Raw genomic sequence first — 57001 nt, forward strand, 5'->3', positions numbered from 1 at the left:
GGTGCGCGCCAGTTCGTTGAACGACAGCAGGAAGCCGAACAGCGCCGCCGACACCACGCCCGGCATGATGAGCGGGAACTCGACATCGACGAAGCGCCGCCACGGCCCGGCGCCGAGATCGGCGGCCGCGTCGTTGAGCCTCGTGTCGAAGCGCGTCGTCGTCACCAGCAGCGCCAGCAGCGCGAAGGGGTAGGCCCAGGCGAAATGGGCGAGGAAGACCGACCACCAGCCGAGCCGCAGCCCGAGGAAGACGCGTAGATAGAGGAACAGCCCCGCTCCCATGAGGACACCGGGGATGAACAAGGGCGCGAGGAAGGCCAGCAGCAGGGTGCCGCGCGCGCGCAGATGCGGCAGCGCCCGCGCGACCAGCAGCCCGGACGCGGCGCAGGCGAGCCCCACCACCGCGCCGCAGCCCATGCTGGCCATCAGCGGACCGACCCAGCGCCGGTCGGTGAAGAGCCGGTCGTACCATTCCAGCGTGAAGGGCCCTGGCAGGCCGCCGAGCGGATCGACGCTCACCGACATGATGCCGAGCCAGAGCATCGGCGCATAGGTGAGGGCGATCATGCCGAAGCCGCCGATCGCCGCGAGGAGGCCCAGATGGCGTTCCAGCCGGCCGGCGCGCAAGCGCACGGGACGCGCCTCGGGCAGGGCGGCGCCGGCGAGGGGCGTGCTCATCGCTTCATCCCCTCGAAAATGGCGGCGATCGACCCGCCGCCGATGAGCCGCAGGGCCAGGAACAGCGCCGCCAATATGCCGAGCACCAGCGTCGCCAGCGCGGCGGCGACCGGATAGTTCAGCACCTGCAGCAGGCTGGTGATCGAGGCGCCGAGCATCGAGACCCGGCCGCCGCCGAGCAGTTGCGGCACCACCGTCTCGCCGAGCAGCGGCACGAAGGTGAAGATGATGCCGGCGACGATGCCGGGCAGCGCCAGCGGCAGGATCACGTCGCCCAGCACCTTGGCGGGCGGCGCGCCGAGATCGCGTGCCGCTTCGATCAGCTCGTCGTCGATCAGCGAGATGGAGAGGAAGACCGGCAGCACCATGGTCGGGAAGGAGGGCGCCAGCAGGCCGAGATGCACCGAAAATTCCGAGAACAGCAGCCAGTCGAGCGGCTGGTCGATGATCCCGAGATGCATCAGCGCGGTGTTCACGAGCCCCGAGCGCGAAAGCACGGAGCGCCAGACGATGGTGCGCGAGGCGAGGCTGATGAAGAACGGCACGGTCAGCAGCGCCAGCACCATCGCCTTGAGCATGGGCGAGCGCACGCCCTTGGCCAGCCACAGCGCGAAGGGCAACGCGAGGCAGAGCTCGATGGCGGTGACGACCCCGGCGATGCGCAGCGTGCGCAGCGTGACTTCATAGCGGCCGGAATCGAACACGGCGGCATAGGCGGCCGCGCTCAGGCTGCTGGAAAAGCTGTAGTCCTTCATCTCCAGAAAGGACCATAGCACCAGCAGCGCCACCGGCACCACGATGAAAGCCGCCCACAGGGCGATGAAGAGGAACAGGGTGGTGCGCAGCATCGGCCCGTCGATGGCGTGAGAACTGGATCGCGTGGGAAAGGCGAGGGGGCGGCACTCAGGGCGGCACCTGGGGCGCCGCCCCAATCTGTGGAGCGCCAGCCGACGCGCATCAGGCCTGGCGGAAGCGTTCCCACTCCGCCTCGATCGCCTGGATGCTGGTCGGCGCGGCATTCTGCCAGAACAGCGGGGCGGCGAACTTCTTCTCGATCTTGGCGATGTTGGCCTTGATCGACTCGATGTCTTCGGCCGGCATCTTCTGCGCCTCGGCATAGGCGAGGCCGGCCATCGCGTTGGCGGTGGCGTAGCCGCGCAGCACGGCGATCTGCGCCGCATAGGCGCCGCCGAGGAAGCCGGAGAGCGCCTTGGCGACGATTTCCGCCCGCGCGCCCGTGGCGGCTTCCTTCGGCACATAGGCGCAGATCATCCACTTGTTGTAGCCTTCCCTGGTGAAGGCGTAGCGCACATCCTTGCCCTGCTTGCGCAGTTCCTTCACCGCCGGCTCCCAGCAGTTGATCGCCACCACTTCCTTGCGGGCCATCAGGTCGACGGATTCCTCGAAGGTCGACCACAGGGCGCGGAACTGCCCGGCCTTCTTGCGCGCGATGAGGAAGTCGACGACCGCCTTGGCCTCGGCCGGCGTCATGTTGGACGGGTCGCCGATCGCCTGCCTGCCGGCGACCTTGAGATAGGTGGCCGCCATCGGCAGCGAGGTGAGCCAGGTGTTCTCGAGCGAGACCTTGCCGAGCGTCTTCTCGCTCTCGAACAGCAGCGCGTAGGAGAGCGGCTCCTCCTCGCCGATCGCCTCGGGGTAATAGGCGAAGGAATCGGCGTTCATCACCACCGGCATGCCGTACTGCTTGCCGTCCGGGCCCTGCGCCAGCGGCGAGTCCATCACCGCGGCGGGGGCCGCGCTCCAGCCCTTCACCTTGGCCGGGTCGATGGGGGCGAAGAAGCCCTTGGCGCCGAGCTCGTCCTCGATGCCGCCATCCATCAGGAAGATGTCGATGCGTTCGCCGGCGGCATTGGCCACCACTTCCTGGCGGAAGATGCCGGGGTCGGAATTGATGCCGGTGAACTCGACCTTGAGGCCGGTTTCCTTCTCGAAGGCGGACCAGTTGTCGAGCGCCGCCGTCTCGACGCCCATGATGCGCACGGTCGGCGTCTCGGCCCGCGCGCGCCCGATCAGCGCCGGGGTGGCGAGCACGGCGGCGCCGGCGACGGTGCCCTTGAGGACGGCGCGGCGGCTGAGGCCCGCCCGGGTCGGCGTGGTGAGGTCATGCCCGTTCATCTGCCTGTTCTCCTGGTTCTGGAAGGTTTTGGTGGTCGTCATCCCTCTGCGGGGACGCATCTGGCATCGCCGGCGGACCAGCCGATCCGCACGGTGTCGGAAGCGAGGTCGTCATCGGTCCAGGCGCGGGCGTGGATCGCGCCGAACCGGGTTTCCATCGCGACGTCGATGTATTTGCCCTTGTAGATCCGGGCGGTGATCCGCCCCTCGATGCTGTCGCCGGGGGGCGCCGCCGTGCCGCCGGCCGCCTGCAGGCGCAGCTTTTCGGCGCGCAGCAGCAGCGCGGCCTTCTGGCCAAGACGCGGCGTCTCGGCGCCGGTCCACAGCCCATGGAAGACGCCGCCCGGCGCGGTGATCTCGGCGACGCCGCCGGAAAAGCCGGAGACGGTGCCGTCGATGATGTTCTCCACGCCCATGAAGGAGCCGGCGAAGCGCGAGCAGGGCCGCTCGAACAGGTCGCGCGGCGTGCCTTCCTGCGCGATGCGCCCGCCGCGCATCAGCACGACGCGGTCGCTCATGGTGAGCGCCTCTTCCTGGCTGTGGGTGATGAAGACGAAGGTCATGCCCAGCCGGCGCTGCAGCTCCACCAGCTCGATCTGCATGTCGAGCCGCAGCCGCTCGTCGAGCGCGCCGAGCGGCTCGTCGAGCAGCAGCACGTCCGGCTCGGTCAGGATGGAGCGGGCGAGGGCGACGCGCTGGCGCTCGCCGCCGGAGAGCTGGTGGATGCGCCGGTCGTATTTGTCGGGCAGCCGCACCGTGGCCAGCGCCGCCTCGGCGCGCGTTCGGCGCTCGCTCGCCCCGACGCCGCGCAGCTTCAGCCCGTACTCCACGTTCTGGCCGACGCTCATATGCGGAAACAGGCCATAATGCTGGAAGACGGTGGTGACGTTGCGCTTGTGCGGCGGCAGGCCGAGCACATCCCTGCCGCCGATGCGCAGCGCGGCGACGGAAGTGGGATGGTCGAGGCCGGCGATGATGCGCAGCAGCGTGGTCTTGCCCGAGCCGCTCTGGCCCAGAATGGTGAGGAACTCGCCGCGCGCGGCGGTCACGGTCACGTCGTCCAGCCCCTTGACGGCGCCGAAGTCGCGAGAGGCGCGGATCACTTCCAGCGCCGGCGCATCGTTTGCTTTATCGCTCGGGGCGGGCATGGGCGCTTCCGACCAAGGGGCAGTACCTCACTGTTTCGCGGCGAGCCGGCGTCGGCATGGCAGGCGTGACATGCGTTCGATCCGAACTTGAGCCGCCGCATCACTTCGCTTAGCATGAATGCCATTCTGTGATCACTGATCGCAAAAAGCAACAAGAGGGATCTGCATGGCGACGAGAAAAGCCTCCGGCGGCGGCATGACGGGCGAAGCCGTCACGACCATGGAGCCTTTCCTGCTCTCGGTGCTCTCGTCGCGGCTCTCCGCCATCGTGCGCGAGATGAACGCGACCCTGATGAAGTCGAGCCGCTCGGCGGTCATCAAGAACGCGCGGGACTTCTCCTGCGGACTGCTGACCTACGACCACCGGCTGCTCTCGGTGGAGGACTGCATCCCCATCCACATCACCGCGCTCGACCTGACGACCAAGCCGATCACCGAATTCTTCGACGACATTCGGGAAGGCGACGCCTTCATCAACAACTGCCCCTATACGGGCAACACCCACCACGCCGACATGACGCTCTGCGTGCCGGTGTTCTGCGATGGCGAGCCGCTGTTCTGGACCCTGGCGCGCGCCCACCACGCCGACATCGGCGCGCCGATCCCCACCACCTACCTGCCGGAAGCCAAGACCATCTACGAGGAAGGCATCCACCTTCCCTGCGTGCGCATCCAGGAGAACTTCAGGGACAAGGCCGACATCATCCGCATGTGCCGGATGAAGATCCGCGTTTCCGATCTCTGGTACGGCGACTACCAGGCGCAGGTCGGCGCCTGCCGCGTCGGCGAGCGGCGGCTGAAGGAGCTGTGCGACCGCTATGGCCGCGCCACGGTGAAGGCCTTCATCGAGGAATGGATGGCCTATGGCGAGCGCCGGATGATTTCGGAAGTCCGCTCGCTGCCCAGGGGCACCTGGCGGTTCGAGACCCGCCACGATCCGGTGCCGAACGTCGCCGAGGACGGCATTCCGGTGCGCGTCACGCTCAGCATCGACCCGGACGAGGCGATGATCACGGTCGACGCCACCGACAATGTCGACTGCGTCCCCGGCGGGCTCAATCTCACGGAGGCCACCGCGTTGGCCGCCTGCCGCATCGGCGTGTTCTACAATCTCGATCCCGACCTGCCGCACAATGAAGGCAGCGCCTCGCGCATCCGCATCCTGCTGAAGGACGGCAGCGCGCTCGGGCGCCCGACCTATCCGGTCGGCACCTCGGTCGCCACCACCAACCTGACCAGCCGGCTGATCACGGCGGTGGCGAGCTGCTTCTCGCAGATCGGCGAGCCGCACGGCATGGGCGAGTTCGCCTATTCGCAGGCGCTCGGCGAGGCCGTCATCTCCGGCACCGACCCCACGCAGGGCGATCCGGCCATGGGCGGGCAACCCTATGTGAACCAGATCTTCCTCGGCTATGGCGGCAGCGCCGGCCTCTCCGGCTATGACGGCTGGCTGCTCTCCGGCGCGGGCTGCGACGGCGGGCAGATGTCGGTCGATTCGGTCGAGATCAACGAGGCGATGTACCCGATGCTGGTCGAGGAGCGGCGCGTCGCCGTCGATTCCGGCGGGCCGGGCGAATTTGACGGCGCGCCGGGCATCGAAGGCACCTATCGCCCGCTCGCCGGGCGGATGACGGTCTATTGGGGCAGCGACGGCGACATCGCCCCGGCGCGCGGCGTGCGCGGCGGCGGCGACGCGGCGACCTCCGGCAACTGGCATCGCGACAGCACCGGCACGGTGACGCAGCTCGTGACCTTCGGCGACGTCACCATCGGTCCCGACGAGGCGGTGCTGTTCCGGGCCTGCGGCGGCGGCGGCTATGGCGATCCGCTGGCGCGGGCGCCGGAGAAGGTGCTCCGCTCGGTGCGGCGCGGCTGGATCTCGCCCGCGCGCGCCCGCGACGTCCATGGTGTCGTCGTCCGCCCGAGCACCGGCATCGGCGGCTGGGAGCTCGACGCGCCCGCGACCGCCGAACGGCGCGCCGCCCGCTCCCCTTCCTCCTGACGATCCGGACGGATTTCCCCGATGAGCTTTTCCATCGCCATCGATATTGGCGGCACTTTCACCGACTGCATCGTCGAGGACGGGCAGGGCGAACTCCACATCTTCAAGGCCTCGTCGACGCCGCCGGACTTCGAGACCGGCTTCATGAACGCGCTGAAGCTGGCGGCCGAACATTTCGGGCTGAGCCTCGCCGACTTCCTCGGCCAGACCGGGCGCATCGTGCACGGCTCGACGGTCTCGACCAACGCGCTGGTCGAGCGCAAGGCGGCGCGCACCGGCTTCCTGTGCAATGCCGGGCACCCGGACATCCTCACCCTGCGCGAGGCGGTGCGCAAACCCGTCTTCAACTGGCGGCTCGACTTCCCCGATCCCTATGTCCTGCCGGCCGACACGATGGAGATCCGCGGCCGCATCAGCGCGCGCGGCGAGATCATCGCGCCGCTGCACGAGGACGACGTGCGCGAAGCGGCGCGCAGGCTGAAGGCCCAGGGCGTCGAGGCGATCGGCATCTGCTTCCTGTGGTCGATCGTCGACGGCAGCCATGAGCGGCGCGCCCGCGAGATCATCCACGAGGTCTGGCCGCAGGTGCCGGTCACGCTCAGCCACGAGTTGAACCCGATCGGGCGCGAATACCGCCGCGCCATCTCCACCGTGATCGACGCCTCGCTGCTGCCCATCGTCAGCGACTATGTGACGAAGCTGACCGGTGCGCTGGACGCGGCGGGCTTCCGCGACGAATTGCTGCTCGCCAATTGCGTGGGCGGCATGATGCCGCCGGGCGACCTGATCGCGCGGCCGATCTTCTCGGTGATGTCGGGCCCGACGCTGGCGCCCGTCGCCGCCCAGCAGCTCACCCCCGAGCCGAACGTCATCGTCGTCGACATGGGCGGCACCACCTTCGACGTGTCAGCGATCCGCGACGGGCATTTCATCGTCTCGCAGGAGGCGATGATCGGCGACGACATGCTGGGCATCCCGAAGATCGACGTGCGCTCGGTCGGCGCCGGCGGCGGCTCGATCGCCTCCATCGACGCGGGCGGCATGCTGCATGTCGGCCCGCACAGCTCGGGCGCGCGCCCCGGCCCGGCCTGCTACGGCCGCGGCGGGCAGCGCCCGACCGTCACCGACGCCAATGTCGTGCTCGGCATCCTCGATCCGGATTATTTCCTCGGCGGGCGGATGAAGCTCGACCGGGCGGCGGCCGAACAGGTCATCGGCGCGATCGCGACCGGGCTCGGCGTGTCGCTGGAGGAGGCGGCCTACGCCATCTACACCACCAGCAACAACGTCATGGTCGGCGCCATCGAGGACATGACGGTGAAGGAGGGCATCGACCCGCGCGACAGCTTCATGGTGGTCGGCGGCGGCGCGACGGCGGCGCATATCTGCGAGATCGCGCAGGAACTCGGCATTGCCCGGATGATGGTGCCGCGCTTCGCCGCCGGGCTCTCGGCCTATGGCGGCCTCATCTCCGACATTCGCTGGGAGGAGCAGGCGACGGCGTTCACCTCGTCGGCGGCGTTCGATCCGGCGCGGGTGAACCAGGTGATCGCCCGCCTCACCGAACGCGGCCGCGCCTTCCTCACGGAAGCCGGCGTGCCGGCCGAGCGCCAGCGCTTCGCCACCGTCTATCTCGGGCGCTACCAGTACCAGTCCTGGGAGATCGAGGTGCCGTTCGATCTGCCCGCCGGTGGCCTCGGCGCGGGCGACCTCGCGCCGATGGTGGCGGCCTTCCACGCCATGCACGAGCGCATCTATTCGGTGAAGGCCGAGACCGACGTGGTCGAGTTCACCACCTGGAAGGTGCGCGCCATCGGCCTCGCCCCCGAGCGGCCGGCGCGCGTCATCCGCCCGGCCCAGCAGGGTGCTCCGGTACCGAAGGCGGACCGTCGCGTCTATGTGCGCGAGGCGGGCGGCCTCATCGACTGCCCGGTCTATGCCGGCGCCGATCTCGGGGCCGGAGCCCGCGTGAACGGGCCGGCGGTGATCGAGGAGCCCACCACCACCATCATGCTGCTGCCGCGCTGGAGCGCGAGCGCCGACAGCGACGGCAATTACCGCCTCGAACTGAATTGAGAACCGGGCCGGGCGACCGGTTTCTTCCGGCAAAAAAAGGCCCCGGACATGCCGTCCGGGGCCTTTTCGCCTGGGAGGAGGCAGGCTCAGTGCGTCTTCGGCAGGGCGCCTTCGCGGGCGAGCTCGTCGGTCGCCGCGTCCACCGCCTTGCCCAGGCCCGTCACCAGCTCCTCGATATTGGCGCTCGTCAGGGTGAGCGGCGGCGACATGGCGATCATGTTGCCGAGCGGGCGGACGATCACGCCCTGCTCATAGGCCTTGGCGACAATGCGCGCGCCGACCTTCAGCGACAGGTCGAAGGGCTGCTTGGTCGTGCGGTCCGCCACCATCTCTACCGCCAGCATCAGGCCGACGCCGCGAATGTCGCCGACATGCGGGTGGTCGCCGATGCGCTTGTGCAGCGCCGCCTTGAGTTCCGCGCCGGCCCTGGCGGCATTGCCGACGAGATCCTCGCGCTCGACGATGTCGAGATTGGCCAGCGCCGCCGCCGCCGCCACCGGATGGGCGGAATAGGTGAAGCCGTGGGCGAAGGCCGCGACCTCGCCGGAGGTGTCCCTGAGCACATCCCAGATACGGTCCGAGATCACGCTGGCCGAGATCGGCTGGTAGCCCGAGGACAGGCCCTTGGCCATGGTCATGATGTCGGGGCGGATGCCGAAATGCGTCGTGCCGAAGGCCGAGCCAAGACGGCCAAAGCCGCAGATCACCTCGTCGGCGATCATCAGTATGTCGTAGCGGTCGAGCACCTCCTGCATCGCCGGGAAATAGCCCGCCGGCGGCACCAGCACGCCGCCCGTGCCCATCACCGGCTCGGCGATGAAGGCGGCGACGGTGTCCGGCCCCTCCTTGAGAATCAGCGCCTCCAGCTCGCTGGCGAGATAGGCGGTGAACTCCGCCTCGCTCATGCCCTCGGGCTTCTCGCGGTACTGATCGACCGAATGGGTGCGGATGATCTGCGGCAGCGGCAGGTCGAAGAACTGGTGGCAGTTGGTCAGCCCGGTGAGGCTGCCCGCGCCGATGGTGACGCCGTGATAGGCGCGGTTGCGCGAGATGATCTTCTTCTTCGCGGGCTTGCCGCGCATGTTGTTGTAGTACCAGACCAGCTTGATGTTGGTGTCGTTGGCATCCGAGCCGGAATTGCCGAAGAACACCTTGCTCATATGGTCCGGCGCCCAGCGCAGCACGCGGTCGGCGAGGCGGATCGAGGGCTCGTTGGCGATCGAGGTGAAGGAGTGGAAGAACGGCAGCGCCTGCGCCTGCCGCGTCATCGCGTCGACGATCTCCTGCCGGCCATAGCCGACATTGACGCACCAGAGCCCCGCCGCGCCGTCGAGATAGCGACGGCCCTTGCTGTCGGTGACATGGACGCCGGCGGCCGAGGCCATGATGCGCGGCCCGTTGGCGAGGTGGTCGCCAATGCTGGTGAAGGGGTGGAACAGGCTGCGCTTGTCCATCTCCTCAAGTGACATGTTGTGGTGCGGTTCGAGACTCATGCGCAGGCTCTCCGACTGGACGGCATGTTGAAGCAGGCTGCGTGGCACTATAAAGTGTGATCACTGATCTCGCAATTGAGAGGGGCTTAAAGTGCAGCGCAATTTCATCGGCGGGGCCTGGGTCGAGGGATCCGGCACCCTGCGGAACGTGAATCCGTCCGACATTTCCGATGTGGTCGACGAGTTCGCCCTCGCCACGCCGGCGCAGGTCGCCGAGGCGACGGCGGCCGCGCGGGCGGCGATTCCGGTGTGGGGAGCCATGACGCTGCAGGCGCGCAGCGAGGCGCTCGACGCCATCGGCACGGCGATCCTGGCGCGGCGCGAGCCGCTCGGCCGGCTGCTGTCGCGCGAGGAAGGCAAGCCGCTCGCCGACGGCATCGGCGAGGTCACCCGCGCCGGTCAGCTCTTCAAGTTCTATGCGGGCGAGGTCCTGCGCCTCGCCGGTGAGCGCCTGCCCTCCATCCGGGCGGGCGTCGAGGTGGAGGTGATGCCTGAGCCGGTCGGCGTCGTCGGGCTCATCACGCCGTGGAACTACCCGTCCTCGGTGCCGGCCAACAAGATCGCCCCCGCCATCGCCTATGGCAACGCGGTGGTGCTGAAGCCGTCCGAGCTGGTGCCCGCCAGCGCCGTGGCGCTGTTCGAGATCATGGAACAGGCGGGTCTTCCGGCGGGGCTGGTCAATCTCGTCATCGGCGGCGCGGAAGTGGGCGAGGCGCTGGCCTCCTCGCCGGAGATCAACGCCATCAGCTTCACCGGCTCCACCGTCACCGGCCGCAAGGTCGCCGCCCATGCGGTGGCCAACGGCGCGCGGGTGCAGCTCGAACTGGGCGGCAAGAACCCGCTGGTCGTGCTCGATGACGCGCCCTTCGACGTCGCGGTCGAATGCGCGGTGAACGGCGCCTTCTACCAGACCGGCCAGCGCTGCACGGCCTCCAGCCGGCTCATCGTCACCGAGGGTGTGCATGACCGCTTCGTCGCCGCGGTGGCGGAACGCGTGCGCGCGCTCAAGGTCGACCACGCGCTGGAACCCGGCACCCAGGTCGGCCCGGTGATCGACGCGCGCCAGCTGGCCAAGGACATGTCCTATATCGAGATCGCGCGCGGCGAGGGCGCCCGCCTGGTCGCCGGCGGCGAGCGGCTCAACCGCGCGACGGAAGGCTTTTATCTTTCCCCGGCGCTGTTCGCCGACACCCATCGCGACATGCGCATCAACCGCGAGGAAGTGTTCGGCCCGGTCGCCTCGGTCATTCGGGTGAAGGACTATGAGGAGGCGCTCGACGTCGCCAACGACACGGCCTACGGCCTCTCCGCCGGCATCTGCACGACGACGATGAAATACGCCCACCATTTCCGCCGCAACGTGAAGGCCGGCATGACCATGCTGAACCTGCCGACGGCGGGGGTGGACTATCATGTGCCGTTCGGCGGCACCAAGGCGTCGGGCTACGGGCCGAAGGAGCAGGGCCGCGCCGCCCGCGACTTCTTCACCCAGACCCGGACGTCCTACCTGCTGGAAGGCTGACGTTCCCGCCGGGCGCCGGCCGGCTCACTTGCCGGTCGGCGGCTCGCTGGCGGCCTCGGCGAACACCGCCGTCCGCTTGAGGAAGTCGGCGCCGCCGGCGACATCGGCTTCCATCGCCGCGCGCGCGGTATGCCCGTCGGCGCGGCGCAGCGCGTCGATGACGGCGTCGTACTGGTCGGTGTCGAGCTGGCCGCGAATATCGGCGGCGTAGTGGCGCATGAACGGGCCGATCTGCAGCCACAGCCGCTCGATCAGGTCTTCCAGCGCGGGAGCGCGGGCCGCCTTGAACACCGCGAACTTGAACTGCTGGTTCAGGCGAAGATAGGCGTCGGCATCGTCCGCCTGCGCCGCCTCGTGCAGCTCGCGGGCGACGAGCTGAAGCGCCTCGATCTCGTCGGGCGTGATGAGCCGCGCCGCCTTCTCCGTCGCGATGCCTTCCAGCAGCATGCGCAGCTCGATCAGCTCGTCGAACTGGTCGCGCGTCAGCAGCGGGATGGAAATCGTTCCGTTGGCCAGCGCCGTCACCGCCTTCTCGGCCGCGAGCCGGGCGAAGGCTGCCCGCACCGGCATGGTGCTGACGCCGAAGGCCGAGGAAATGGCCCGCACGGTCAGCTTCTGGCCGGGCTCGAAGCGCGCGGCGATGATGGCGGAACGAAGCTCGCGATGCACCCGCTCATGCAGCGGGTCCCTCTCGAGCTTTTCGAAGACGACGTGTTCGGTCATGAGGTCCGAAGGGCGCTTTGCGCCTCTTGACTGGATGCGGCCACGATTGGCGATCTTGTGATCACTAATCTAGGCGGTTTCCGAGGCGGATGCCACCCATGGGCGGCGGCGGCAAGGCCCGTCCGCGCCGCGTCCGCCCGGGCTCAGGATGCGGCGGCGGCCGTGCACACCGGCAAGGTTCGCGCCATTCGGCAAGACGGCGGAGCGGGTCGAGGCGATACAGGCGGCACGTTTCGGAGCCGTAGCCATGACCCAGTTCACCATCACTCTCGAACGCACCGTCACGACGCGCGAAGTCGGTCAGGTCACCGTCGACGCCACCGATCTCGGTGCGGCCGAACGCCTCGCGCGCGGCCGGGTGCGTGGCAGCCCGTCGCTCGACATCGACTGGCAGGTCGATATGGAGGAGGCGGGCCGCGTCGTCGTGATCGACGTCGAGGAACAGGACGGCGCCGGCTCGCGGGCGGCGTGAGCGCGCGCCGCCCGGCGGGGGCTCAGGGCAGGAAGGTGAACGTGCCGACCTCGCAGACATTCACCTTGCGCTTGATGGCGGTGTCGCCGTCGACGAAGACCGCCTTGAAGTCGTAGATGCAGGCATCCGTGCCGTCGTCGATATCGGCTTCCAGGACCTCGCCATTCTGCAGCGTGTCGTTGTCCAGCATGTCCTCTTCCCAGCTGTCCTCGTCGACGGCCGAGGCGAAGAAGCTGGTCATGGTGTAGCCGGTCTTGTTGATGATATCGACCCGGCGGTCCTTGGCGGCGGACGGGGCGGCGGCGAGCGCGCAGAATGCGGCGGCGATGAGCAGACGGGCGATCATGTGAGATCCTGAGGGTCGGAGCGCGGTGCGCGCTGGCAACCGGTTTATCGCTCACCCGGAGGGGCGGGCGCAATGCGGGGATCACGCGGCGTCCGCACCATTTTGCGCCGTCGGGCGGCATGTCCATGTTGCGATGCAGCATGGAGACGGTTACGGTACCGACCTCCCGTTGCAAAGGCGTGCCCCGTGCCCCCTGCGAATGTGCCCCCCACGAATCCGCCCCGTGCGAAATCTGCCGCCTCCGCGCGTCGTGCCTCGGGGGCCGGCGGCGCGCCTTCCGGCGAGGCGGCGACGGAAGCGGCCAGCGGCCGGGAGCCGGTGCTGATCGACCTCGCGCTGCAGGGCGGCGGCTCGCATGGCGCCTTCACCTGGGGTGTGCTCGACCGGCTGCTGGAGGAGGAGTGGCTGCGCATCGACGGCGTTTCCGGCACCTCGGCCGGGGCGATGAACGCGGCGGTGATGGCGGATGGCTATGCGGCCGGCGGCGCCGCCGGGGCCCGCGTCGCGCTCGAAGCCTACTGGCGGCATGTGTCGGACGCCGCCCGCTTCTCGCCGTTCCAGCGCGGCCCCATGGACGTGCTGCTGGGGCGCTGGTCGCTCGACAACTCGCCGCTTTTCGTCGCCATGGACCTGATGTCGCGGCTCTATTCGCCCTACGACCTCAACCCGAGCGGCTCCAACCCGCTGCGTGCGATCCTGGAGAAGGCGATCGATTTCGACCGGCTGAAGACCTCGCCGATCAAGGTCTTCATCACCGCCACCAATGTTCGCACCGGCCGGGGGCGGGTGTTCCGCAACGCCGAGATCACGCCGGACGTGCTGCTCGCCTCGGCCTGCCTGCCGACCCTGTTCCAGGCGGTGGAGATCGACGGCGAGAACTACTGGGACGGCGGCTATTCCGGCAATCCGACCATGACGCCGCTGGTGCGCGAACTGGAATCCGACGACACCATCCTCATCCCGATCAATCCCATCGAGCGCCCCGGCACGCCGCGCACCGCCGCCGAGATCCTCAACCGGCTGAACGAGGTGTCGTTCAACTCGGCGCTGCTCAAGGAGCTGCGCATGATCGCCCTGCTGCGGCAGGTCGCCGATCCCGGCAACAGCGAGGGCGCGCAATGGGCGAAGATGCGCATCCATCTGGTGCGCAACGAGATCATGGCGACGCTCGGCTATTCCTCCAAGCTCAATGCCGAGTGGGAGTTCCTCAGCATGCTGCGTGACGAGGGCCGCAAGGCCGCCACCGCCTTCCTCGCAGCCGATGCCGACAACATCGGCAAGCGGTCCTCGGTCGACCTCGACATCCTGCTGGAAGGGGTGTGACCGATGGGCCTGCTCGGCATCCTGCTCGGCCTTGGGCTGCTCGTCTGGTTCGCCTATCGCGGCTGGAGCGTGCTGCTGCTGGCGCCGGTCTCGGCGCTCATCGCCGCCCTGCTGTCGGGCGAGCCGCTGCTGGCCAACTGGACGCAGACCTTCATGGGCAGCGCGGCGAGCTTCGTCGGGCAGTTCTTTCCGCTGTTCCTGCTCGGCGCGCTGTTCGGCAAGTTGATGGAGGATTCGGGCTCGGTCGGCGCCATCGCCGATTTCATGACCGCGAAGCTGGGCGCCAAGCGCGCCATCCTCGCCGTGGTACTGGCCGGCGCCATCGTCACCTATGGCGGCGTCAGCCTGTTCGTCGCCCTGTTCGTGCTGGCGCCGATGGCCGAGGCGCTGTTCCGCGTCGCCGACATCCCGCGCCGGCTGATGCCGCCGGCCATCGCGCTCGGCACCTTCACCTTCACCATGATGGCGCTGCCCGGCACGCCGGCGATCCAGAACGCCATTCCGATGCCGTTCTTCGGTACCACGCCCTTCGCCGCGCCCGGTCTCGGCATCATCGCCTCGGCGATCATGCTCGGCTTCGGCCTGTGGTGGCTGGCCCGCGCCGAAACGGCCGCGCGCCGCGCCGGCGAGGGCTTCGGCGACGGCACGGCATGCGTCAACGGCGCGCTCGACGATCCGCTGCTGCGCGAGCGCGCCACCACGGCGCGCGAGTTCGATCCCGCCGAGATCACCCACGGACAGCTGAGCGCCGAGCGTCCGGGCATCGTGTTCGCCGCATTGCCGCTGGCGCTGGTGATCGTCGTCAACCTGCTGATGTCCTTCGTCATCCTGCCGCGCCTCGATTTCGGCTTCCTCGCCGAGGAGCGCTGGGGGGCCGTGCCGTTCGCGGCGGTCAGCGGCGTGTGGTCGGTCGCCGTGGCGCTGATCGTCGCCATTCTCGCCACGCTCGCCATCAACCGGCGCCGCCTGCTCAAGCTGCGCGAGACCATGGACGCCGGCGCCAACGCCTCGGTGCTGCCGATCTTCAGCGTGGCGAGCCTCGTCGGCTTCGGCGCGGTGGTGGCCGGGCTGCCGGCCTTCGCGCTGGTGCGCGACTGGGTGCTGTCGATCGACGGCGGCCCGCTGGTCTCGCTCGCCATCGCCACCAACATCCTCGCCGCGCTGACAGGCTCGGCCTCCGGCGGCCTCACCATCGCGCTCGATGCGCTCGGCGCGACCTATCTGCAGCGCGCCGCCGAGCTGGGCATCGATCCGGCGCTGCTGCACCGCGTGGCGGTGATGAGCGCGGGCACGCTCGACAGCCTGCCGCACAGCGGCGCGGTGGTGACGCTGCTCGCCGTCTGCGGCGCCACGCCCAGGCAGAGCTATCTCGACATCGTCATGGTTGCTATCGTCGGTGCCATCGTGGCACTCGTCGCGGTCATCGCCCTCGGCTCGATGGTTGGCAGCTTCTGAGGAGGGCCCGTCGGGACCGTCTCTCGCGAGGGAGACGGTCTTTCGTGTGTCGGTACCTGCGGAGCGACGATGACGTCCTTACAGATTTCGGGCCTGTTGACCTTCACCATCGCCATCGTCGTCTTCTTCGTCGGCTCGGGGATCAATCGCGCGGTGCCGCCGCTGCGCGCCTGGAACATTCCCGAGGCCGTCACCGGCGGCCTTCTCGCGGCGCTGGCGACGCTGGCGGCCTACAAGCTGCTCGACGCCGAAATCGCCTTCGATCTCGCCGCGCGGGACATGCTGCTGCTGTATTTCTTCACCGGCATCGGCCTTAATGCCCGCGTCGACGACCTGATCGCCGGCGGCCGCCCGCTGGTGATCCTGCTGGTGCTCACCGTGGCCTATCTGATCATCCAGAACCTGATCGCCATCGGCGCCGTCGGGGTGCTCGATCTGCCCGAGGGGCTCGCCGTGTTCCTCGGCTCGGCCTCGCTGATCGGCGGCCACGGCACCACCATCGCCTGGGCGCCGCTGATCTCCGAACGCTTCGGCGTCGCCAATGCGATGGAGGTCGGCATCGCCACCGCGACGCTCGGCCTCGTGCTGGCCAGCCTCGCCGGCGGCCCCATCGCCCGCCACCTGATCCTGCGCTACCGCCTGAAGAGCCCGCCCGGGCAGGAGGCGGTCGTCGGCCTGCCGGCCAAGGCCGATCGCAAGACCTCCGACGACATCAGCCATGTCAGCCTGCTGCGTACCGTGCTGGTGCTGAACGTCGCCATCCTGATCGCCTTCGCGCTCGAGGAAGGGGTCGAGCAGACCGGCATCAAGCTGCCGATGTTCGTCGTCTGCCTGCTGGTCGGCATCGTGCTGACCAACACCGTGCCGCGCCTCTTCCCGCGCCTCGAATGGCCGACCCGCACGCGCGCGCTGGCGCTGGTGTCCGATCTGGCGCTGAACGTGTTCCTCGCCATGTCGCTGATGAGCATGCAGCTCTGGAGCATTGGCGGGCTCGGCCTCGCCCTCGCCATCGTCCTCGCCGTGCAGACCCTGGTGGCGGTGGCCTACATCATCTTCGTGGTGTTCCCGCTCATGGGGCGGGACTATCAGGCGGCGGTCATCTCGGCCGGCTTCACCGGCATCAGCCTCGGCGCCACGCCGACCGCCATCGCCAACATGACGGCGGTCACCAAGACGCACGGCCCTTCGCCGCGCGCCTTCATCATCCTGCCGCTGGTCTCGGCCTTCTTCATCGACATCGTCAACGCCGCGGTGATCGGCTTCCTGGTGCGCTGAGGCGGGGCTCAGTCGGCGCCGGGATCCTCCACGGTCTCGCTCACCGTGCGGCCGAAGCGCTCCATCTGCCCCTGATAGGTGCGGCGCGTATTCGGGTCGATCACCGCGATCGGCGCGCTCAGCGCCAGGCCGGCGGCGCCGCCGACCGTCTGGCCGACGCCCATGGCGCCGGCGGCGATGCGGTCGCCGAGGCTGACCTCGGAATCGGTGACGGTCTGGCCGTTCACCAGCCGCTGGCCGATCAGCTGCACCACCTCCGGCGAGGAAGCGAAGCGGCCGTGGTTGAGCGAATCGCCGCTGCGCATGGCGGTGAGGTCGATCACCACGATGCCCGACTTCTCCAGTTCGCCGTAGAACTTCTGGGTATCGATCAGCCCGAGCCGGTCGACGCCGCCGGCGATGCGGCGGGAGACCTGCAGGGCGCGGTCGTCCTGCGAGACGAAGAGCGTGAAGCGTGCCCTCGGTCCTTCGAGCGCGCGCCATTGCGAGGCGAACACGTCGACGTCGACGTCCGGCGAGGCGAGGATGACGTTGCTGATCTTGCCCGGCAGCTTGCCGCTGCGGATCGCCATCTGGCGCAGGCCCTCCATGGCGAGCCACGCGCCCATGGAGTGGGCCATGATGGTCACGTCCTCCACGCGCGGGTCGTTGACGACCTGCCAGACCGTCTGCTCGAAGGCGTCGCGCGAGAAGATCGTGCTCTCGCGGTCGAACAGATAGTCGAACACCCGGGCGCGCGAGGGCCAGGTGAACAGCACCGGCGCCACTTCCGAGCCGGAATCATGGACGATCTGGGCGAAGCGATAGACCGCGTCCTCGAAGCGGTTGTTGAAGCCGTGCACGAAGATCAGCACGCGCCGGCTCGGCGGCAGGTGCGCGTCGAGCCAGCCCCTGGCCGCCTTGACGCTCGGCAGCGGCTTCACGTCGAGGGTGGCGAAATCGGTTTCCGGGTTGGGCGGCAGGCTGCGCGGCCACTGCACCTCGCCGATCTGCCGCCGGCTGTCCGGCGGGATGGACACGGTGAAGGCGTCGAGCGACACGCCCGCGCCGCGCTCGCCGGTATAAAGGGTCGCGGGGTCGGTGGAGGGCTCGCGCGTGGTCGCGACGAGCAGGTCGACCTTGGTGGCGTCGGGCGAGGCCGCCTCCACGGGCGTCAGCACCCCCACCGGTCTTCCGGCACACCCGACGCACAGCGCGCATGCCAACGCAAGAAACACCAGACGCATTCAGCCTCCGTCGGGCTCCGGCCCAGGACGTCCGGTCAGCAATATCGCGCTGGGCGTTTCGTGGCCAGCCATCAGGGGCATGGCCGTGCACAGACGACGAAAGATGTAGCGTACGGGCCATAGGGAGGGCAGTTACGTCACACGTCGCGAATGATAATGTCGCGGCGATTACGTAGGGTCCGGCGTCGCCCGCGCGCCGGGTCTCCCCGCATTGATGACCCCGCCGCGGGATCGTGGCGGGGGCCCCACCTGCCGCTCCATGTGGAACGCGGCCGATTTGTGAGGACTGAATCCCAGATGACGACGACTGCGAAGCCGTGGATGGGTGTCATTGCGCTCGGCGCGAGCCTGCTTCTTGCCGGCTGCGGCCAGGAGACCGAGGCGGAGGCGCCGCCGCTGCGGCCCGTGCGCGTCGTCACCGTCGAGAAGGGCAGCGGCGGGCAGGTCGCCGCCTTCACCGGCGAGGTCCTCGCGCAGGACGAGGCCGCGCTCGCCTTCCGCGTCTCCGGCCGGATGATCGAGCGCAGCGCCAATGTCGGCGATCAGGTGACGGCCGGCCAGGTGGTCGCCCGGCTCGACCCGCAGAACGCCCTCAACACGCTGCGCTCGGCGCAGGCGGCGCTGGCGGCGGCCGAGAGCCAGCTCGTCACCGCGGCGAACACCTTCGAGCGCCAGGACCGGCTGCTCGGCAACGGCTTCACCACGCAGGCCAACCACGACGCCGCGCGCACCGCGCTGCAGGCGGCGCAGTCGGCGGTGGACAATGCCGAGGCCCAGCTCAAGATCGCGCAGGACAATGTCAGCTACACCGATCTCGTCGCCGACGCGCCGGGCACGGTGACGGCGCGCGGCGCCGAGCCCGGCGAGGTGGTGCAGGCCGGACAGATGATCCTGCAGCTCGCCCGGCAGGGTGGGCGCGACGCGGTGTTCGACGTGCCCGCCAACATCCTGCGTTCGGCGCCGCCGGAAGTGGTCGTCACCGTGACGCTGAGCGACGATCCCGGCGTCACCGCCACCGGCCGGGTGCGCGAGGTGGCGCCGCAGGCCGATCCGGTCACCCGCACCTTCCGCGTGCGCGTCGGCCTCGACAACCCGCCCGCCGCGATGCGGCTCGGCTCCACCGTGATCGGCAAGGTCGAGCTCGGCAGCGACGCGGTGATCGACATCCCCGCCTCGGCGCTGACGGCGCTCAACAGCAAGCCGGCGGTCTGGGTGGTCGATCCCGCCACGCAGACCGTGGCGCTGCGCAACATCGAGGTGCGCAGCTTCTCGCAGGCGCGCGTCGGCGTCGATTCCGGTCTGAGCCCGGGCGAGGTGGTGGTGACGGCCGGCGTGCAGGCGCTCCATCCCGGCCAGAAGGTGCGTCTGCTCGGGGCGGGTTCGTGATGCGTTTCAATCTGTCGGAATGGGCGGTCCGCGAGCGCTCGCTCGTCATCTTCTTCATGCTGGCCGTCGTGTTCGCCGGCGCTTTCGCCTATACGCGCTTGGGCCGGGCGGAGGACCCGTCCTTCGTCATCAAGACCATGGTGGTGCAGGCGGCGTGGCCGGGCGCGGGCATGGAGGACACGCTGCAGCAGGTGACGGAGCGGCTTGAGCGCACCCTGCAGGAGACGCCGCATCTCGACTTCATCCGCAGCTATACGCGGCCGGGCATCACCACGATCTTCGTCAACCTTCTGGGCAGCACCACCGCCGAGGAGGTGCCGGACGTCTGGTACCATGTGCGCAAGAGCGTCGGCGACATGGCGCACACGCTGCCGCGCGGGGTGATCGGGCCCGGCTTCAACGACGAGTTCGGCGACACGTTCGGCCTGATCTACGGCTTCACCGCCGACGGCTTCACCCATCGCGAGCTGCGCGACTATGTCGAGCAGGCCCGCTCGACCCTGCTGCATGTTCCCGACGTCGCCAAGATCGAGCTGCTCGGCGAGCAGGACGAGCAGATCTTCGTCGAGTTCTCGGTGCAGGAACTGGCCAATCTCGGCATCAACCGCTCGGCGCTCGTCGCCGCGCTGCGGGCGCAGAACGTGGTCCAGCCCTCCGGCACGATCCAGACCGGCGACGAGAAGCTGGTGATCGACGTCTCCGGTGCCTTCGGCTCCGAGCAGGACATCGCCAACATCAATTTCGCCGTCGACGGGCGCATGCTGCGCCTCGCCGACATCGCCACCGTGCGGCGCGGCTATGTCGACCCGCCGCGCCCGCTGTTCCGCGCCAATGGCCAGCCCGCCATCGGCCTCGCCATCGCCATGCGCGAGGGCGGCGACATCCTCCAGCTCGGCCGCAACATCGACAAGGCGATGGCGACGATCACCGCCGAACTGCCGATCGGCATCGAGCCGCATCTGGTGGCCGACCAGGCGGTGACGGTGCGCGGCGCGATTTCCGAGTTCATGGAATCGCTCTGGCAGGCCATCCTCATCATCCTCGCGGTCAGCTTCATCGCGCTCGGCGTGCGCGCCGGCCTGATGGTGGCGCTGACCATCCCGCTCACGCTGGCGGGCGTCTTCGCGATGATGTGGCTGCTCGACATCGACATGCAGCGCATCTCGCTCGGCGCGCTGATCATCGCGCTGGCGCTGATGGTCGACGACGCCATGACCACCACCGACGCCACGCTCGGGCGCCTCGCCGCCGGCGAGCGCAAGGAGGTCGCGGCGGTCTTCGCCTTCAAGACCTACGCCTTCGCCATGCTGGCCGGCACGCTGGTGACCATCGCCGGCTTCGTGCCGGTCGGCTTCGCCGCCTCGTCGGCGGGCGAATACACCTTCACCCTGTTCGCGGTGGTGACCATCGCGCTGCTCGTCTCGTGGCTGGTGGCGGTGGTGTTCGCGCCGCTGATCGGCCTCGTGATCTTGAAGCCGCCGAAGAATGCCGGCGGGCCGCCCGGCCGCATCATGCGGCTCTATCGCGGCTTCCTCTCGGCCGCGCTCACCGCGCGCTGGTTCACCGTCGCCGTCACGCTGGGGCTGTTCGCCGCCGCCGTGCTGGCGCTGCCGCTGATCCCGCGGCAGTTCTTCCCCTCGTCCGACCGGCCGGAACTGCTGGTCGACCTGCAACTGCCGCAGAACGCCTCCATCCACGCCACGGAGCGGGCGGTGCAGCGGCTCGACGCGGCGCTGAAGGACGACCCGGACGTGGAGCGCTGGAGCGCCTATGTCGGGCGCGGCGCCATCCGCTTCTACCTGCCGCTCAACGCGCAGCTGCCGAACGACTTCTTCGGCCAGGCGGTGGTGGTGGCGCGTGACGTCGAGGCGCGCGAGCGCCTGCACGCCCGGCTGGTGAAGCTGCTCGCCGACGATTTCCCCAATGTGGTGAGCCGCGTCTCGCCGCTGGAACTCGGCCCGCCGGTCGGCTGGCCGATCCAGTACCGGGTGATCGGTCCCGAGCTCGGGCCGGTGCGCGACATCGCCTTCAAGCTCGCCGAGGTCATCGCCGCCGATCCGCTGACGCGCACGGTGAACTATGACTGGATCGAGCCGGCGCGCGAGATCCGCATCCGCGTCGACCAGGACCAGGCGCGCCTGCTCGGCCTCTCGACCGAGGCCATCGGCTCGGTGCTCAACACCGTCGTCACCGGCGCGCCGGTGACGCAGGTGCGCGACGACATCTACCTCGTCGACGTGGTGCTGCGGGCGACCGACGAGCAGCGCGTGTCGCTCGACACGCTGCGCACGCTCGAAGTGCCGCTGCCGAACGGGCGCACCGTGCCGCTGAGCCAGTTCGCCAGCTTCGACTATGAGCAGACCTATCCGCTGGTCTGGCGCCGCGACCGGCTGCCCTCGCTCACCGTGCAGTCGGACATCGTCGCGGGCGAACTGCCGGAGACCGTGGTCAGCCAGCTCGCGCCGAAGATCGAGGAACTGGCGAACACCCTGCCGGCCGGCTACCGCATCGAGACCGGCGGGACGGTGGAGGAGAGCGCGTCCTCGCTCGCCTCGGTCATGGCGGTGGTGCCGGTGATGATCCTCATCATGCTCACCGTGCTGATGTTCCAGCTCCGGCGCTTCTCGCTGACCGCGCTCGTCGTCAGCGTGGCGCCGCTGGGCCTCATCGGCGTGGTGCTGGCGCTGCTGGTGTCGAACCGGCCGCTCGGCTTCGTCGCCATCCTCGGCGTGCTGGCGCTGATCGGCATGATCATCAAGAACGCGGTGATCCTGATCGGCCAGATCGAATCCGAGCGGGCGGGCGGCAAGAGCGCCCGCGAGGCGGTGATGGAGGCGTCCTGCGCCCGCTTCACGCCGATCATGCTGACCGCCGTGTCCACCGTGCTGGGCATGATCCCGATCGCCCCGACCGTGTTCTGGGGGCCGATGGCCTTCGCCATCATGGGCGGCCTCCTGGTCGCCACCCTGCTGACGCTGATCTTCCTGCCGGCGCTCTATCTGGCGACGGTGGGAAGGGAAAGCGCCAAGGCTGGCGGCTGACCGGCCGGCTGACCGGCCGGCCTCACGGCGCGGGAGCCGCGGCCGGCGGCGCATCCTCGATGGGTGCCGCCGGCGCTGTCGGTTCAGGCGCGGCCGCCGGCGCGGCCGGCTCGGGTGCCGCGGCCGCTGCCGGGGAGGCGGGCTCGGATGCCGCCGCCGGCGGCTCGATCCGGTCGATCATGTAGGGAAAGAACGGGTTCGACGACATGCGCACCAGCGCGTCGAGGCTGACGATCAGCGCGCCGCGCTCCCCGCGTACCGCCATGGCGCCGAGCTGGAGGCCGAAATTCTCCAGCGGGTCGGGGTGCGAACCGTAGAGCGAGTCGCTCGGCGGGAAGGGCAGGGCGACGTGCGAGAGCGAATAGACGTCCGGCGGATAGTACAGGTCCAGCCGCCGCGAGACTTCCTCGGTGCTGCCGGCGGCGATGCTGCGCTCCACCACCTGGTCGCTGCCGGCGTCCTCATTGGTGATGATCACGGTGCGGAAACGGCGCGGCAGCGGCGGCAACAGGCGCATCAGCGCCGAATAGGAGGTCGCGCGCAGGAGCGGGCCGAGCTTGGTGTTGCGGTTGATGTCGAACAGCACCAGCTCGCTGCCATTGGCCGGCAGCCGGCTGTAGAGCGCGTCGACGATGGCCCGCGTCGAGACGGTGAAGTCCATCACCGACTGGAAGGTCAGGGCCGGCGGAATATCCTTGAGCCGTCCGGCGCGCGCCTCACTGGCGATGGAGGCCTGCAGCGCGCGCGTCAGCCGATGCGACTGCACCGCGCCATTGACCGGGAAGCTGTTGTATTTGAACGGGTTGAACTCCGGCACGACGCCGAGCCACGCCGCCTTGTCGAAGGCCGGCAGCCAGGCCGGCAGCGCGGCGAGGCCGGCGAAGCGCGCGAAGCGGGTGATGCCGACCATGGGCGAGATCAGCACCAGCCGGTCGGGCCGCACCAGCTTGGCGTCGTCGAGGGCGTCGAGCGCGTATTTCAGCGCCAGCGCGCCGCCATTGGAGAAGCCGACGATTTCCAGCGGCTTGCCCGGCACGCGCGCGGCGGCCTCGCGCACCGCCAGCCGGGTCGCGGCCAGCCAGTCCTCCCATTCGACGTCGGTCAGGCCGGCGGGCACCGTGCCGTGGCCGGGCAGGCGCGGCGCCACCACGAGGAAGCCGTTGGCGAGGTAGCGGTCGGCGACATGGCGCAGGCTGTAGGGCGAATCGGTCAGCCCGTGCAGCAGCACCACCGCGCCGGACGGCTCGCCCTGCGGCGCCAGCTCGTAGGAGCGGTTCCAGTCATGGGTGAGGTGCGGCGGGTAGACGACGCTGCCGGAGAAATAGCGGTTGGACGGGACCCGCTCGTCCTCGGGCAGCTTCTGCACCACCTCGCGGGTGACGTCGGCGAACAGCTTGTCCTCGTGGGCGAGATAGGCGCGCCAGTCCGCCTTGTCGAGCTCGGCGACGCTCAGCTCCTGCGGCACGAAGGTGTGCCAGGGCTCCAGCGGCGCGCCGCTCTGGGCGAACCAGACCCGCATGCCGAGGAAGGCGACGAACAGGAGCAGCACCAGCGTGCCGATCCATTTGGCGATCTTTCTTGCGCGCGTCAGCATGGTCAGGCGACAGGCTCCTCGCGGCCGGAGAGCAGGCGGGCGATCCAGCGTGTGCTGTCGCCCTCCTCGAAGAAGGTGAGGGCGGCGATCACCAGCGGCACGCCGATGAAGGCGCCGGACAGCCCCCACATGAAGGACCAGAAGAACACCGCCAGCAGCACCAGGAAGGGCGAGATGGAGAGCGCCTTGCCGGCCATGCGCGGCTCGATGTAGCTGCCGCTGAAGAACTGGATCACGTTCATGGCGAGGAACACCAGCACCGCCATCTCCCACGAGCCGAACTGCGCCAGCGCGAACAGGGTCGGCAGCACCGTCGCCACCAGCGGGCCGATGAAGGGGATGTAGTTCAGGGCGAAGGCGATGGCGCCGAAGGCCGGGGCGAGGTCGAGCCCGAGCCCGGCGGTGAGGGCCCAGACGAACACGCCGGTCAGCACGCTCATCACCGTGCGCACCATCATGTAGGTGCGGAACTTGGCCGCCGTCGCGGCGCTGGCACGCACCAGCTTGCGGCCGGTCTCGCCGGCTTCCGACAGCAGCTTGGCGCGCACGATGTCGACTTCGAGCAGGCCGAGCATGACGAAGATCAGCGTCACCACCAGGAAGCCGAACACCCCGTTGAGCCGGCCGGCGAGGCCCTGGAACAGGCGGATCAGCCAGCTCGCATTGAAGGTGTCGGCCAGCATGCCGGCGGAATAGAGCCCGAGCTCCTCCAGCCGCGTGGCGGTCTCGCTGTAGAGCGCCTGGAAGAGCCCGGCATTGGCGATCAGCCAGCGCCCGGCCTGGCTGAAGCCCCAGACGGTGACATAGCCGAGCAGCGCCACCGCAAAAACGGTGAGCGTGAGCGTGATCGCCATCGCCACCAGCCCCGGCAGGCGCCGCTGCAACCGGAGCTGGAGCGGCCAGACCAGCGCGATGATGAAGAAGGCGAAGGCGACCGGCGCCACCACCGGCCGGGCGAGATAGATCGCGCCGGCGCCGAGGACGAAGGCGCAGATGCCGAGCGGGATGCGGTAGGCGGAGGCGGTCATGGGAGCCTTCAGGACAAGCGGCGACCCCAGCCGGATAACACGCCGCGCCACACCGGCAAATCGTTCCGCTGGCGAAAGCGGCCGCGCGTCCACGCCCGGCGGTACGTCGTGGCGGCTTCGGGGGCCCTGCCGCTAGGTCTCTGCCGCTAGGTGCCTGCAGCCAGGTCCCTGCAGCCAGGTCCCTGCAGCAAGGTCTCTGCAGCAAGGTCTCCGCAGCTGTTGCAGCAGGGTTTGGCAGCAGCGCGCGCAGCCTGGCTTTGCAGCGGCGTCTGCAGCCCTGCAGCCACGCGGCGCCGCCGCTGCGGGGCCGGCATATGCGCCACACCCCGCCGCCGTTTTCCCGGCCGGAACATTGAGCCCGCCGGTGCGGGTTAAATTGCGTGAGACGATGGTCTATCTTGCCCCGATCGGCAGGGACGGCGATTGCAGCCCCTGACCGCAACGACAAAAGTCGATCAGAATGAGGGGGATGCGATGGGAGGGCTGCTGGCCTTCAGCCGCGTCATTGACGGATTGAACGAGCGGTTCGGGCGCATCGCGGATTACTGCGTGCTGTTCGCCTGCCTCATCAGCGCCGGCAATGCGACGGTGCGCTATCTGTTCAGCTACAGCACCAACGGCCTGCTGGAGATCCAGTGGTACCTGTTCGGCGCCGTGGTGCTGCTCGGCGCGCCCTATACCCTCAAGCGCAACGAGCATGTGCGCGTCGATCTCGTCTACATGTCGCTCTCGCCGCGCGGGCGCCTGTGGATCGACGCGCTCGGCTTCGTGCTGATCCTCATTCCGGCCGGCATCTACCTGACCTGGCTGAGCTTTCCCTTCTTCTGGCAGTCCTTCGCCTCCGACGAGATGTCGCAGAATGCCGGCGGCCTGCTGCTGTGGCCGGCCAAGCTCCTGCTGCCGCTCGGCTTCGCGCTGCTCACCATCCAGGGCGTCTCGGAACTCATCAAGCGCGTCGCCGCGCTCACCGGCGCGCTCGAGATCGCGACCGATTACGAGAAGCCTCTCCAGTAGCGGCGACCGACGAGCCCTCCGTCCCTTTCTCCGACGCGCGAGCCCCGCATGTTCTCCTATGGCGTGATGCCCCCGCTGATGTTCGCCGGCATGGTCTGCTTCATGCTGGCCGGCTTTCCGGTCGCCTTCTCGCTGGTCGCGGTGGGTCTGTTCTTCGGCACGATCGGCATCCTGACCGAGCATTTCCACCTGAGCTTCCTCCAAGCCCTCCCCTTCCGCTTCTACGGAATCATCTCCAACGATCTGCTGCTCGCCATCCCGTTCTTCACCTTCATGGGGGCGATTCTGGAGCGCTGCGGCCTCGCGGAGGACCTGCTGGAAGGCACCGGCAAGCTGTTCGGCAAGGTGCCCGGCGGCCTCGCCTACGCGGTGATCATCGTCGGCGCGATTCTCGGCGCGATCACCGGCACGGTGGCGGCCTCGGTCATCGCCATGGGCGTGATCTCGCTGCCGGTGATGATGCGCTACGGCTATGACCAGAAGCTCGCCACCGGCGTCATCGCCGCGTCGGGCACCATCACCCAGCTCATCCCGCCCTCGCTGGTGCTCATCATCTTGGCCGAGCAGCTCGGCAAGCCGGTCGGCGAGATGTATCTGGGCGCCATCGGCCCCTCGCTGCTGCAGGTGGCGATCTTCCTTGCCTATGTGTTCGTGCTCTCGCTCATCAAGCCGCACCACATGCCGCCGCTGCCGCCCGAGGCGCGCGGCGAGGGTGGCTGGCCGCTGATCCGCCAGGTGCTGTGGGGCATGGTGCCCTCCATCGTGCTGATCATGCTGGTGCTGGGCACGCTGGCGATGGGCCTCGCCACGCCGACCGAGGCCGGCGCGATGGGTGCGGTCGGCGCCATCGTGCTGGCGGCATTGCACGGGCGTCTCACCTGGCCGCTCATCCGCCAGGCGATGGCCTCCACGGCGCGCATCACCTCGATGGTGGTGTTCATCCTGATCGGCGCGACGGTGTTCAGCCTCGTCTTCCAGGGCATGGACGGTGCGCTGTGGATCGAGCACATGCTCTCCCAGCTGCCCGGCGGCCGGGCCGGATTCCTGATATTCGTCAATGTCTTCGTCTTCTTCATCGCCTTCTTCCTCGATTTCTTCGAGATCGCCTTCATCATCGTGCCGCTGCTCGTGCCGGTGGCGGTGAAGCTCGACATCAACCTCATCTGGTTCGGCGTGCTGCTCTGCGTGAACATGCAGACCGCCTTCATGCATCCGCCCTTCGGTTTCGCGCTGTTCTACCTGCGCGGCATCGCGCCGCCCTCGATCCGCACCTCGCAGATCTACTGGGGCGCGATTCCGTGGCTGCTGATGCAGCTCATCCTCGTGGTGGTGGTCATCATGTGGCCGGACGCGGTGACCTACTGGATCAGCGCCGGCCCGACGGTGGACCCCTCGACCATCGAGCTGAACATCCCGCAATTCGAGCCGCCGGCGCTCGACATGGGGCCGCCGCAGTTCTGAGGCGGCGGACGCCCGCCGTCAGGCCGGCCGGGGCATGGTGCGCGCGCCGCGCACCGCCGCGATGCCGGCCAGCACGAAAAGCACCAGCACCACGCCCTCGGCGATGGCGAAGGGCGGCTCCGACTGTGTCGGCGCCAGCGCGTGCAAGGCGGGGATCTTGGCGAAGGCCTGCGCCACGGCGACGAACATCAGGAACCACAGGCTGGCGACGACGCCGATCGCGTAGATCGCGTTCCAGCGCCCGGCGCGGCCGAAATGGTAGCGGGCGGGCAGGGTGACCGCGAGCACCACCAGCGCCATCACGCCGACGATGTGCGAGGGCAGCACGCCGTGGAAGGCGAAGCCGAAGCCCGTCGCGCTGGTGGCGACGGCGGTGGCGAGGAACACGGCGGTCCAGCCGGGGCGGTCCCGCCCGGTGGTGAGATCGGCCAGCACCACGAAGCCGGCGGCGATGGCGATCAGGCTCAGCCAGGTGTGGAACCCGGTCCAGGTGGTGGGATCGAACATTGTGGGCGCTCCCCGGTTTGCCCGTTCGCGCCCCGCCCGACGCGGAACGCGTGCGGCCGGCCGGCAGCCGGCACGAAATTTGATGATATCCATCATTATTATTCAAGCCAGTGCCGAAGTGTTGCAATGGCGGGACTTCCGATGGTCCGTCGGCTAATTTTGCCGTCCCTGTGTCTTCCATCCCCTAGGGGCGCGCCGAGATCTGCGCCATAAGGCGTGCCCCGGCGGCTCCCGCCGAGGTCGTCACTGTCCGCTCGCGCACTGGATCCGTCATGAGCTCGCCCGCACCCGCGCCGGAATCGTCCCATCCCGGCATGGGGTTCCGCGAGTTCGTGCTGTTCATCGCCGGCCTCATGGCGACGAACGCCATCGCCATCGATTCGATGCTGCCGGCGCTGCCCGAGATCGGCCATTCGCTCGGCATCGACACGGCCAACCACACCCAGCTCATCGTCACCGCCTATCTGCTCGGCTTCGGCGCGGCGCAGCTCATTTACGGCACGCTGGCCGACCGGTTCGGCCGCCGCAACGTCCTGCTGTTCGGCCTTGCCATCTACACCGTCGCGTCGGTCGGCGCGGTGTTCGCCGGCACGCTGGAGGTGATGCTGGCGGCGCGGGTGGTGCAGGGCATCGGCTCGGCGGCAACGCGCATCCTCGCCATCACCATCGTGCGCGACTGCTATTCCGGCTCGCACATGGCGAAGGTGATGTCGCTCGCCTTCCTGGTCTTCCTGTCGGTGCCGATCATCGCGCCGTCGATCGGCCAGGCCATCATGCTGGTGGCGCCGTGGCGGGGCATCTTCTTCATGCTCTGCCTGTTCGGCGCGGTGCTGTTCGTGTGGACGCTGGCGCGCCTGCCGGAGACGCTGCACCCGGAGGATCGCTCGCCGATCTCCTTCGCCGGCATCTCCCATGCCTTCGGCCTCATCGTCCGCAGCCGCGTGACGGTCGGCTACATGCTCGCCATGACCATGGTCATGGGCGGCCTGTTCGGCTTCATCAACTCGGCCCAGCAGGTGTTCGCGGACGCCTTCCGCTCGGCCGAGCTGTTCACGCTGATCTTCGCGCTCATCGCGGTGTTCATGGCGGCGTCCTCGCTGCTCAATGCGCGCATCGTCGAGAGGCTCGGCATGCGGCGGGTCTCGCACGCCGCGCTGTTCGGCTATTTCGGGGTGACGCTGGTGCACGCCGCCGTCGTGCTGGCGGGCGCCGAGAACATCTGGACCTTCTCGGCACTGCAGGGGGTGATGATGTTCTTCTTCGGCCTGATGGTGTCGAACTTCAATTCGATGGCGATGGAACCGGTCGGTCATGTCGCCGGCACGGCCTCGTCGGCGCTCGGCTTCGTCAGCACGGTGGGCGGGGCGCTGTTCGGCTTCGCGCTGGGCCAGCATTTCGACGGCACCACGCTGCCGCTCACCATGGGCTTCGTCATGCTCGCCTTCGCGGCGCTGTGCTTCGTGCTCTTCGCCGAGCGCGGCCGGCTCTTCCGGCGGGATGCCCGGGTCTCCGATACCGCGACCTGACCGATCCGGGCCGCGGGACGGGCCCGGCCGGCGGTTGGCGCCATGCCGCTCAGCCCTTCGGCGCGGCTCCCTTCGCGGCGGCGCCGGCCGGCGCCAGCCGGCGCGCCGTCGGCGACTGCGCGAATTCGAGGATCAGGGCGCTGAGTTCGGGCTCGTCCACCAGCAGGGCGGCGTCCTCGGCTGGCATCCATAGCTGCGCGCGCTCGTGGCGTTCCGGCCAGTCGGCGAGCTGGCGACGGACGGCGAGCGGAAAGACCGTGACCTTCACCAGCGCGAAATGGCTTTCGAGCCGCTTCCAGTAAAGATACTGGCCGAGCCGTTTGCGGCCGACATCGCCGATCACGCCGGCCTCCTGCCGGGCCTCGATCTGCGCCGATTTCCAGTCCTTGCGGTTCTTGATCGGCCAGCCCTTGGGAATCACCACGCGGTGCGTCTCGCGCGAGGTCATCACCAGAACCTCGATGACGTCATTCTCCGCGATACGGAAGGGCAGCGCGGCGACCTGGTCGAGAGGGCGTCCGTCGGTTGGCCGCCGCTTGTTCTGTTTCTGCTTGGCCATGATTGCTAGATGTAATGGACGGCACGCGGATAGCGATGAATTTCGACGTTTTTCCCACGCATCGGAAGCGCCATGACGATGGAACTCACCCTGCTCGCCTGGACGCTGGTGCTTGCCCTTGGGCAAGTACTGCTGCCGGCCCTCTGGCGCAACCGGGAAACCGGTATCGGCTACAATGCCGGCCCGCGCGACGAGCCGGGTCCGACGGTCGGCGTGGTCACCGGGCGGCTGCGTCGGGCGCAGGCCAACCTGTTCGAGACGCTGCCGGTCTTCGCCGCGGCCATTCTCATCGCTCATGTCGCCGGCCGGGAAGGTGCGCTCACCCTGTGGGGCGCGGCGCTCTATCTCGGCGCGCGGATCGTCTATGTTCCGCTCTACGCCTTCGGCGTGCCGTATCTGCGCTCGCTGGCGTGGAGCGTGTCACTGCTGGGCGTGCTCGTGATCCTGTTCGCCGTGCTCCGTCCGGCCTGACCCCCGGGGTGCCCCATGTCCGTCGACTTCGCCTCCTTCGATTTCCTCGTGCTGCCGGGCCGCGAGAATGCGCCGGCCGAGCATTGGCAGTCGCACTGGCTGGGTGCCTTTCCCAATTCGACGCGGCTGATCCAGCAGGACTGGAGCCGGCCCGAGGTCGGGGCATGGACCGCGCGCCTCGACGCGGCGGTCGAGGCGGCCCCGCGCCGGGTGGTGCTCGTCGCCCATTCGGTCGGCGTGGCGACGGTGGTGCGCTGGACGGCGGCCCGGCCCGAGCTGGCGCGTAGCAAGGTGGCCGCCGCCTTCCTCGCCGCGCCGACCAATGTCGACGATCCCGACCCGTCCTTCGACCTGGTGCGCAATTTCGGCCCGATGCCGCTGTCGCCGCTGCCCTATCCGGCGCTGGTGCTTGTCTCGCGCGACGATCCGCGCGTCACCCCGGTGCAGGCGCAGGCCTTTGCGCAGGCATGGGGCGCGGATGTCGCCGATGTCGGGGAACTCGGCCATATCGGCACCGCCTCCCGGCTCGGCATCTGGCCGGCGGGCCTTGTCCTGCTGGGCGGGCTGCTGGCGCGGATCTAGCCGGAGCGGCCGTCCTCGTGGATCGACCGAAACGGATGGTCCCCATCCGTTTCGAAAGGTTGATCCACCACATCAACGCCTTGCGGGCCGGCCGTGGCGTGACATCCGATGGCCGAATGCCGTCCTGGGCCGCTAGTGCTGGGCCAGCACGATGGCCAGGGCCTGTGCTACCGGCTTGGTGACGCGCCGCTTGTAGCGGCGGTGGACCAACTGGCCGTTATGGAAGATGTCCTGCTCGACATAGAGGTTGGACCCGTCCCAGCGCAGGATGTTGTCGGACTCGACCGTTTCGACGACGCCGATTTCCGGGATCAGGTTTCCTTCCGGCGCGGTGGTGCTCATACATATCCTCCTGCAGCATCGGGATGCTCTGCGGCTTCCTGTGGAGCAATGATAGCCGAGCGCCGCGGGAATGCCATCGGTGGCTTTCCGGGTATCATACCCCGGCGGAGGGATGGGATGCGTTGCCGTTTGTGCCGCTCCCGCCCTCCACCTGGCCGCGCCGCTGCAGCAGCAGAACGACGATCCAGCACAGCAGCGCCCACGCACTGCCGGCGCACCAGCCGGCGATGACGTCGGTGGGCCAGTGGACGCCGAGATAGATGCGGCTGAAGCCGATCAGCAATGTGAGGCCGACCGCCACGGCCAGCACATAGGCCTTCAGCCGCCGCTTGCTCTCGGTCCGCACGATCAGGGCGCCGAGGGTCAGATAGGTGACGGCGGCGCCCATGGCGTGGCCGCTCGGAAAGCTCAACGTGCTGACGTCGACGAGATGGGCGACGAGGTCGGGGCGGGGGCGATCGAAGCCGAGCTTGAGCAGGTAGCTCAGCAGCCCGCCGCCCGCCGTCGCCACCAGCACGAAAAGCGCCGCCGCGCGCTTGCGGTCGACGACGAGGAAGCCGGCCACGGCGAGGGTGATCAGCGTCAGCACCGTGGTGCTGCCGAGCGCGGTGACGTCGCGCATGACGATCTCCAGCCACCGCGGACCGATCGGATCCGCCGGATCGCCGGGCACGCGGAAGGCGAGCAGCACCGCCTCGTCGAAGGCGTGGGTCTCTCCCTCCACCACCTCGTCGGCGACGAAGGCGAAGGCCAGAAGCCCCAGCGCGGCGCCCAGCAACGCCACCAGCACCGTCATTTCCGAGAAGATCCGGCCGGGCAGGTCCCGGAGCGAGGGCGGCAGGCCTTTCAGCGACAGGGGCATGGCGAGGTCCGGCAGAAACGGGGAGGAAGGACGAGGGGCGAGGAGTAACCCGTATCGTCGGGGAACCGAAAGAGGGGCTGGCGTGTTCCCCTCACACGATGGCGAGGAGGGTTTCATGCTGAAGGGCGGCGTCCTGTGGCTGATCGGCATTCCGCTGCCGATCATCATCGTGCTTTGGCTTTTGGGCTATCTCAGTTAGGTACCGCTGTCCGGTGGGAGACATCGGGGGGGCGCGACAGCCTGAAACAGGGCGTTACGTTCCTCCGGCCGCGTTCTGAACCAATGTCCATCGCGGCAGACCCGCTCTGGGCGAACAATTTCCGGTCACGACATGAACCTTGTCGGTAGCCACGATAACGCGCTGGTGGCGCTGTCGGTCCTCATCGCCGTGGCGGCGTCCTACACGGCGCTCGATCTCGCGGGACGCATGGCGCGCTCGCGCGGTCCGATGCGCAATGGCTGGCTGGTGGCGGCCGCGCTGGTGCTCGGTGGCGGCATCTGGGCGATGCACTTCATCGCCATGCTGGCGCTGCACATCGGTCTGCCGGTCTCCTATGACGCATTTCTGACCGTCGTTTCGCTGCTGCTGGCCATCGCGGCCACCGGGCTCGCCCTCTACGCCGCGGGCCACATCTCCGTGGGGCGGGGCGGCATCCTGCTCAGCGGCATCTTCATGGGACTGGGCATCGTCGGCATGCACTATACCGGCATGGCGGCGATGCGCATGCCGGGCGTCATGACGCACGACGCGCTCTATGTCGGCGGCGCCATCGTGCTGGCGATCGTCGCCTCGACCGTGGCGATCTGGCTGGCCTTCCACCGCCATTCGTCGACGCAGCGCGCCATCGCCGCGCTGGCGCTCGGCTTCGGCATCGCCGGCATGCATTATGTCGCGATGATGGGCGTGACCGTCACCGGCCATGAGGGCGGACATGCCTCCGTCCCGGAGACCGGCGACAATGTCGGCCTCGTCGCCGTGGTGACGGCCGCGACCTTCGCCATTTTCGCCGCCATGCTGCTCGCCGCCTCCTATGACCGGCGCTTCGCCCTGCTCGCCGAGCGCGAGGCGCAGATGTGGCGCGAAAGCGAGGAGCGCTACCGCACCCTTTATCGCCGGACGCCGCTGCCGCTGCATTCGCTCGGTCCCGACGGTCGCGTCGCGCAGGTCAGCGACCGCTGGCTCGATATGCTCGGCTACCGGCGCGAGGAGGTGATCGGGCGGCCGCTGACCGACTTCATGACCGCGGAATCCACCTACCGTCGCGACAAGGAGCACTGGCCGCGCCTGGTCGGCACCGGCGAGTTGCGCGAGGCCGAGTACAAGCTCGTCGCCAAGGACGGGCGGGTGCTCGACTGCGTCCTGTCGGCGGTCGCCGAGAAGGACGCCCAGGGCAACCTGACCAAGACGCTGTGCGGCCTGATCGACGTCACCGAGCGCCGCGTCGCCGAGGAGGCGCTGCGGCAGGCGCAGAAGCTCGAGGCCGTCGGCCAGCTCACCGGCGGCATCGCGCATGACTTCAACAACCTGCTCGCCGTGGTGCTTGGCAATCTGGAACTCGCCGCCAAGCGGGCGCCGAACGATGCGCGCCTGCTCGCGCTGCTCGACCACGCGACGCAGGCCGCGCAGCGTGGCGCGTCGCTCACCCAGCGCATGCTGGCCTTCGCTCGCCGTCAGGACCTCAACCCGGAACCGGTCAACATTCCCGACCTCGTGCTCGGCATGGCCGAGCTGATGCGCCGGTCGATCGGGCCGAGCGTGCGCATCGAGACGCGCTTTCCGCTGGGCCTGCCGCGCGCGCGCGTTGACGCCAACCAGCTCGAACTCGCCTTGCTCAATCTTGCGGTGAATGCGCGCGACGCCATGCCGGACGGCGGCACGATCACCATTTCGGCGCGTGAGGAAGTGGTCGCCGCTCCGGCGGGCGACCCGGACTATGAGGGTCCGCCGGAGCCTGGAGTGCTGTCCGGGGGGCGCTATTTCTGCCTGTCGATCAGCGATACCGGCGTCGGCATGGACGCGGACACGCTGGCGCGCGCCACCGAGCCCTTCTTCACCACCAAGGGGGTGGGCAAGGGAACCGGGCTCGGCCTCGCCATGGTGCACGGCCTTGCCGCGCAGTCGGACGGCAAGCTGATTTTGGAAAGCCGGCCGGGGCGGGGAACGACGGCGACGATCTATCTGCCGATCGCCGAGGCCGCCCGAAGCCGGCCGGAGCCGGAAGCGGAGGATGAGGACGTGGTGCCCGCCGGCGAGACCGGCGCGCAGCGTATCCTGGTGGTCGACGACGACGCCCTCGTGCTCGCCGCCACCGGGGCGATGCTGGAGGATCTCGGCTGTGCCGTCACCGAGGCGGCGTCCGGGGAGGAGGCGCTGCGCATCCTCGAATCCGGCGTCAGCTTCGACGTGGTGCTCACCGACCAGGCGATGCCCGGCATGACCGGCGTCCAGCTCGCCGCCGCCATCTCCAGGCGCTGGCCGAGCCTGCCGATCATTCTCGGCACCGGCTATGCCGAGCTGCCGGCCGATGCCAAGGCCGGGATGATGCGGCTGGGCAAGCCTTTCAGCCGCGAGACGCTGCGGCGCGCCGTGGTCGCGGCGACGCGCGGTCCGGCCGACAATGTCGTCCCGCTCTCGCGCCGGGGCTGAGCGCGGCGCCGGGAATATTGTGGTTGCGGCGGTGACATTCGCCGGCTGAGAGATTATATCGAAGACGTCCGGGGGAGCCTCGTCAGGAGGCTGAGAGGCCATCGGCGCGCTGAGAATGCGCGGCATGGCGACCCTTCGAACCTGATCCAGTTGAAACTGGCGGAGGGAGGAGTGAATGCTGTCCCCGCAAGCTGAATCCACCGAGACCACGGCCGTCCGCGCCGCCGCGAACGCCATGCGCGTGAAGATCGTCGGCGCCGGCGTTGCCGGGCTGACCTGCGCGCATGCCTTCGCCCGGCGCGGCGCCAACGTCACCATCGTCGAGCGCAAGGCCGGATCGGGGCAGGGCTGTTCCTGGTATGCGGGCGGCATGCTCGCTCCCTGGTGCGAGCGCGAGAGCGCCGAGCCGATCGTCGCCGAGCTCGGCTTTGAATCGTTGGCGTATTGGCGCGAGGCCGTGCCGGACGTGCCGAACGAGGGCAGCCTCGTGCTGGCACCGGCGCGCGACCTGCCGGATTTGCGCCGCTTCTCGCGGCGAACCGAGGGCTATGAGTGGGTCGACGGCGCGCGCATCGCGGCGCTGGAGCCGGACCTCGAGGGCCGGTTCGACCAGGGTCTGTTCTTCCCGACCGAGGCGCATCTCGAGCCGCGCAAGGCGCTGGCGGCGCTGACCGCCAGGCTGGTCGACGAGCACAATGTGACCATCCGCTACGAAGCGGACGGCTTCGAGACTGTCGATGACGGAGCCGATTTCGTCGTCGACTGCCGGGGCCTCGCGGCGCGCGACGTGCTCGCCGATCTGCGCGGCGTGAAGGGCGAGATGCTGGTGCTCTATTCCACCGAGATCGCGCTCAAGCGCCCGGTGCGCATGCTGCATCCGCGCATCCCCGTCTACATCGTGCCGCGCGGCGACGGGCATTTCATGATCGGCGCCACCTCGATCGAGAATGACGAGCGCGGTCGGGTGACGGGGCGCTCCATGCTGGAGCTGCTCGGGGCCGTCTATGCGCTGCATCCCGCCTTCGGCGAGGCCGAGATCGTCGAGATCGGCGCCGATGTGCGCCCGGCCTACCCGGACAACCTGCCGCGCCTGCGCCGGCGCGGCAACACGCTCTATGTCAACGGTCTCTATCGCCACGGCTTCCTCGCCGCGCCGGCGCTTGCGCGCCGCGCGGCGGAAGTCGCGTTCGACGGGGCCTATTTCCCGGAGGTCATGGATGAAGATCATCGTGAATGGTGAGCCGGCCGACACGGCCGCCGGCACGCTCGCGCGCCTGCTGACCGAACTGGGGCTCGACGACGCCATCGTGGCGACGGCGGTCAATGGCGACATGGTGCGGGCGGTGAAGCGGGCGGCGACGCCGATCGCCGATGGCGACCGGGTCGAGATCCTCGCCCCGATGCAGGGGGGCTGACAGGGAGACTGTCATGGACGCGATGACCAACAAATCCGGCGTGCCGGCCGGGGCACAGGCCGATGTGGCGACGTTCTACGGCACCGCGGTCGGCTCGCGCCTGCTGCTCGGCACGGCGCAATATCCCTCGCCGGCCATCCTCACCGAAGCGATCCGCGCCTCGGGCACGGAGATCGTGACCGTCTCGCTGCGCCGCGAATCCGGCGTGGCGAAGTCCGGCCAGAGCTTCTGGCAGCTCATCCGCGACCTCGGCGTGAAGGTGCTGCCCAACACCGCCGGCTGCAAGACCGTGAAGGAAGCCGTCACCACGGCCGAGATGGCCCGCGAGCTGTTCGGCACGCCCTGGGTGAAGCTGGAAGTGATCGGCGAGGACGACACGCTGCAGCCCGACGTGTTCGGTCTCGTCGAGGCCGCCCGCATCCTCACGCGCGACGGCTTCCAGGTGTTTCCCTACACCACCGAGGACCTCGTGGTGGCGGAGAAGCTCATCTCCGCCGGCTGCGAGGTGCTGATGCCGTGGGGGGCGCCGATCGGTTCCGGGCGCGGGCTCAACAACCCTTACGGCCTGCGCTCGCTGCGCGCGCATTTCCCCGGCGTGCCGCTGGTGGTCGATGCCGGCGTCGGCCTGCCCTCGCACGCGGCGGCGGCGATGGAGCTGGGCTATGACGCCGTGCTGCTGAACACGGCGGTCGCCAAGGCGGGCGATCCGGTGCGCATGGCCCGCGCCTTCGCCCGCGCCATCGAGGCGGGGCGCGAGGCGGTGATCGCCGATCCGATGGAAGTGCGCGACATGGCGGCGCCCTCGACCCCGGTCATGGGCCGCGCCGTGTTGGGCCAGTGAAGACGTCCAGTGAGAGTGCCATGAAGCTCGATCCGTTCTACCTCATCGTCGATCGTGCCGCCTGGCTGCCGCGCCTGCTGCCGCAGGGCGTGAAGCTGGTGCAGCTGCGCGCCAAGGAGATGGACGAGGCCGAGCTGCGCCGCGAGATCGCGACGGCGCGCGAGGTCTGCGAGCGCTTCGGCGCGCAGCTCATCGTCAACGACTACTGGAAGCTCGCCATCGATCTGGGCTGCGATTTCGTCCATCTCGGCCAGGAGGACCTTGCCGAAGCGGATGTGCCGGCCATTCGCCGGGCGGGGCTGAGGCTCGGCATCAGCACCCATGACGAGGCCGAGCTGGAAGCGGCGCTGCTGGCGCGGCCCGACTATGTGGCGCTCGGGCCGGTCTATCCCACCATCCTGAAGAAGATGCGCTGGGCGCCGCAGGGGCTGGAGCGCGTGACCCGCTGGAAGCAGCGCATCGGCGATCTGCCGCTGGTTGCCATTGGCGGCCTCACCATCGAGCGCGCCCCCGGCGTGCGCCAGGCGGGGGCGGACAGCGTCGCGGTCGTGACCGACGTGCTGCTGAATCCGAACCCGGAAGCCCGCGCCCGCGAATGGGTGCTGGCGACCCGCGAGATGGCCTGACGCCCCGCGGCGGGGCGTGGCCGGGACCGTCTCCGGCTAGTGCGCCGCCGGTGCGGGGGCGTCCGCCTTGTCGTGGGTGCCGAAGCGGTCGACCAGGGTCGCGCTGGCCTCGTTGAGGCCGAGCACCTCGACCTGTGCGCCAGCCTTGCGGAACTTCAGCACCGCCTTGTCGAGCGCGCCGATCGAGGTGATGTCCCAGAAATGCGCGTGGGTGAGGTCGATCACCACCTCGCGCGCCGGCTGGTCGAAATCGAAACCGCCGAGGAATACCTCGGAGGAGGCGAAGAAGATCTGCCCGTTGACGACGTAGGTCACCCGGCCACTTTCCTCGTCGATATGCTCGCCGACCGCCACCAGCTGCGACACCTTGCCGGCGAAGAACACGCCCGACAGCAGCACGCCGACCAGCACGCCGATGGCGAGGTCGTGCGTTGTCACCACGGTGAACACGGTGGCCAGCATCACCAGCGAGGAGGAGCGCGGGTTGGTGCGGAGATCGAGAATCGAGCGCCATGAGAAGGTGCCGATCGACACCATGATCATGACCGCCACCAGCGCCGCCATCGGGATGATGCGCACGAGATCGTCCAGCACGAGGATGAGGAACAGCAGGAACGATCCCGCGACGAAGGTGGAGAGCCGGCCGCGGCCGCCTGAGGTGACGTTTATCACCGACTGGCCGATCATCGCGCAGCCGCCCATGCCGCCGATCAGTGCCGAGGCGATGTTGCTGGTGCCTTGGCCGATGCACTCCTGGCTCTTGTTGCTCATCGTGTCGGTCATGTCGTCGACGATCTGCGCGGTGAGCAGCGATTCCAGCAGGCCGACGGCGGCCAAAGTGAGCGAATAGGGCAGGATGATCTGCAGCGTCTCCAGCGTCAGCGGCACGTCCGGCAGTGCGAATACCGGCAGGCCGGAGGGGAGGGCGCCGAGATCGCCAACGGTGCGCAGATCCATGCCGCTCCACCAGGCGAAGGCGGTGAGCGCGGCAATGGCGACGAGCGGGGAGGGCACCGCCTTCGTCAGGCGCGGAAACAGATAGATGATGGCGAGGCCAACCGCGATCATCGGGTAGGTCTCCATCGGCACGCCGATGAGCTCCGGCAGCTGCGCCATGAAGATGAGGATGGCGAGGGCATTGACGAAGCCGGTGATGACCGAGCGCGAGACGAAGCGCATCACCCGCCCCAGCTTCAGCAAGCCGGCGAGGATCTGGATCAGGCCCATCAGGATGGTCGCGGCGAACAGATACTGCAGCCCGTGATCGCGCACGAGCGAGACCATCACCACGGCGGTGGCGGCGGTGGCGGCCGAGATCATGCCCGGCCGGCCGCCGACGATGGCCGATACGCAGGCGATGGCGAAGGAGGCGAACAGGCCCACCTTCGGATCGACCCCGGCGATCACCGAAAAGCCGATCGCTTCCGGGATGAGGGCGAGGGCGACGACGATGCCGGCGAGGATGTCGGCGCGGATGTTGGAGGTCCAGTCGCGGAAATAGCGATGGGCGGCGGTCGAGGCATGGGTCATGGAGGGGAAATCTTCGCAAAGGGCGTGCATCCGCAAACGAGGCGGCGGGGCAGGCGCTGACTGTGCGTTGTCCGGCGGATCGGCGGCCGGAAGAGCCACCCGGGCTTGCACCGGGTCCTGACGAATACCCAGCACCTAGCCCGTTCCGCGCTGCAGCGCAACATGGATGATGCTGCGTGCCGACCGGCGGCGTGGTAGCCTGATGGTCCACATCCAGGGCCGTGACATGCGCCATCCGATCCGCCGGCTCGCCATGGTGAGCGCCTTCTTCTGCCTCATGGCCGGGCCGGTCCTTGCTGGCGAGGCGCAGGGTCTTGCCGCCGAGGCGCAGGCGATCCGCGAGCGGCTCGCTCGATGGACCGAGGCGTTCAACCGGGGCGACAAGGCGGCCGCCTGCGACCTGTTCTCCACATCGCTGATCTCGGATTATCGCGGCCAGGGCACGGCGGATTACGCGACGCGCTGCGCGCTGATCGCCAAGGCGCTCGACAGCAAGGAGCGCCGCTTCCGCTATACCGCCGACATCAAGGAGGTCATCGTGGAAGGCGACCTCGCCGTCGTCCGCCTGACCTGGACGCTGACCATCACGCCGGGCGACATAAGGAGCGTCGAGCCGGGGATGGATGTTTTCCGCAAGGAGGACGACGGCAAGTGGCGGATCATCCGCTACATGGCCTATGAGGAATAGGCGGCGCGGCGCTGGCGCAGGAGCGCGTTGAGCGTCGCCATTTCGGGCGGCGGCTCGCGTTCCACACGCCAATACCGGCTTCCGTCCAGCGTGCGGCGAAACAGCCCCAATCCCACCATCTCCCGCCGCAGCAGCGCATGGTCGCCGAACAGGTGCTCGGCGTTCAGCAGCGCGTTCATCCGCCGCTCGGGGAAGGCGTCGCCGCTCGGCAGGCGCGACCATAGCACCCACAGGCAGAGGATCTGCTGGTTGCGCTTCTTCGGCCAGCGCAGCAGCCTGCCCGCCGGGTCAAACAGGCGCAGCGCCTTTTCGCAGCGTGCGTGGTCCGCCGGCGGGGCCGGGGGCGGCGCGGGCGTGGCCAGCCGCGCGCGGGCGGCCCTGTCGGCCCGCAGATGCTGGAAATTGCGATAGCCGGCGCCGCGCGCCAGCAGGTTCAGCAGTTCGACATGGCCGGGCGGCCGCTCAAGCGCGGCGATGGCCTGATGCAAGCTGCGGGCGAGCGCGGAAATATCCGGCGCCTCATAGGCCAGAACGGTTCTGGGCATGACCTATCCTCGTTGGTGCCCTTTCGCGAGGAAATGTCGGGGTTGCCGTCTTGCGACCGGGCACAAGGACAAGTGCGGGGTTCGGAAACACGCAGGTTTAGCTCCCCTTGCGGGGCGGCAACGCCTCGGTGAACTGCAGACCGTGGCACGACGGATAAGCGAAGCTCCACGCGATGTCCAGCGTGGCGGGGACCACCTCACTCGCGCGCCTGTGCGACCCCGGTTCACCGTGAGAGCCAGCGTACCGGCGCGCACCGCCAGCGCCGCCGCCGGAAGCAAGCGTGTCTCGTCTCGTGCGGGCTGGGATTAATGGAGGACTTCACTCCGGACGCGCCCAACAAACCCGCAATGCCGCTATACTCGCCGCAAGTGTGATAAATCATGGCAAGTCAACGTCTCTATAGTCGGCCCATCAGATGGACGCATTTCGCGTGCAAATCTGTAAAAATGGAGATGTGACATGAACAAGCTTGTTTATATTCTGGCCGCAGCCGCATCCTTTTCCTATGTTGGCGCCTCGGAAGCGAAGCAGGACCACTATGAGCGCCAGGCCTGGAAGAACACGGTGACGGGCGCCCATGTGCCGGTCGGTCCGGTCTATGAGGGCCGGAACGTGACGACCAGCCACCGCGTCGAGACGCTGGGCGTGGAGCCCTACATCGCGCAGCAGATCGAACTCAACGCCCGCTCCTCGCGCACGACCCGTTGATGCAGTGCGGGCGATACCGGGCTGCCCCCCCGCCCGCGTATCGCCCGCCTGCCCAGCCTTCGCCTTGAAATCATAAGTTGCCGATCCCGCGGTATTCCACGATGCCGTCGCCGAGCGCCGCCGTGGGGGCTCCTAGACGGCTTGCCCGGCTACTCTGCTCTCGATGAATTCCACCGCCGCGGCGACGCCATCCTCCTGTCGGATCGCGTCGCCAAGAATGGATGCCCGGCGGCGCATCAGCGGATCGTCCATCGCCATGATCGCCGCCGCCAGGCTTTCGGCCGACAGAGTTTTTCGCTCGAGAGCCCGCGGACCTACACCCAACGCGGCGACACGCCTTGCCCAGAACGGCTGGTCGCCGAAAAACGGGCAGATGGCGGTGGGTTTGCCGGCGCGCAGAGACGCCGCAGTGGTTCCGGCGCCGCCATGATGCACGGTCGCGGCGACCCGCGGAAACAACCTGTCGTGTGGCGCTCCGGCGATGATGTGGACATGGCCAGCTACGTGCCGCGCCTCCAGCGCCCCGCCGCCGGTCGCCAGCACACCGCGTTTGCCGGTTTTCGCGAGAGCCTCGATGACGGTCATGGTCGTCCGCTGAGGATCGAGCCCGGGCAGGCTGCCGAAGCCGACATAGATCGGTGGTTCGCCGGCATCAAGGAATGCCGTCAGCGCGTCGGAGGGGCGCCACCTCTCATCGTCGAGGAACCAATAGCCGCTGACCCGCACATCGCGGCCCCAATCGGGCGGAACCGGAATGACATGCGGGCTATAGGCATAGAGCGTGCCCAGGAACCTGCCGGCACCGGAGCGGCGGCCCGCGAGCCCCAGCGACGTTTCCCGCCAGTCGCGAATCTGCGTGCGGAACAGCAGGTCGGCCCCCTTGATCGCCAGCGCATGACTGGCGCGGTTCAGCGGCCCCAGGGAAGCAAACGGCAGCATCGGGCTGGGAAAGGCCGAGGTCGGCGTGAAGCCCGGCAGCGGCGATGCAAGCATGTGCGGGCATGCGAGAGCTTCGGCGATGTGTGGCGCCGCAATCGCCTTGGGATGGTGGACGATCACATCGGGATGGAAGGCTCTGACGGCCGTCCACTCGTCATCCAGCAGGCGCCGCATCAACGGACGCACATGCTTCAAGAGCTTGAGTCCGGCGCTGAAGCCTCGCCCGCCCGCGATGGCCGCTTTGCCTTCCGGCGTGTCCATCAGCGCCAGGAACTCACCCGGAAGCGCCGCAAAGGCGATGCCATGGTCGCGGACCATGACGTCGAACTGGGCGGGTCCCGCAATTTGCACCTCGTGACCGCGTCCGACCAACCCCAGGGCAAGCGCGATATAGGGCTGTACGTCACCTCTGGTGCCGAGCGTGTCGATTGCTATGCGCACCCGGTTTCCTCTTCATCCTGTGGCGAGGTCGAATGGGGCGAGAACGTGCCGGCCGCTTCTCTCGCAGAGAAGGATAGAGGGCGGCCGATGGCCTCGGCAATTCCACAATATGTGGAATGCCAAAGCGTTACGCTGTCTTCGCCGGTCGAATGAGTGATATGGATGTCGCTCTCGGCCAACCCTGTGGTCGGCAAGGCCGCCCTGAGGCTGCCGCGCCGGCGCCGCCATCTTTCCGCAATTTCTCATGCGCGCCACGATGAAATTCGTTCCTATTCGTGCTTTCCTGCGGCAGGGGTTCGGGCTGATGCCTTCAGACGAGAGGCCGCACGCGGCAGGGCGTGGATCAGTCGCAAGGGGGGCAGCGTGAAGGCGAGGGGAATTGTCGGGCTGCTTGCCGCAGCCGTTCCAGGGGTCGCGTCCGCCGGAGGATTCCTCGAGCCGGCCGGACCGATCGCATCGGCGCAGCTCTCGCATTTCGGCGTGATCAGCTTCCTGATGCTCATCGTCATCGTGCCGATGTTCGTGGCGTTGCCGATCGTGCTGTTCCGCTACCGCCGGGGCGGCAAAGGCTCCTATCGGCCGGACTGGGAGTTCAGCTGGAGCCTCGAGATGCTCATCTGGGGCATCCCGGTCGCGCTGATCGTCATCCTTGGCACGGCGCTGTGGAAGCACACGCTGCAATTCGACCCCTATCGGCCACTCGGTCCCGAGCCGCTGGTGGTCGAGGTCGTCGCGCTGGACTGGAAGTTCCTGTTCCTCTACCCCGAACAGGGCGTGGCGACGCTCGATCTGCTCGCCCTGCCCGAAGATCGGCCGGTCACCTTGAGGCTGACCAGCGGAACGGTGATGCAGTCCTTCATCGTTCCCCGCCTCGCCGGACAGATCTATGCGATGGCGGGAATGCAGACCCAGCTCAACCTCCTGGCCGACGAGACCGGCGACTTCACCGGGCGCAACACCCAGTATAACGGCCTCGGCTTCGCCACCCAGTCCTTCACCACCCGCGTGATGAGCCCGGAAGCCGTCGAGGAGTGGGTCGCCACGACAAGAGCGCAGGGAACCGCGCTCGATGCCGCCGGATACGCGAAACTGCTCCAGCCCTCCGTGGTCCACGAGCCGGTGCTCTATGGCCAGTTCACTCCGGGCCTGTTCCGCCAGGTGATGGCGAGCTTCGCCCCGGGCATGGCGGGCGCCCATGCCGGCATGTCCGCCTCGAGCGAAGCCTCCCACCATAGCGCGCATGTGCCCGAGGTCGGACAATGAACTGGGAACTGATCTTCGGGCAGCTCGAATGGAGCTCCTTCGTCTTCACCGGGGCGATCGAGAATCCCTCGCTCAGCGAGTTCATCGCCTCGGGGGCGGGGTTCATCGCGGTGCTTGGCGCGCTCGCCACCGTCATCCTGCTGACGGTCAAGGGGTGGTGGGTGCCGCTGTGGCGGGACTGGCTGACCAGCGTCGACCACAAGAAGGTCGGCATCATGTACATCGTCGTCGCGCTGGTGATGTTCGCCCGCGCGGTGATCGAGGCGGCGCTGATGCGCGCCCAGCAGCTCTCCGCCTATGACGGTGCCGGCTTCCTGTCCGCGGACCATTTCGGGCAGCTGTTCAGCACCCACGGCACGATCATGATCTTCTTCGTGGCGATGCCGTTCATCACCGGGCTGATGAACTACGTCATGCCGCTGCAGATCGGTGCGCGCGACGTGTCCTTTCCTCTGCTCAACGCCATCTCGCTGATGCTGACCGTGGCCGGCGCGCTCCTCATCATGGTGTCGCTGGTGGTCGGCCGGTTCTCCACCGGCGGCTGGTCGGCCTACCCGCCCTTTACCGGCATCGAGTTCAGCCCGGACGAGGGGGTCGACTACTGGATATGGGCGGTGACGCTGGGGTCGATCGGCTCGACGCTGACGGGCCTCAACTTCGCCGTGACGATCTACAAGAAGCGCTGCCCCGGCATGACGCTGTTCCGCATGCCGCTGTTCACCTGGACGACGCTGTGCACCTCGATCCTGATGATCTTCGCCATGGCGCCGCTCACCGCCGCGACGATCATGCTCGCCCTCGACCGCTATGCCGGCTTCCATTTCTTCACGAATGGCGACGGCGGCAACATGATGAACTACGCCAACCTGTTCTGGCTGTTCGGCCACCCGGAAGTCTACATCCTGATCCTGCCGGCCTTCGGCGTCTGGTCCGAGGTGGTGGCCACCTTCTCCAGCAAGCGCATCTATGGCTACACCTCGCTGGTCTACGCCACCATGTGCATCGCCGTGCTCTCCTTCGCGGTGTGGCTGCACCACTTCTTCACCATGGGCCAGAGCGCGAATGTGAACGCCATCTTCGGCATCGCCACCATGGTGATCGGCGTGCCGACCGGCGTGAAGGTCTATGACTGGCTGCTGACCATGGTGGGCGGACGCATCCGCTTCACCACGCCGATGCTGTTCCACATCAACTTCCTGCTCACCTTCATCCTCGGCGGCATGACGGGCGTGCTGCTGGCCAATCCCGGCGTCGATTTCCAGGTCCACAACACGCTGTTCCTGGTGGCCCACTTCCACAACATGATCATTCCCGGCGTGCTGTTCGGCATGTTCGCGGCGGTGCAGTTCTGGTTCCCCAAAGCCTTCGGGTTCCGGCTGCACGAGGGCCTGGGCCGGGCCTCGTTCTGGTGCTTCGCGCCGGGCTTCTTGCTGGCCTTCTTCCCGCTCTACTGGCTGGGCATGATGGGCGCGACGCGCCGCACCTATATGTGGTCGGATCCCGACTACCTGCCCTGGCTCGCCCTCGCCATGGCCGGCGCCGCGCTGATCCTCGCCGGTTTCGCGCTGCTGGCGATGCAGATCGTGGTGTCGGTGCGCCGGCGCGAGCAACTGGCCGCGCCGCTTGGCGATCCGTGGGACGGACGCGCGCTCGAATGGTCGATTCCCTCCCCGCCGCCGGAATGGAACTTCGCCGTGCTCCCCGAGGTCACGGCGCGCGACGCCTTCTACGAGGCCAAGAAGGCTGGTACCGCCTACCGCTCGCCGGCGTCCTATGAGGACATCGAGGTGCCGCGCAACACCGCGACGGCGCCGCTGATCGGCCTGTTCGCCTGCGCCTGGGCGTTCGGCCTGGTCTGGCACATCTGGTGGCTGGCGGCCGTCTCCTTCGTGCTGATATGGGCGGTGGTCGTCGCCCGCTCCTTCGAGACCGACACCGAGGAGACCATACCCGCCGCGACGGTGAAGGCGGCGAACGAGGCGTTCCTCGCCGCCGCGCGCGCCGCGCCGGGCGTGACCCGCGACCGGGAGATGACGTCCGAGAACCGGGGCAGGGCGATCCCGGAGGGGCTGGAGAGCCGCTCCGGCGCCCTCTCCTCTGGCGCCGCCGTGGAGGCGCTGTCATGAGCCGGTCCGAGCGCCTTCATCCCGGGCTGAACCTCGCCGGCACCGATCGCGCGAGCGATGAAGCGGCCGAAGAGGTGATGTTCGGCTTCTGGATCTTCCTGATGAGCGACCTGGTGCTGTTCGCGGTGCTGTTCGCGACCTATGCGGCGATGAGCGTCCAAGGCATCGCCGAAGGTCCCGGGCCGGCGGAGGTGTTCGACCTCACCGCCGCCTTCGTGGAAACACTGCTGCTCCTCCTCTCCAGCTTCGCCTTCGGCTTCGCCATGCTGGCGATGAAGTATCGCGAGAGCGGGCGCAGCGTGCTGGCGTGGCTCCTCGTCACCGGGGTGCTCGGTGCCGCCTTCGTCGGCATGGAGCTGCGCGATTATTACGTCATGATCACCGCGCATGGGGCGCCGCCCCAGGCCAGCGGCTTTCTCTCGGCCTATTACCTACTGACCGGCACCCACGCCCTGCACGTGTCGTCCGGGCTGGTGTGGATGGCGATCATGGCCATTCAGGTCACGGTGATCGGCTTGAACACGCCGGTGAAGCTGCGGCTGATGCGCCTGGCGCTGTTCTGGCACATGCTCGATGTGGTCTGGATCGGTATCTTCACCTTCGTCTACCTGTTCGGGGTCGTGTCATGAGCAACCAGGTTCGCACCGACATGCCGGCGGGGGCGCATGAGGACGAGGGGCGCGAGCGGCTCAACTACATGGTCGGCCTCGTCCTGGCCCTCCTGCTGACCACGGGCGCGTTTGCGGTGGTGTGGCTGGAGCTTGCCAGGGGCGGCGCCGCGCTCGCCGTGCTGGGGCTGCTCGCCTTCATTCAGGCGCTGGTGCATCTGCGCTACTTCCTGCACATCGACCTTGCCCGCTCGCATCGCGACGACCTGAAGCTGATCCTGTTCACGGCGCTGATCCTGCTCATCATGGTGTCGGGCACCATCTGGATCCTCTACGACCAGCACGTCCGCATGATGCCCTGACACGCGGATCGGCCGGCGCGCGTGTGGCGGCTGGGACCGCTGCGCATTCGCGGCCAGTGCGCACAACAGATCCGGATACCGCAAGCTTATCTTCCGCAACAGAGGCTCCGTCGACGGCATTTGCCTGTCGCTTTTCCTATGGTAAGCAGGCTAGACAGCCTCGATCATCAGCAACATCTGCGGGTCACCATGGCGGAAGGCGCGAACTCTGGTCTCCCGGCAGCCGTTACAGCCGTGCCGCGGGTTCGGCACGTCGTCATGGACACGGCGGGGCTCGGCCAGAAGGAGACGATAGCCGCCTGGCAGGAGAGCATCGGGGTCCTCTACGACGTCCGCCTGCGCAACAAGGCCGACCGCTTCAGCTTCGGCGCCGACGCCTTCCATCTCGGCGAGATCGTGCTCACCGGCTATCGCTGCGTGGCGCACAGCTTCGACCGCACCCGCGCCCGGATCGGCCGGGACGGCCTCGACCACCTCACGCTGCAGCTCTGCCTCGAGGGGAGCCACGGCCGGCGCGAAGGAGGCTCGGGCGACCAGGCCAACCCGGGAGATTTCTTCATCGCCGATCTGGCGCAGGCGCAGGCGACGGCGACGACGGGGGATTTCGACAGCCTCAACCTGACCATTCCACGCCGCCTGATGGCGCCGCTGCTGCGGGCGCCGGACGAGCAGAACCTGCGCCGAATCCGCGGCGATGCCCCGCTCGCCGCGCTGCTGCGCAGCCATCTCAAGGGCCTCTACGCCGCCGCCGGCACGATGAGCGCCGACGAGGCGGAGACGATCGTGCGTCCGACGATCGAGCTGGCCGCCGCGGCGATCAATGCCTCGGTGACGGAAGAGAACGCCGCCGCCGTCCAGATCGCTTTGACCGGGCAGATCAGCCGCTACATCGACGAGCGCATCCTTGATCCGGCCCTGACCAGCGAGAGCATCGCCGCCGCCTTCGGCATCTCGACGCGCAAGCTCTACTATCTGTTCGAGGCGCATGGCGGCGTGGCGTCCTATGTCACGCGGGGACGGCTCCAGCAGGCGAGGCAGATGCTCGCCGATCCGGCCCAGCAGGGACGGAGCATCGCCGACATCGCCGAGCTTCACGGCTTCGCCTACCGCACGAATTTCGTCCGTGCCTTTCGCAAGCTCTTCGGTGTCACGCCGCGCGAGGTGCGGGCGCACGCCGCCGAGGGGCGCCGCATGCGCGATCATCCCGGCGACGACACGACGATGTGGCACTGGATCCGCCAGCTCAAGTGAAACGGACCGGGCGGATCGCGTGGCGCGACAGAGCCGCGCGATTCGAAAATCGAGCTGCAGATCACCGTCATCGCGCCAGCGTAGTTGTGGGATTTGCACTGCCGGATACGGATTGCGCAGCCTCGGATACATTTGCGTCCGGGCCTTCTCATTTCCTTGCAAGCCCGACGATGCCTAACCCAAAGTCGCCCGCATCGCCGGGGAGACAGGTTCCCGGAAGGGTGTGACGCGCTTCGCTCAGGTGAAGTGCGGGCGCCTTTTCGGCCGCCCCCGCGATGCAATGGCGTTTCGGGGGTATCTATGGCGCGGAAGAATCCGGGTTTTCGGGGTGAGCGGACCACACAGGCGGGGCGTGGTCCCGAGAGACGGCAAGTCTCCCGGAGCACGGTGCCATCAGCACGCCTGCGCGCCGCGCTGCTGGCGACGACCGCCGTCGTCGCGCTGGCGCAGGCGTCGCCAGCAGGCGCGCAGACGGTCTGGACCGGCACCAATTCGGACAACTGGTTCGATCCCGGCAACTGGAGCGCCGGCCTGCCGAACAACGTCACCGACGCCGAGATCGACAACATCGCGATCAATGCGCCCGCGGTGTTCGCCATCGGCGCCAATGCGCGCGATCTCACCGTCGGCAACAGCGCGGTCGGCTCGCTGGTGGTGGAGAGCAGCGGCGTGCTGCTGACCACGACCGGCTATCTCGGCCGGGGGCTCGGCTCGACCGGTTCGGTCACGGTGACCGGCACGGATTCGACCTGGGCGAACACCGGCGATTTCTACGTCGGCGACCAAGGCAGCGGCATTTTGCTGATCTCCAATGGCGGCGAGGTCATCAGCAACGATTCCTTCGTCGGCAATATCGGCTCGGGCCTCGTGACGGTCACCGGCACGGACTCGACCTGGACCGTCACCGATCCGCTCGTCGTCGGCAATTTCGGCACCGGCACGGTCAATGTCGACACCGGCGGAGCCGTGAATTCCGAACGGGTGACCGTCGGCGCCGCCAATGGTTCGGAGGGCACCCTCGACATAAGCGGGAGCGAGACGAGCTGGATCGCCTCGAGCGAGTTCACGGTCGGCGACGAGGGCACGGGGACGGTCACGGTCTCCGGTGGCGCCACGGTGGAATCGCAGACCCTCGTCGTGGGCTTCGGTGCGACCGGGCTGGGGCAGGTGACGCTCACCGGCGCGGGCACGTCATGGACGACGACGGCGAGCGCCGGCATCGGCAGCGACGGCGTTGGCCATCTGCGTGTCGAGGAGGGCGCCGCGCTCAGCGTCGTTGGGCTGTCCTTCGGCACCGGTTCCGGCACGATCACCGGCGCGGGTTCGAGCCTGACGGCCAGCGGTAACGTCTTCGTCGGCGCCGGTGGCGAGAGCACGCTGACTGTGGCCGACAATGCCAGCGTGACCAGCGACGGGGCGCTGATCGCGCTCGGCGGCACCGGCCTCGCGACGGTGACGAGCGGCGCCAGCTGGACCAGCAGCTCGACCTTCATCGTCGGCTCCTCCGGCCAGGGCACGCTCAACGTCACCGACGGCGGCACGGTGAGCACACTGGATGCGGTCGTCGGCCGCTTCGGCTCGGGCGTCGGCATCCTCAATGTCGCGGGCGAGGGGTCGAGCTTCGTCAATACGGCGAACATGGTGATCGGCGAGGAGGGTGTCGGCGCCCTGTCGATCGGGGCCGGCGGCCTTGTCGAGGCGCAGAGCGTCCTGTTCGGCCGCGAGATCGGCGCGGCGGGCAGCGCCTCCGTGACCGGCGCCGGCGCGTCGCTGGTCAGCCACGAATTCCTGCTCATTGGCCTCGAAGGCAACGCGGTGATGTTCGTCGAGGACGGCGGGCAGGTGAATGCCGTGGTGTCGGCGCTCGGTGCGTCCACCGGCGGCATCGGCGAGGCGACGGTCTCGGCGGCCACCTGGGTGAACAGCAGCGATCTCTTTATCGGCGCGGGCGGCACCGGCGTGCTCACCATTGCCGATGACGGCCGGGTCGAGGTCGGCGGCACGACGCAGATCGCCGTGGCGCCCGGCTCGTCCGGCACGCTGAACATCGGCGCCGCGGAAGGCCTGGCGGCCACCGCGCCGGGCGCGCTCGCGACGAGCGAGATCGTCTTCGGGGCGGGCGCCGGCGGCATCGTCTTCAACCACACCTCGGACGGCTACCAGTTCTCCGCCGACATGTCGGGGACGGGGACGATCGACCTCTTCTCCGGCACGACGGTTTTGACCGGCAGTTCGGGCGGCTTCACCGGCACGACCACCGTCAACGGTGGCACGCTCGCCGTAAACGGCGCGCTCGGCGGCACGCTGGATGTTCTCGCCGGGCGCCTGCAGGGCACCGGCACGGTCGGCTCGACCACCATCGCCGGCGGCGCCGTCGTGGCGCCGGGAAACTCCATCGGCACGCTGAACGTCGCCGGCGATGCCACGTTCGATGCGGGCAGCCTCTACGAGGTCGAGGTGGATCCCAGCAGCACCGCCAGCGACCAGATCCATGCCACGGGCACCGTCACGATCAATGGCGGTACGGTGCAGCATATCGGCCTCGGCGGCACCTATTCGCCGCTGAAGAGCTACACGATCATCGTTGCCGATGGCGGCGTGGACGGCGAGTTCGCGGCGGTGACGTCGGATTTCGCCTTCCTCGATCCGACGCTGAGCTACGATCCCAACAACGTCTACCTGACGCTCATCCGCAATGATGTCGATTTCGGCAGCGTCGGCGCGACCCCCAATCAGATCGCCACCGGCTATGGCGCGGAGAGTCTGGGGCTCGGCAATCCGGTCTACGACGCGCTGCTCGGCCTTTCGCAGGCGCAGGCCCGCTTCGCGTTCGACCAGCTCTCAGGTGAGATCCATGCCTCGGCGAAGAGCGTGCTGATCGACGACAGCCGTTTCGTCCGCGAAGCGGCGATCGATCGCCTCCGCGCGGCGCTCGACGGCGTCGGCGCCTCGTCACTGCCGGTGATGGCCTATGGCGAGGGCGGGCCGCAACTTGCCGCGCCCACCACCGACCGCTTCGCCGTCTGGGGACAGGGCTTCGGCTCCTGGGGCGACATCGACGGCGACGGCAATGCCGCGCGCCTCGACAGCTCGACCGGCGGCTTCTTCATCGGCGCCGACACGCCGATCTTCGAGACCTGGCGGCTCGGCCTCCTCGCCGGATACAGCCGGACGAATTTCGATGTCGACGCGCGCGCCTCGTCGGGCAGCAGCGACAATTACCCCCTCGGCCTCTACGCCGGCACGCAGTGGGGCAATCTCGGTTTCCGCTCCGGCCTCGCCTATACGTGGCACGAGATCGACACCAGCCGCTCCGTCGTGTTCCCCGGCTTCAGCGAGAGTCTGAAGAGCAGCTACGACGCCGCTACCTTCCAGGCCTTTGGCGAGTTCGGCTATCGCATCGATGTGCAGGCCGTGGCATTCGAGCCCTTCGCCAACCTTGCCTATGTGAGCCTCGACAGCGACGGCTTCACCGAGCAATGGGGCGCGGCGGCGCTTTACGCCGGGAGCCAGACCACGGACACGACGTTCAGCACGCTCGGTCTGCACGTCGCGGCCGGTTTCGACATCGGCGGCGTCGCCACGACGGCGCGGGCTACGCTTGGCTGGCGCCACGCCTTCGGAGACGCCACGCCGCTGTCGACGCAGGCCTTCGCCGGCGGCGATCCCTTCACCGTCGCCGGCGTGCCGATCGCCCGCGATGCCGCGGTCATCGAGGCGGGCCTCGATGTCAACCTGGCGCCGCAGGCGACGCTCGGCATCGCCTATAACGGCCAGCTCGCCTCCGATGCCGAGCAGAACGGCTTCAAGGCCGATCTGACGGTCAGGTTCTGATCCCGCTCAGGATCGGCGGTCGAATCCGCTGGAAGGCGGCGGCGTCCTCCCGCTGCCTTCCACGCTCCGGCGCGACACAGGCGGTTTCCAGGCGGCTGGCGGCATGAGCCGCCCCGATTGCCGCGTTTGATCTGCCACAGGGAACGTCTGCCCGACAGCGGCCGGAAGGCTATTCGAACGAGGTTCGTCTCCCGGCGGCCCGAACGTCAGATGGCGTCAGTCCATAGCGCGCCTTGAACCGACGATAGAATGTCGACGGCTCGACCAGTCCGGTGCCGAATGCGATGTCGGCAATCTGCTCGCCGGCGAAACGTGGATCCTCCAGGCGACTATGGACCACGGCGAGGCGCTGGTTGGTGACGTAGTCCGATAAACTGCAACCCGTCTCGGCGAAAAGGTGGCGGATGTAACGGGGACTCATCCCCATGTGACGTCCTACCGTTTCGGCCGAGAGACGGACATTCGACAAATTCGCCGCGATATACTGCTTGATCGCTCGAAGCCGGGCCGCCCGTACACCTCGGCCGGCGACGATTTCTTCGATCTCCCGCGTCGTGCCCAGTGCTGCCGCCAGAAGATCGGTGATGTGCTGCGAGACGAGCGCCGCTAGTTGCGGCGTGAGCGGCGTCCGGCTGGCCGCGTGGACATAGTCGAAGAGCAGTCCCGCCTCGGGCGTATCGGGTCGAAGGGCGTTTGGCGCGATATCGCCGACGTGTCTCACCAGCGGTTCCAGCAGGCGGCGAGAAAGCTGGATGCAGACCGTCCAGTCGCCGTCCTGCGCCTCGGCGCGCCACCTTGTATCGAGAGGCATGATGCAGGGGGCGCCGGGCAGCGTTTCGACAGTGGTCCCGCCTGTGCCGTGAAACCGCCAGCCACTTGCTATCCAAGAGACGGCCAGATCGTCATTGCCATCCGACAGCAGTGCCGCGCTGCGCTCCCAGGCCATGGGAGCCACCGACGCGCGCGTTACGCTCATGCCCGGCAACAGCGTCGTCGTCGTGTTGAAACGAAGCTCATTGTCGTCCAGCGGCACGAGGTCCAGCCGCATGCAAATGCGCCCGTAGTAATCACGGATCAGTTCGTCTCGCTCGCGGCCCTTGATATTGTCCGTCGATATAGAGACACGTGTGCCATCGGCCGACATGGCAGCAGCTCCCTCGAATAAGCGCGAGGAGGAAAGACGACATTCCATTCAACAATGTGTAGTTACGAAAGTTCCGCTCCTGCAACATAATTGTTCCGCCAGCGCACTACGCCGACATTGAGGACGTAGCATTCTGACGCGCGTGGGGCAGCAACGGTAAGTAGATATTGCTGCGAAATTTGGAGGAAATGATGCGCAAAATTGTCGTTTTTGCTCTCGCCGTGGCGAGCGTGGGCGGGTCGATGCTTGTTCCGACGCAGTCCTTTGCCGCCTACACGTGCATGAATCCGGCCATTTGCCGTGCCGTCTGCGGCGCTCCGACCTGCGGCCAGATCACAGCGCGCGATGCCGATATGCGCGCGCTGGACGCGCCCGCTGCGAAGCTGGCGGCGACGCCGGGCAAGCCTGCGGCCGGAAAGACCTACACCTGCATGAACCCGGCGATATGCCGTGCCGTCTGCGGCAGTCCCACCTGCGGCACGCCATAACCGCCCGGAAGGTGCCGGCCGGTGCCCGGGCCCGCCCCGGCGATCCGCGTCCCTGCATTGCGCCGCAGAGGTGAATGCCCGGCCGACGGCCGGGCATGATGCGAAGGCAAGGTTGCGGCTGTTCCGCGCTCGCCTATTCCGCCGCCGCGCTGATGCCGCCGCCGAAACTGCGCTCCATCTCGCGGCGCAGGCGCACCGCCGGGCTGTCCTTCACCTCGACATCGGCCCAGCCGACGATCTCGCCCTCGGCGATGTCGCGCTTGAGCACGACATGATGGGCGAGGCCGATGGGCAGGCCGCCGCGGGCCAGCGAGGTGGAGGCCGGGAGCAGCTTGCCCCATACGGTGAAGCCGCCTTCGCCGTCGAGCGTCTCGCCGGTCCTGAGCGGCCTTTTGGCGACCGCCACCACGTCGCCGTTGAAGGTGTCGGTCACGCCGGTCGGCTCGCCGCGCAGCGCGGCCGAGGCGACGCTGACGCCGAGTTCCAGCCCGATTAGGTGATAGGGACGATAGAGCGCGGTGTAGCGGCCGGAGGCGTCCGTCACCACGCCATATTCCTTGAAGCAGCGGCGGGCATAGTCACCGCGCGCGCTCGGATCGGCCTCGAACACGACATAGACGCCCCAGCGCAGGTCGCGGAACACCGGGCGGCCGTCGCGCTCCAGCGAGGAGACGGTTTCCACCGTGCCGGAATGTTCGAGAATACCGCCGGCCTCGTGCGGGCGCAGGATGGTGGCGAGGTCGTCCACGCCGCAGGGCGGGAACAGCAGCCCGTCGGACGGCGCCTTCAGCCCCGCCGCATTGGCGATGGCCGCCATCTCGATGGAGGATTTGGTGCCGTCGGCGAAGGAGTTGAACATCTGCGCGTTCATGCCGCCCTGCGCCGCCTGCTCGGGCGTGAGGCCGTAGAGACTCCAGATCGTGTCCGGCGTCGATTTGTGGAAGCTCGGCAGGTATTTGGTGCCCTTGCCGGCGCAGACCACGCTGAAGCCGCAGGTGCGCGCCCAGTCGACCATCTCGCACACCAGCGCCGGCTGGTCGCCATAGGCCATGGAATAGACCACGCCCGCCTTGCGGGCGCGCTCGGCCAGCAGCGGGCCGACCAGTACGTCGGCCTCGACCGTGACCATGACGACGTGCCGGCCCTGCTCGATGGCCATGAGCGCATGGGCGGCGCCGGCGGCCGGGCTGCCGGTGACCTCGACCACGACGTCGAGCCCGTCGGCGGCGATCAGTGCCACGGAATCATCCGTCAGCATGGTGCGGCCGGTGCGCAGCGCCTCGGCGAAGGAGGGGGCGATGGCGGCCTCGGCATCCCAGCCGGTGGCTTCCAGCGCGGCGCGGGCGCGCGGCACCGAGAGATCGGCGATGCCCAGCAGATGCAGCCCGGGCGTGGTGCGCAGCTGCGACAGGAACATGGAGCCGAACTTGCCGGCGCCGATGAGGCCGACGCGGACAGGGCGGCCGGCATCGGCGCGCGCCTTGAGCATGCGGGCGAGATTCATTGGAGCGTTTTCCTTCCCAGGTGTTGCTTGTCGGCCGGGCTTTTTCCGATGCCCGGTCCTGTCGTCGGAGGGCGCGGGAGGACGCCGCGCCTTCCGTTCAGCCGGCGGCGGCCCGGTCCTTGGGGCGGGTCTCCTCGACGAGGTGATCGCCGGCCGGGCCCGGCGCGCCGCGCAGGGCGAGGATGCGGTCGGCGAGCGTGGGCGCTTCGCCGGCCGCCGGGGTGTGGGCGGCGAGCAGCGCATGGATCGGCGAGCCCGGACCTTCGAGCCGCGCCGTCAGATGGGCGACCTCGGCGGCGATGTCGCTGATCCGCTCGCGCAGCAGCGCGGTGTCCCGCGTCTCGTCCGGCACGGCTGCGGCAAGCGGGGTCAGCCGGTCGAGCTGTTCCTGCACGGCCGCGCGGTCGTCGCGTGCCTTGACCAGCGCGTCGTCGAGCATGGCCTTCTCGGCGCGCAGCATCTCGATGGTGTCGCCGGCCTCGCGGGCGAGGGCCTCGGCCGCGCGCTGGGCGCCGAGCGCCTCGGCGGTGATGCGGGCGGCGTTCGCCTGCGCGGCGGCGCCGGCCTTCTCGGCGGCATGGGTGCGCGCCTCGAATTCGGCGACCTGGGTGGTCAGCGCGGCGCGCTCGGCCCGCAATGCGGTTACCTCGGCATCGAGCGCCGCCAGCCGGGTCTCGGCGTCGGCGAGGTGGTCCTTCATCTCGCGGTTCCGGGCGATCTCGATCGACAGGCTTTCGGAGGTGGTGCGTAGCGTGTTGCGCTCGGTCATGAGATGGGCGTTGGTCGCCGCGAGATGGCGGTCGAGTTCGGTGATGCGGTCCTTGAGCGTGTCGCGCAGCGTGGTCAGGGCCACATGGTCGATCTTCAGTTCCTCTTCGCGCGAGCTCGTCTCGTCGAAGGCGGTGCGGGTCCTGTGCAGCTCGGAACGCGTCGCCTGCAGTGCGGCGCGGGTCTCGTCGAGGTCGCGCGTGCGCACCTCGAGCTCGGAGAGCAGATGGTCGCGGTGCATCGTGACCGAGCCGTGCTCGGTCTGCAGCGTGGCGAGCTCGTCCGACAGGCGCTCGATCGTCTCCTGGCGGGCGCGCAGTTCCTCGGCCTGCCGCGTCACCTCGCCCCACTGGCTGGCGGCGCGGGCCTGCAGCTTCTCGACTTCCAGCTCAAGGCGGCGCACGTCGACGGCGAAGATCGCGCGCTGCTCGTCCTTGTCGGCCAGGATCTCGGCCACGGAGACGGGAATGGCGCCTTCGATGCGCTTGCGCGTCAGGCGGACGGCCCGCCGCCAGACAGCCGGAAGCGTCAGCAGGGCCAGCAGCGTCGCCGTCAGGAAGCCAATGGCGGAAAACATGATCGCTTCGATCATGCGGCGATCTCACCTCGAACGCGGTACGGGCCGGCCGGAAGAGCCGGGCGGCCAGTCTAGGAGCATTAGGTTACAGATAGCAAAACGGCCGGGCTAGCCCGGCCGTCCGGCGGGGTGTGGCGACGCTCAGAAGGGGTTCCAGGTCGCGTTGGGCGTGAACTTCAGATAGCCGATATTGGCACCCAGGCGCACGCCGACGCCGGAGCGGATCGGCACCACCACGATGCGGTCGGAGGCGAGAGCGGTCATGCCGAAGCCGGCGACGAAATAGGCCGAGCCGGAAATGCCGCCGAAGCGCCGGAAGATGTCGTTGATGGCATTCAGATTGTAGACGAGGATCATGGTGCGGGCACCGTCGCCGCCGAAGTCCCAGCCGAGCGAGGGGCCCTGCCAGTAGACCTTCATGTCGCCGGCATTGCGGGTGTACAGCGT

The 57001-nt window shown here is 68.5% G+C and carries 49 protein-coding genes, 1 riboswitch and 1 other annotated feature (2 of these 51 cut by a window edge); of the genes, 28 read left to right on the plus strand and 21 right to left on the minus strand.

Annotated features, from left to right (window positions below; all coding sequences use genetic code 11):
* The 4 genes from AC1PZ7_RS09380 to AC1PZ7_RS09395 form a co-directional block, all read right to left on the minus strand.
* On the minus strand, positions 1-678 hold the 5' portion of the coding sequence (locus AC1PZ7_RS09380) for an ABC transporter permease (RefSeq protein WP_482359198.1). It extends 174 nt beyond the left edge of the window; 678 of the gene's 852 nt are visible here — the first part of the coding sequence; its start codon is at positions 676-678; its stop codon lies off the left edge, out of view.
* The gene (locus AC1PZ7_RS09385) at positions 675-1526 is read right to left on the minus strand and encodes an ABC transporter permease (protein ID WP_482359199.1); all 852 of its coding nucleotides are present in this window, start codon (positions 1524-1526) and stop codon (positions 675-677) included. Before AC1PZ7_RS09385 ends, AC1PZ7_RS09380 begins: the two co-directional genes overlap by 4 nt.
* 109 nt (positions 1527-1635) lie before the next feature.
* Positions 1636-2814, minus strand: a complete 1179-nt coding sequence (locus AC1PZ7_RS09390; RefSeq protein ID WP_482359200.1) for an ABC transporter substrate-binding protein — start codon at positions 2812-2814, stop codon at positions 1636-1638.
* A 38-nt stretch (positions 2815-2852) separates the two neighbouring features.
* The gene (locus tag AC1PZ7_RS09395; protein ID WP_482359201.1) at positions 2853-3962 is read right to left on the minus strand and encodes an ABC transporter ATP-binding protein; all 1110 of its coding nucleotides are present in this window, start codon (positions 3960-3962) and stop codon (positions 2853-2855) included.
* A 166-nt stretch (positions 3963-4128) separates the two neighbouring features.
* Here AC1PZ7_RS09395 and AC1PZ7_RS09400 point away from each other — a divergent pair, with 166 nt between their 5' ends.
* Both AC1PZ7_RS09400 and AC1PZ7_RS09405 read left to right on the plus strand, forming a co-directional pair.
* Complete coding sequence (locus AC1PZ7_RS09400; RefSeq protein ID WP_482359202.1) at positions 4129-5964, plus strand: hydantoinase B/oxoprolinase family protein; 1836 nt, start codon at positions 4129-4131, stop codon at positions 5962-5964.
* A gap of 21 nt (positions 5965-5985) precedes the next feature.
* Positions 5986-8040, plus strand: a complete 2055-nt coding sequence (locus tag AC1PZ7_RS09405) for a hydantoinase/oxoprolinase family protein (protein ID WP_482359203.1) — start codon at positions 5986-5988, stop codon at positions 8038-8040.
* A gap of 86 nt (positions 8041-8126) precedes the next feature.
* On the opposite strand, the gene AC1PZ7_RS09410 is transcribed toward AC1PZ7_RS09405, so the two are convergent.
* Entirely contained in the window at positions 8127-9533 is a 1407-nt protein-coding gene (locus AC1PZ7_RS09410) for an aminotransferase (RefSeq protein WP_482359204.1), read from the minus strand.
* 91 nt (positions 9534-9624) lie between these two features.
* Between AC1PZ7_RS09410 and AC1PZ7_RS09415 the strand changes: the two genes are divergently transcribed.
* Positions 9625-11055, plus strand: coding sequence for an aldehyde dehydrogenase family protein (locus tag AC1PZ7_RS09415; RefSeq protein WP_482359205.1), 1431 nt, complete (start codon positions 9625-9627; stop codon positions 11053-11055).
* A 24-nt stretch (positions 11056-11079) separates the two neighbouring features.
* On the opposite strand, the gene AC1PZ7_RS09420 is transcribed toward AC1PZ7_RS09415, so the two are convergent.
* Positions 11080-11778 (minus strand): GntR family transcriptional regulator, encoded by a 699-nt coding sequence (locus tag AC1PZ7_RS09420; RefSeq protein ID WP_482359206.1) that lies wholly within the window; start codon positions 11776-11778, stop codon positions 11080-11082.
* Between the two features lie 247 nt (positions 11779-12025).
* Here AC1PZ7_RS09420 and AC1PZ7_RS09425 point away from each other — a divergent pair, with 247 nt between their 5' ends.
* Positions 12026-12250: a hypothetical protein gene (locus AC1PZ7_RS09425; protein WP_482359207.1), complete on the plus strand. Its 225-nt coding sequence runs from the start codon at positions 12026-12028 to the stop codon at positions 12248-12250.
* Between the two features lie 22 nt (positions 12251-12272).
* Here AC1PZ7_RS09425 and AC1PZ7_RS09430 read toward each other — a convergent pair whose 3' ends face one another.
* Complete coding sequence (locus AC1PZ7_RS09430) at positions 12273-12596, minus strand: hypothetical protein (RefSeq protein WP_482359208.1); 324 nt, start codon at positions 12594-12596, stop codon at positions 12273-12275.
* A gap of 318 nt (positions 12597-12914) precedes the next feature.
* Here AC1PZ7_RS09430 and AC1PZ7_RS09435 point away from each other — a divergent pair, with 318 nt between their 5' ends.
* The 3 genes from AC1PZ7_RS09435 to gltS all read left to right on the plus strand — a co-directional run bounded on the left by AC1PZ7_RS09435 (position 12915) and on the right by gltS (position 16649).
* Entirely contained in the window at positions 12915-13919 is a 1005-nt protein-coding gene (locus AC1PZ7_RS09435) for a patatin-like phospholipase family protein (protein ID WP_482359209.1), read from the plus strand.
* A 3-nt stretch (positions 13920-13922) separates the two neighbouring features.
* A complete protein-coding gene (locus AC1PZ7_RS09440; protein ID WP_482359210.1) occupies positions 13923-15374 on the plus strand; it encodes a GntP family permease in 1452 nt (483 codons plus the stop codon).
* 69 nt (positions 15375-15443) lie between these two features.
* Complete coding sequence (gltS, locus tag AC1PZ7_RS09445) at positions 15444-16649, plus strand: sodium/glutamate symporter (protein ID WP_482359211.1); 1206 nt, start codon at positions 15444-15446, stop codon at positions 16647-16649.
* Positions 16650-16657: 8 nt separating this feature from the next.
* Here gltS and AC1PZ7_RS09450 read toward each other — a convergent pair whose 3' ends face one another.
* Positions 16658-17875, minus strand: a complete 1218-nt coding sequence (locus AC1PZ7_RS09450) for an alpha/beta hydrolase (protein WP_482359212.1) — start codon at positions 17873-17875, stop codon at positions 16658-16660.
* Between the two features lie 297 nt (positions 17876-18172).
* Here AC1PZ7_RS09450 and AC1PZ7_RS09455 point away from each other — a divergent pair, with 297 nt between their 5' ends.
* The gene (locus AC1PZ7_RS09455; RefSeq protein ID WP_482359213.1) at positions 18173-19261 is read left to right on the plus strand and encodes an efflux RND transporter periplasmic adaptor subunit; all 1089 of its coding nucleotides are present in this window, start codon (positions 18173-18175) and stop codon (positions 19259-19261) included.
* The gene (locus AC1PZ7_RS09460) at positions 19261-22302 is read left to right on the plus strand and encodes an efflux RND transporter permease subunit (RefSeq protein ID WP_482359605.1); all 3042 of its coding nucleotides are present in this window, start codon (positions 19261-19263) and stop codon (positions 22300-22302) included. Before AC1PZ7_RS09455 ends, AC1PZ7_RS09460 begins: the two co-directional genes overlap by 1 nt.
* Before the next feature lie 22 nt (positions 22303-22324).
* Here the strand turns inward: AC1PZ7_RS09460 and AC1PZ7_RS09465 are convergent, their stop codons facing one another.
* Both AC1PZ7_RS09465 and AC1PZ7_RS09470 read right to left on the minus strand, forming a co-directional pair.
* A complete protein-coding gene (locus tag AC1PZ7_RS09465; RefSeq protein ID WP_482359214.1) occupies positions 22325-23896 on the minus strand; it encodes an alpha/beta hydrolase in 1572 nt (523 codons plus the stop codon).
* Between the two features lie 2 nt (positions 23897-23898).
* Complete coding sequence (locus AC1PZ7_RS09470; protein ID WP_482359215.1) at positions 23899-24924, minus strand: AI-2E family transporter; 1026 nt, start codon at positions 24922-24924, stop codon at positions 23899-23901.
* 474 nt (positions 24925-25398) lie between these two features.
* Between AC1PZ7_RS09470 and AC1PZ7_RS09475 the strand changes: the two genes are divergently transcribed.
* Complete coding sequence (locus tag AC1PZ7_RS09475; protein ID WP_482359216.1) at positions 25399-25938, plus strand: TRAP transporter small permease subunit; 540 nt, start codon at positions 25399-25401, stop codon at positions 25936-25938.
* A gap of 48 nt (positions 25939-25986) precedes the next feature.
* A complete protein-coding gene (locus tag AC1PZ7_RS09480; RefSeq protein ID WP_482359217.1) occupies positions 25987-27399 on the plus strand; it encodes a TRAP transporter large permease in 1413 nt (470 codons plus the stop codon).
* Positions 27400-27417: 18 nt separating this feature from the next.
* On the opposite strand, the gene AC1PZ7_RS09485 is transcribed toward AC1PZ7_RS09480, so the two are convergent.
* Positions 27418-27906, minus strand: a complete 489-nt coding sequence (locus AC1PZ7_RS09485; protein ID WP_482359218.1) for a hypothetical protein — start codon at positions 27904-27906, stop codon at positions 27418-27420.
* A gap of 272 nt (positions 27907-28178) precedes the next feature.
* Here AC1PZ7_RS09485 and AC1PZ7_RS09490 point away from each other — a divergent pair, with 272 nt between their 5' ends.
* A complete protein-coding gene (locus AC1PZ7_RS09490) occupies positions 28179-29432 on the plus strand; it encodes a multidrug effflux MFS transporter (protein WP_482359219.1) in 1254 nt (417 codons plus the stop codon).
* A gap of 49 nt (positions 29433-29481) precedes the next feature.
* Here AC1PZ7_RS09490 and AC1PZ7_RS09495 read toward each other — a convergent pair whose 3' ends face one another.
* Positions 29482-29991, minus strand: a complete 510-nt coding sequence (locus AC1PZ7_RS09495) for an NUDIX hydrolase (protein ID WP_482359220.1) — start codon at positions 29989-29991, stop codon at positions 29482-29484.
* Positions 29992-30063: 72 nt separating this feature from the next.
* Between AC1PZ7_RS09495 and AC1PZ7_RS09500 the strand changes: the two genes are divergently transcribed.
* Positions 30064-30462 (plus strand): MAPEG family protein, encoded by a 399-nt coding sequence (locus AC1PZ7_RS09500; protein WP_482359221.1) that lies wholly within the window; start codon positions 30064-30066, stop codon positions 30460-30462.
* A 15-nt stretch (positions 30463-30477) separates the two neighbouring features.
* A complete protein-coding gene (locus tag AC1PZ7_RS09505; RefSeq protein ID WP_482359222.1) occupies positions 30478-31044 on the plus strand; it encodes an RBBP9/YdeN family alpha/beta hydrolase in 567 nt (188 codons plus the stop codon).
* Positions 31045-31176: 132 nt separating this feature from the next.
* Here the strand turns inward: AC1PZ7_RS09505 and AC1PZ7_RS09510 are convergent, their stop codons facing one another.
* Both AC1PZ7_RS09510 and AC1PZ7_RS09515 read right to left on the minus strand, forming a co-directional pair.
* Positions 31177-31386 carry a hypothetical protein gene (locus AC1PZ7_RS09510; protein ID WP_482359223.1) on the minus strand — a complete coding sequence of 70 codons (210 nt, stop codon included), beginning with the start codon at positions 31384-31386 and terminating at the stop codon, positions 31177-31179.
* Positions 31387-31480: 94 nt separating this feature from the next.
* Entirely contained in the window at positions 31481-32248 is a 768-nt protein-coding gene (locus tag AC1PZ7_RS09515) for a phosphatase PAP2 family protein (protein ID WP_482359224.1), read from the minus strand.
* Positions 32249-32579: 331 nt separating this feature from the next.
* Here AC1PZ7_RS09515 and AC1PZ7_RS09520 point away from each other — a divergent pair, with 331 nt between their 5' ends.
* The 5 genes from AC1PZ7_RS09520 (at position 32580) to AC1PZ7_RS09540 (ending at position 37777) form a co-directional block, all read left to right on the plus strand.
* A complete protein-coding gene (locus tag AC1PZ7_RS09520; protein ID WP_482359225.1) occupies positions 32580-34895 on the plus strand; it encodes an MHYT domain-containing protein in 2316 nt (771 codons plus the stop codon).
* Between the two features lie 60 nt (positions 34896-34955).
* Positions 34956-35080: riboswitch (TPP riboswitch) on the plus strand.
* A 50-nt stretch (positions 35081-35130) separates the two neighbouring features.
* Entirely contained in the window at positions 35131-36135 is a 1005-nt protein-coding gene (locus tag AC1PZ7_RS09525) for an FAD-dependent oxidoreductase (RefSeq protein ID WP_482359606.1), read from the plus strand.
* Complete coding sequence (gene thiS, locus AC1PZ7_RS09530; RefSeq protein WP_482359226.1) at positions 36113-36310, plus strand: sulfur carrier protein ThiS; 198 nt, start codon at positions 36113-36115, stop codon at positions 36308-36310. The genes AC1PZ7_RS09525 and thiS overlap by 23 nt, the downstream gene beginning before the upstream one ends.
* 64 nt (positions 36311-36374) lie before the next feature.
* Positions 36375-37151 carry a thiazole synthase gene (locus AC1PZ7_RS09535; protein ID WP_482359607.1) on the plus strand — a complete coding sequence of 259 codons (777 nt, stop codon included), beginning with the start codon at positions 36375-36377 and terminating at the stop codon, positions 37149-37151.
* 20 nt (positions 37152-37171) lie between these two features.
* Positions 37172-37777, plus strand: coding sequence for a thiamine phosphate synthase (locus AC1PZ7_RS09540; RefSeq protein ID WP_482359227.1), 606 nt, complete (start codon positions 37172-37174; stop codon positions 37775-37777).
* Positions 37778-37813: 36 nt separating this feature from the next.
* On the opposite strand, the gene AC1PZ7_RS09545 is transcribed toward AC1PZ7_RS09540, so the two are convergent.
* A complete protein-coding gene (locus AC1PZ7_RS09545; RefSeq protein WP_482359228.1) occupies positions 37814-39307 on the minus strand; it encodes a SulP family inorganic anion transporter in 1494 nt (497 codons plus the stop codon).
* A 65-nt stretch (positions 39308-39372) separates the two neighbouring features.
* Positions 39373-39428, minus strand: a sequence feature (sul1 is cis-regulatory element that is thought to sense ions involved in sulfur or methionine metabolism; They are found in Alphaproteobacteria).
* A gap of 45 nt (positions 39429-39473) precedes the next feature.
* On the opposite strand from AC1PZ7_RS09545, the gene AC1PZ7_RS09550 reads away from it, so the two are divergent.
* Positions 39474-39995, plus strand: a complete 522-nt coding sequence (locus AC1PZ7_RS09550) for a YybH family protein (protein ID WP_482359229.1) — start codon at positions 39474-39476, stop codon at positions 39993-39995.
* On the opposite strand, the gene AC1PZ7_RS09555 is transcribed toward AC1PZ7_RS09550, so the two are convergent.
* Positions 39983-40540 (minus strand): DUF2087 domain-containing protein, encoded by a 558-nt coding sequence (locus AC1PZ7_RS09555; RefSeq protein ID WP_482359230.1) that lies wholly within the window; start codon positions 40538-40540, stop codon positions 39983-39985. The two genes, AC1PZ7_RS09550 and AC1PZ7_RS09555, sit on opposite strands and share 13 nt — an antisense overlap.
* A 460-nt stretch (positions 40541-41000) precedes the next feature.
* Between AC1PZ7_RS09555 and AC1PZ7_RS09560 the strand changes: the two genes are divergently transcribed.
* Positions 41001-41249, plus strand: a complete 249-nt coding sequence (locus AC1PZ7_RS09560) for a hypothetical protein (RefSeq protein ID WP_482359231.1) — start codon at positions 41001-41003, stop codon at positions 41247-41249.
* A 132-nt stretch (positions 41250-41381) separates the two neighbouring features.
* On the opposite strand, the gene AC1PZ7_RS09565 is transcribed toward AC1PZ7_RS09560, so the two are convergent.
* On the minus strand, positions 41382-42629 hold the full coding sequence (locus AC1PZ7_RS09565) for a glycosyltransferase (protein WP_482359232.1): 1248 nt from the start codon (positions 42627-42629) through the stop codon (positions 41382-41384).
* A gap of 480 nt (positions 42630-43109) precedes the next feature.
* Here AC1PZ7_RS09565 and AC1PZ7_RS09570 point away from each other — a divergent pair, with 480 nt between their 5' ends.
* The 6 genes from AC1PZ7_RS09570 to AC1PZ7_RS09595 all read left to right on the plus strand — a co-directional run bounded on the left by AC1PZ7_RS09570 (position 43110) and on the right by AC1PZ7_RS09595 (position 52073).
* Positions 43110-43892, plus strand: coding sequence for a COX aromatic rich motif-containing protein (locus AC1PZ7_RS09570; protein WP_482359233.1), 783 nt, complete (start codon positions 43110-43112; stop codon positions 43890-43892).
* Entirely contained in the window at positions 43889-46018 is a 2130-nt protein-coding gene (locus AC1PZ7_RS09575) for a cbb3-type cytochrome c oxidase subunit I (protein ID WP_482359234.1), read from the plus strand. The genes AC1PZ7_RS09570 and AC1PZ7_RS09575 overlap by 4 nt, the downstream gene beginning before the upstream one ends.
* Complete coding sequence (locus AC1PZ7_RS09580; RefSeq protein WP_482359235.1) at positions 46015-46647, plus strand: cytochrome c oxidase subunit 3; 633 nt, start codon at positions 46015-46017, stop codon at positions 46645-46647. The genes AC1PZ7_RS09575 and AC1PZ7_RS09580 overlap by 4 nt, the downstream gene beginning before the upstream one ends.
* Complete coding sequence (cyoD, locus tag AC1PZ7_RS09585) at positions 46644-46988, plus strand: cytochrome o ubiquinol oxidase subunit IV (RefSeq protein ID WP_482359236.1); 345 nt, start codon at positions 46644-46646, stop codon at positions 46986-46988. Before AC1PZ7_RS09580 ends, cyoD begins: the two co-directional genes overlap by 4 nt.
* Positions 46989-47246: 258 nt before the next feature.
* Entirely contained in the window at positions 47247-48239 is a 993-nt protein-coding gene (locus AC1PZ7_RS09590) for a helix-turn-helix domain-containing protein (protein ID WP_482359237.1), read from the plus strand.
* A gap of 387 nt (positions 48240-48626) precedes the next feature.
* Positions 48627-52073 carry an autotransporter domain-containing protein gene (locus AC1PZ7_RS09595; protein WP_482359238.1) on the plus strand — a complete coding sequence of 1149 codons (3447 nt, stop codon included), beginning with the start codon at positions 48627-48629 and terminating at the stop codon, positions 52071-52073.
* Between the two features lie 169 nt (positions 52074-52242).
* Here AC1PZ7_RS09595 and AC1PZ7_RS09600 read toward each other — a convergent pair whose 3' ends face one another.
* Positions 52243-53217, minus strand: coding sequence for an AraC family transcriptional regulator (locus AC1PZ7_RS09600; protein WP_482359239.1), 975 nt, complete (start codon positions 53215-53217; stop codon positions 52243-52245).
* Between the two features lie 191 nt (positions 53218-53408).
* On the opposite strand from AC1PZ7_RS09600, the gene AC1PZ7_RS09605 reads away from it, so the two are divergent.
* The gene (locus tag AC1PZ7_RS09605) at positions 53409-53705 is read left to right on the plus strand and encodes a hypothetical protein (RefSeq protein ID WP_482359240.1); all 297 of its coding nucleotides are present in this window, start codon (positions 53409-53411) and stop codon (positions 53703-53705) included.
* A gap of 133 nt (positions 53706-53838) precedes the next feature.
* Here the strand turns inward: AC1PZ7_RS09605 and AC1PZ7_RS09610 are convergent, their stop codons facing one another.
* From AC1PZ7_RS09610 to AC1PZ7_RS09620, 3 genes are all read right to left on the minus strand, one after another.
* Positions 53839-55209, minus strand: a complete 1371-nt coding sequence (locus AC1PZ7_RS09610; RefSeq protein WP_482359241.1) for an NAD(P)H-dependent oxidoreductase — start codon at positions 55207-55209, stop codon at positions 53839-53841.
* A 97-nt stretch (positions 55210-55306) separates the two neighbouring features.
* Positions 55307-56569, minus strand: a complete 1263-nt coding sequence (locus tag AC1PZ7_RS09615) for a hypothetical protein (protein WP_482359242.1) — start codon at positions 56567-56569, stop codon at positions 55307-55309.
* A gap of 126 nt (positions 56570-56695) precedes the next feature.
* A protein-coding gene (locus AC1PZ7_RS09620) for a DUF1134 domain-containing protein (protein WP_482359243.1) crosses the window boundary here: on the minus strand, positions 56696-57001 show its 3' portion. It continues 264 nt past the right edge of the window; the window shows 306 of its 570 coding nt (coding positions 265-570); its start codon lies off the right edge, out of view; the stop codon is at positions 56696-56698.

Source organism: Ancylobacter sp. TW_SC_1 (genome assembly GCF_056836805.1).

Coding starts and splice junctions, on each gene's coding strand:
- AC1PZ7_RS09385 (WP_482359199.1), bottom strand. CDS start 1,526: ATGCTGCGCACCACCCTGTTCCTCTTCATCGCCCTGTGGGCGGCTTTC.
- AC1PZ7_RS09390 (WP_482359200.1), bottom strand. CDS start 2,814: ATGAACGGGCATGACCTCACCACGCCGACCCGGGCGGGCCTCAGCCGC.
- AC1PZ7_RS09395 (WP_482359201.1), bottom strand. CDS start 3,962: ATGCCCGCCCCGAGCGATAAAGCAAACGATGCGCCGGCGCTGGAAGTG.
- AC1PZ7_RS09400 (WP_482359202.1), top strand. CDS start 4,129: ATGGCGACGAGAAAAGCCTCCGGCGGCGGCATGACGGGCGAAGCCGTC.
- AC1PZ7_RS09405 (WP_482359203.1), top strand. CDS start 5,986: ATGAGCTTTTCCATCGCCATCGATATTGGCGGCACTTTCACCGACTGC.
- AC1PZ7_RS09410 (WP_482359204.1), bottom strand. CDS start 9,533: ATGAGTCTCGAACCGCACCACAACATGTCACTTGAGGAGATGGACAAG.
- AC1PZ7_RS09420 (WP_482359206.1), bottom strand. CDS start 11,778: ATGACCGAACACGTCGTCTTCGAAAAGCTCGAGAGGGACCCGCTGCAT.
- AC1PZ7_RS09425 (WP_482359207.1), top strand. CDS start 12,026: ATGACCCAGTTCACCATCACTCTCGAACGCACCGTCACGACGCGCGAA.
- AC1PZ7_RS09430 (WP_482359208.1), bottom strand. CDS start 12,596: ATGATCGCCCGTCTGCTCATCGCCGCCGCATTCTGCGCGCTCGCCGCC.
- AC1PZ7_RS09440 (WP_482359210.1), top strand. CDS start 13,923: ATGGGCCTGCTCGGCATCCTGCTCGGCCTTGGGCTGCTCGTCTGGTTC.
- gltS (WP_482359211.1), top strand. CDS start 15,444: ATGACGTCCTTACAGATTTCGGGCCTGTTGACCTTCACCATCGCCATC.
- AC1PZ7_RS09450 (WP_482359212.1), bottom strand. CDS start 17,875: ATGCGTCTGGTGTTTCTTGCGTTGGCATGCGCGCTGTGCGTCGGGTGT.
- AC1PZ7_RS09455 (WP_482359213.1), top strand. CDS start 18,173: ATGACGACGACTGCGAAGCCGTGGATGGGTGTCATTGCGCTCGGCGCG.
- AC1PZ7_RS09460 (WP_482359605.1), top strand. CDS start 19,261: ATGCGTTTCAATCTGTCGGAATGGGCGGTCCGCGAGCGCTCGCTCGTC.
- AC1PZ7_RS09465 (WP_482359214.1), bottom strand. CDS start 23,896: ATGCTGACGCGCGCAAGAAAGATCGCCAAATGGATCGGCACGCTGGTG.
- AC1PZ7_RS09470 (WP_482359215.1), bottom strand. CDS start 24,924: ATGACCGCCTCCGCCTACCGCATCCCGCTCGGCATCTGCGCCTTCGTC.
- AC1PZ7_RS09475 (WP_482359216.1), top strand. CDS start 25,399: ATGGGAGGGCTGCTGGCCTTCAGCCGCGTCATTGACGGATTGAACGAG.
- AC1PZ7_RS09480 (WP_482359217.1), top strand. CDS start 25,987: ATGTTCTCCTATGGCGTGATGCCCCCGCTGATGTTCGCCGGCATGGTC.
- AC1PZ7_RS09485 (WP_482359218.1), bottom strand. CDS start 27,906: ATGTTCGATCCCACCACCTGGACCGGGTTCCACACCTGGCTGAGCCTG.
- AC1PZ7_RS09490 (WP_482359219.1), top strand. CDS start 28,179: ATGAGCTCGCCCGCACCCGCGCCGGAATCGTCCCATCCCGGCATGGGG.
- AC1PZ7_RS09495 (WP_482359220.1), bottom strand. CDS start 29,991: ATGGCCAAGCAGAAACAGAACAAGCGGCGGCCAACCGACGGACGCCCT.
- AC1PZ7_RS09500 (WP_482359221.1), top strand. CDS start 30,064: ATGACGATGGAACTCACCCTGCTCGCCTGGACGCTGGTGCTTGCCCTT.
- AC1PZ7_RS09505 (WP_482359222.1), top strand. CDS start 30,478: ATGTCCGTCGACTTCGCCTCCTTCGATTTCCTCGTGCTGCCGGGCCGC.
- AC1PZ7_RS09510 (WP_482359223.1), bottom strand. CDS start 31,386: ATGAGCACCACCGCGCCGGAAGGAAACCTGATCCCGGAAATCGGCGTC.
- AC1PZ7_RS09515 (WP_482359224.1), bottom strand. CDS start 32,248: ATGCCCCTGTCGCTGAAAGGCCTGCCGCCCTCGCTCCGGGACCTGCCC.
- AC1PZ7_RS09520 (WP_482359225.1), top strand. CDS start 32,580: ATGAACCTTGTCGGTAGCCACGATAACGCGCTGGTGGCGCTGTCGGTC.
- AC1PZ7_RS09525 (WP_482359606.1), top strand. CDS start 35,131: ATGCGCGTGAAGATCGTCGGCGCCGGCGTTGCCGGGCTGACCTGCGCG.
- thiS (WP_482359226.1), top strand. CDS start 36,113: ATGAAGATCATCGTGAATGGTGAGCCGGCCGACACGGCCGCCGGCACG.
- AC1PZ7_RS09540 (WP_482359227.1), top strand. CDS start 37,172: ATGAAGCTCGATCCGTTCTACCTCATCGTCGATCGTGCCGCCTGGCTG.
- AC1PZ7_RS09545 (WP_482359228.1), bottom strand. CDS start 39,307: ATGACCCATGCCTCGACCGCCGCCCATCGCTATTTCCGCGACTGGACC.
- AC1PZ7_RS09550 (WP_482359229.1), top strand. CDS start 39,474: ATGATGCTGCGTGCCGACCGGCGGCGTGGTAGCCTGATGGTCCACATC.
- AC1PZ7_RS09555 (WP_482359230.1), bottom strand. CDS start 40,540: ATGCCCAGAACCGTTCTGGCCTATGAGGCGCCGGATATTTCCGCGCTC.
- AC1PZ7_RS09560 (WP_482359231.1), top strand. CDS start 41,001: ATGAACAAGCTTGTTTATATTCTGGCCGCAGCCGCATCCTTTTCCTAT.
- AC1PZ7_RS09575 (WP_482359234.1), top strand. CDS start 43,889: ATGAACTGGGAACTGATCTTCGGGCAGCTCGAATGGAGCTCCTTCGTC.
- AC1PZ7_RS09580 (WP_482359235.1), top strand. CDS start 46,015: ATGAGCCGGTCCGAGCGCCTTCATCCCGGGCTGAACCTCGCCGGCACC.
- cyoD (WP_482359236.1), top strand. CDS start 46,644: ATGAGCAACCAGGTTCGCACCGACATGCCGGCGGGGGCGCATGAGGAC.
- AC1PZ7_RS09590 (WP_482359237.1), top strand. CDS start 47,247: ATGGACACGGCGGGGCTCGGCCAGAAGGAGACGATAGCCGCCTGGCAG.
- AC1PZ7_RS09600 (WP_482359239.1), bottom strand. CDS start 53,217: ATGTCGGCCGATGGCACACGTGTCTCTATATCGACGGACAATATCAAG.
- AC1PZ7_RS09605 (WP_482359240.1), top strand. CDS start 53,409: ATGCGCAAAATTGTCGTTTTTGCTCTCGCCGTGGCGAGCGTGGGCGGG.
- AC1PZ7_RS09610 (WP_482359241.1), bottom strand. CDS start 55,209: ATGAATCTCGCCCGCATGCTCAAGGCGCGCGCCGATGCCGGCCGCCCT.
- AC1PZ7_RS09615 (WP_482359242.1), bottom strand. CDS start 56,569: ATGATCGAAGCGATCATGTTTTCCGCCATTGGCTTCCTGACGGCGACG.